Annotated in this window: 53 protein-coding genes and 2 pseudogenes (1 of these 55 cut by a window edge); 29 read left to right on the forward strand and 26 right to left on the reverse strand. The window is 63.0% G+C overall.

From position 1 onward, the window contains the following. Positions 1-1,413 (forward strand): annotated as a pseudogene (locus tag LU671_RS23875) (T6SS effector BTH_I2691 family protein); the annotation flags it as partial. A gap of 2 nt (positions 1,414-1,415) precedes the next feature. Beyond that, on the forward strand, positions 1,416-2,213 hold the full coding sequence (locus LU671_RS23880) for a DUF6708 domain-containing protein (protein WP_232857104.1): 798 nt from the start codon (positions 1,416-1,418) through the stop codon (positions 2,211-2,213). A 182-nt stretch (positions 2,214-2,395) separates the two neighbouring features. Here LU671_RS23880 and nfsB read toward each other — a convergent pair whose 3' ends face one another. After that, positions 2,396-3,049, reverse strand: coding sequence for an oxygen-insensitive NAD(P)H nitroreductase (nfsB, locus tag LU671_RS23885; RefSeq protein ID WP_110733882.1), 654 nt, complete (start codon positions 3,047-3,049; stop codon positions 2,396-2,398). A gap of 104 nt (positions 3,050-3,153) precedes the next feature. Here nfsB and LU671_RS23890 point away from each other — a divergent pair, with 104 nt between their 5' ends. The 4 genes from LU671_RS23890 to LU671_RS23905 all read left to right on the forward strand — a co-directional run bounded on the left by LU671_RS23890 (position 3,154) and on the right by LU671_RS23905 (position 6,267). Further along, positions 3,154-4,074 carry a LysR family transcriptional regulator gene (locus tag LU671_RS23890; protein ID WP_203647177.1) on the forward strand — a complete coding sequence of 307 codons (921 nt, stop codon included), beginning with the start codon at positions 3,154-3,156 and terminating at the stop codon, positions 4,072-4,074. Positions 4,075-4,108: 34 nt separating this feature from the next. After that, positions 4,109-4,723 carry a LysE family translocator gene (locus LU671_RS23895; protein WP_232857105.1) on the forward strand — a complete coding sequence of 205 codons (615 nt, stop codon included), beginning with the start codon at positions 4,109-4,111 and terminating at the stop codon, positions 4,721-4,723. Between the two features lie 79 nt (positions 4,724-4,802). After that, positions 4,803-5,633, forward strand: coding sequence for an AraC family transcriptional regulator (locus LU671_RS23900; protein ID WP_232857106.1), 831 nt, complete (start codon positions 4,803-4,805; stop codon positions 5,631-5,633). A 49-nt stretch (positions 5,634-5,682) separates the two neighbouring features. Then, entirely contained in the window at positions 5,683-6,267 is a 585-nt protein-coding gene (locus LU671_RS23905) for a LysE family translocator (protein ID WP_232857107.1), read from the forward strand. 18 nt (positions 6,268-6,285) lie between these two features. On the opposite strand, the gene LU671_RS23910 is transcribed toward LU671_RS23905, so the two are convergent. Next, positions 6,286-7,173 (reverse strand): EamA family transporter, encoded by an 888-nt coding sequence (locus LU671_RS23910; RefSeq protein ID WP_203647183.1) that lies wholly within the window; start codon positions 7,171-7,173, stop codon positions 6,286-6,288. 262 nt (positions 7,174-7,435) lie between these two features. Between LU671_RS23910 and LU671_RS23915 the strand changes: the two genes are divergently transcribed. Beyond that, positions 7,436-8,833 (forward strand): purine-cytosine permease family protein, encoded by a 1,398-nt coding sequence (locus LU671_RS23915; protein WP_232857109.1) that lies wholly within the window; start codon positions 7,436-7,438, stop codon positions 8,831-8,833. Positions 8,834-9,159: 326 nt separating this feature from the next. Next, the gene (locus tag LU671_RS23920; RefSeq protein ID WP_232857110.1) at positions 9,160-10,467 is read left to right on the forward strand and encodes a phosphate ABC transporter substrate-binding/OmpA family protein; all 1,308 of its coding nucleotides are present in this window, start codon (positions 9,160-9,162) and stop codon (positions 10,465-10,467) included. 5 nt (positions 10,468-10,472) lie between these two features. Here LU671_RS23920 and LU671_RS23925 read toward each other — a convergent pair whose 3' ends face one another. Both LU671_RS23925 and LU671_RS23930 read right to left on the reverse strand, forming a co-directional pair. Next, positions 10,473-11,807 carry an ATP-binding protein gene (locus LU671_RS23925; protein ID WP_203647189.1) on the reverse strand — a complete coding sequence of 445 codons (1,335 nt, stop codon included), beginning with the start codon at positions 11,805-11,807 and terminating at the stop codon, positions 10,473-10,475. Continuing rightward, positions 11,804-12,517, reverse strand: coding sequence for a response regulator (locus LU671_RS23930; protein WP_232857155.1), 714 nt, complete (start codon positions 12,515-12,517; stop codon positions 11,804-11,806). The genes LU671_RS23925 and LU671_RS23930 overlap by 4 nt, the downstream gene beginning before the upstream one ends. Before the next feature lie 154 nt (positions 12,518-12,671). Between LU671_RS23930 and LU671_RS23935 the strand changes: the two genes are divergently transcribed. Continuing rightward, a complete protein-coding gene (locus tag LU671_RS23935) occupies positions 12,672-13,010 on the forward strand; it encodes a hypothetical protein (RefSeq protein ID WP_232857111.1) in 339 nt (112 codons plus the stop codon). Next, the gene (locus LU671_RS23940) at positions 13,007-13,666 is read left to right on the forward strand and encodes a DUF3313 domain-containing protein (RefSeq protein ID WP_232857112.1); all 660 of its coding nucleotides are present in this window, start codon (positions 13,007-13,009) and stop codon (positions 13,664-13,666) included. The genes LU671_RS23935 and LU671_RS23940 overlap by 4 nt, the downstream gene beginning before the upstream one ends. Before the next feature lie 35 nt (positions 13,667-13,701). Here LU671_RS23940 and LU671_RS23945 read toward each other — a convergent pair whose 3' ends face one another. Then, positions 13,702-14,754, reverse strand: a complete 1,053-nt coding sequence (locus LU671_RS23945) for an NAD(P)-dependent alcohol dehydrogenase (protein WP_232857113.1) — start codon at positions 14,752-14,754, stop codon at positions 13,702-13,704. 178 nt (positions 14,755-14,932) lie between these two features. Between LU671_RS23945 and LU671_RS23950 the strand changes: the two genes are divergently transcribed. Further along, positions 14,933-15,838, forward strand: a complete 906-nt coding sequence (locus tag LU671_RS23950; protein ID WP_232857156.1) for an AraC family transcriptional regulator — start codon at positions 14,933-14,935, stop codon at positions 15,836-15,838. 168 nt (positions 15,839-16,006) lie between these two features. Here LU671_RS23950 and LU671_RS23955 read toward each other — a convergent pair whose 3' ends face one another. Next, a complete protein-coding gene (locus LU671_RS23955; RefSeq protein WP_232857114.1) occupies positions 16,007-16,603 on the reverse strand; it encodes a TetR/AcrR family transcriptional regulator in 597 nt (198 codons plus the stop codon). A gap of 93 nt (positions 16,604-16,696) precedes the next feature. On the opposite strand from LU671_RS23955, the gene LU671_RS23960 reads away from it, so the two are divergent. The 4 genes from LU671_RS23960 (at position 16,697) to LU671_RS23975 (ending at position 21,417) form a co-directional block, all read left to right on the forward strand. Further along, on the forward strand, positions 16,697-17,296 hold the full coding sequence (locus LU671_RS23960) for an NAD(P)H-dependent oxidoreductase (RefSeq protein ID WP_232857115.1): 600 nt from the start codon (positions 16,697-16,699) through the stop codon (positions 17,294-17,296). Between the two features lie 122 nt (positions 17,297-17,418). Continuing rightward, the gene (locus tag LU671_RS23965; RefSeq protein WP_232857116.1) at positions 17,419-17,925 is read left to right on the forward strand and encodes a sigma-70 family RNA polymerase sigma factor; all 507 of its coding nucleotides are present in this window, start codon (positions 17,419-17,421) and stop codon (positions 17,923-17,925) included. Next, positions 17,922-18,899: a FecR family protein gene (locus LU671_RS23970; protein WP_203647202.1), complete on the forward strand. Its 978-nt coding sequence runs from the start codon at positions 17,922-17,924 to the stop codon at positions 18,897-18,899. The genes LU671_RS23965 and LU671_RS23970 overlap by 4 nt, the downstream gene beginning before the upstream one ends. Positions 18,900-18,990: 91 nt before the next feature. Next, positions 18,991-21,417, forward strand: coding sequence for a TonB-dependent siderophore receptor (locus tag LU671_RS23975; RefSeq protein ID WP_232857118.1), 2,427 nt, complete (start codon positions 18,991-18,993; stop codon positions 21,415-21,417). A 7-nt stretch (positions 21,418-21,424) separates the two neighbouring features. Here LU671_RS23975 and thpR read toward each other — a convergent pair whose 3' ends face one another. Continuing rightward, positions 21,425-21,970, reverse strand: a complete 546-nt coding sequence (gene thpR, locus LU671_RS23980; protein ID WP_232857119.1) for an RNA 2',3'-cyclic phosphodiesterase — start codon at positions 21,968-21,970, stop codon at positions 21,425-21,427. Between the two features lie 215 nt (positions 21,971-22,185). Here thpR and lpxO point away from each other — a divergent pair, with 215 nt between their 5' ends. Next, on the forward strand, positions 22,186-23,085 hold the full coding sequence (gene lpxO / locus LU671_RS23985; RefSeq protein WP_028691801.1) for a lipid A hydroxylase LpxO: 900 nt from the start codon (positions 22,186-22,188) through the stop codon (positions 23,083-23,085). Between the two features lie 184 nt (positions 23,086-23,269). Here the strand turns inward: lpxO and LU671_RS23990 are convergent, their stop codons facing one another. Continuing rightward, entirely contained in the window at positions 23,270-23,566 is a 297-nt protein-coding gene (locus LU671_RS23990) for a DUF3077 domain-containing protein (RefSeq protein ID WP_203647204.1), read from the reverse strand. A gap of 418 nt (positions 23,567-23,984) precedes the next feature. Here LU671_RS23990 and LU671_RS23995 point away from each other — a divergent pair, with 418 nt between their 5' ends. From LU671_RS23995 to LU671_RS24030, 8 genes are all read left to right on the forward strand, one after another. Beyond that, complete coding sequence (locus LU671_RS23995; protein ID WP_232857120.1) at positions 23,985-24,890, forward strand: AraC family transcriptional regulator; 906 nt, start codon at positions 23,985-23,987, stop codon at positions 24,888-24,890. A 264-nt stretch (positions 24,891-25,154) separates the two neighbouring features. After that, complete coding sequence (locus LU671_RS24000) at positions 25,155-26,465, forward strand: ABC transporter substrate-binding protein (RefSeq protein WP_203647206.1); 1,311 nt, start codon at positions 25,155-25,157, stop codon at positions 26,463-26,465. A gap of 70 nt (positions 26,466-26,535) precedes the next feature. After that, complete coding sequence (locus tag LU671_RS24005) at positions 26,536-27,459, forward strand: carbohydrate ABC transporter permease (protein ID WP_203647207.1); 924 nt, start codon at positions 26,536-26,538, stop codon at positions 27,457-27,459. A 10-nt stretch (positions 27,460-27,469) separates the two neighbouring features. Further along, the gene (locus LU671_RS24010) at positions 27,470-28,303 is read left to right on the forward strand and encodes a carbohydrate ABC transporter permease (RefSeq protein WP_011533227.1); all 834 of its coding nucleotides are present in this window, start codon (positions 27,470-27,472) and stop codon (positions 28,301-28,303) included. Positions 28,304-28,483: 180 nt separating this feature from the next. After that, the gene (locus LU671_RS24015) at positions 28,484-29,596 is read left to right on the forward strand and encodes an ABC transporter ATP-binding protein (RefSeq protein WP_232857122.1); all 1,113 of its coding nucleotides are present in this window, start codon (positions 28,484-28,486) and stop codon (positions 29,594-29,596) included. A 365-nt stretch (positions 29,597-29,961) separates the two neighbouring features. Then, the gene (locus LU671_RS24020) at positions 29,962-31,437 is read left to right on the forward strand and encodes a mannitol dehydrogenase family protein (RefSeq protein ID WP_232857123.1); all 1,476 of its coding nucleotides are present in this window, start codon (positions 29,962-29,964) and stop codon (positions 31,435-31,437) included. A 16-nt stretch (positions 31,438-31,453) separates the two neighbouring features. Beyond that, positions 31,454-32,944: a xylulokinase gene (gene xylB / locus LU671_RS24025; protein ID WP_232857124.1), complete on the forward strand. Its 1,491-nt coding sequence runs from the start codon at positions 31,454-31,456 to the stop codon at positions 32,942-32,944. Between the two features lie 41 nt (positions 32,945-32,985). Then, complete coding sequence (locus tag LU671_RS24030) at positions 32,986-33,933, forward strand: carbohydrate kinase family protein (protein ID WP_232857125.1); 948 nt, start codon at positions 32,986-32,988, stop codon at positions 33,931-33,933. 64 nt (positions 33,934-33,997) lie between these two features. On the opposite strand, the gene LU671_RS24035 is transcribed toward LU671_RS24030, so the two are convergent. The 14 genes from LU671_RS24035 to LU671_RS24100 form a co-directional block, all read right to left on the reverse strand. Continuing rightward, the gene (locus LU671_RS24035) at positions 33,998-34,411 is read right to left on the reverse strand and encodes a hypothetical protein (protein ID WP_232857126.1); all 414 of its coding nucleotides are present in this window, start codon (positions 34,409-34,411) and stop codon (positions 33,998-34,000) included. Beyond that, positions 34,412-36,190: an FAD-dependent oxidoreductase gene (locus LU671_RS24040; RefSeq protein ID WP_232857127.1), complete on the reverse strand. Its 1,779-nt coding sequence runs from the start codon at positions 36,188-36,190 to the stop codon at positions 34,412-34,414. 41 nt (positions 36,191-36,231) lie between these two features. Further along, positions 36,232-37,023, reverse strand: a complete 792-nt coding sequence (locus tag LU671_RS24045) for an SDR family NAD(P)-dependent oxidoreductase (RefSeq protein ID WP_203647217.1) — start codon at positions 37,021-37,023, stop codon at positions 36,232-36,234. Beyond that, positions 37,020-38,789, reverse strand: coding sequence for an FAD-dependent oxidoreductase (locus tag LU671_RS24050; protein WP_203647219.1), 1,770 nt, complete (start codon positions 38,787-38,789; stop codon positions 37,020-37,022). Before LU671_RS24050 ends, LU671_RS24045 begins: the two co-directional genes overlap by 4 nt. A gap of 57 nt (positions 38,790-38,846) precedes the next feature. Further along, positions 38,847-40,265 (reverse strand): 3-deoxy-7-phosphoheptulonate synthase class II, encoded by a 1,419-nt coding sequence (locus LU671_RS24055; RefSeq protein ID WP_203647221.1) that lies wholly within the window; start codon positions 40,263-40,265, stop codon positions 38,847-38,849. 41 nt (positions 40,266-40,306) lie between these two features. Continuing rightward, positions 40,307-40,906: a chorismate--pyruvate lyase family protein gene (locus LU671_RS24060; protein WP_232857128.1), complete on the reverse strand. Its 600-nt coding sequence runs from the start codon at positions 40,904-40,906 to the stop codon at positions 40,307-40,309. 36 nt (positions 40,907-40,942) lie between these two features. Continuing rightward, entirely contained in the window at positions 40,943-42,262 is a 1,320-nt protein-coding gene (locus LU671_RS24065) for an FAD-dependent monooxygenase (RefSeq protein ID WP_332880093.1), read from the reverse strand. 284 nt (positions 42,263-42,546) lie between these two features. Next, entirely contained in the window at positions 42,547-43,470 is a 924-nt protein-coding gene (locus LU671_RS24070; protein ID WP_203647229.1) for a LysR substrate-binding domain-containing protein, read from the reverse strand. Between the two features lie 155 nt (positions 43,471-43,625). Continuing rightward, positions 43,626-44,570: an LLM class oxidoreductase gene (locus tag LU671_RS24075; protein WP_203652672.1), complete on the reverse strand. Its 945-nt coding sequence runs from the start codon at positions 44,568-44,570 to the stop codon at positions 43,626-43,628. Positions 44,571-44,617: 47 nt separating this feature from the next. Next, positions 44,618-45,856: an MFS transporter gene (locus LU671_RS24080; RefSeq protein ID WP_442964146.1), complete on the reverse strand. Its 1,239-nt coding sequence runs from the start codon at positions 45,854-45,856 to the stop codon at positions 44,618-44,620. A 456-nt stretch (positions 45,857-46,312) separates the two neighbouring features. After that, positions 46,313-46,819 carry a HipA domain-containing protein gene (locus LU671_RS24085; RefSeq protein WP_232857130.1) on the reverse strand — a complete coding sequence of 169 codons (507 nt, stop codon included), beginning with the start codon at positions 46,817-46,819 and terminating at the stop codon, positions 46,313-46,315. Continuing rightward, positions 46,746-47,108 carry a HipA N-terminal domain-containing protein gene (locus tag LU671_RS24090; protein WP_232857131.1) on the reverse strand — a complete coding sequence of 121 codons (363 nt, stop codon included), beginning with the start codon at positions 47,106-47,108 and terminating at the stop codon, positions 46,746-46,748. The genes LU671_RS24085 and LU671_RS24090 overlap by 74 nt, the downstream gene beginning before the upstream one ends. A 2-nt stretch (positions 47,109-47,110) precedes the next feature. Next, positions 47,111-47,371 carry a helix-turn-helix transcriptional regulator gene (locus LU671_RS24095; protein ID WP_232857133.1) on the reverse strand — a complete coding sequence of 87 codons (261 nt, stop codon included), beginning with the start codon at positions 47,369-47,371 and terminating at the stop codon, positions 47,111-47,113. A 121-nt stretch (positions 47,372-47,492) separates the two neighbouring features. Next, a complete protein-coding gene (locus LU671_RS24100; protein ID WP_232857135.1) occupies positions 47,493-47,714 on the reverse strand; it encodes a hypothetical protein in 222 nt (73 codons plus the stop codon). 281 nt (positions 47,715-47,995) lie between these two features. On the opposite strand from LU671_RS24100, the gene LU671_RS24105 reads away from it, so the two are divergent. Together LU671_RS24105 and LU671_RS24110 are read left to right on the forward strand one after the other, a co-directional pair. Continuing rightward, positions 47,996-48,559 (forward strand): hypothetical protein, encoded by a 564-nt coding sequence (locus LU671_RS24105; protein WP_232857136.1) that lies wholly within the window; start codon positions 47,996-47,998, stop codon positions 48,557-48,559. Next, a complete protein-coding gene (locus tag LU671_RS24110; RefSeq protein WP_232857137.1) occupies positions 48,556-48,945 on the forward strand; it encodes a hypothetical protein in 390 nt (129 codons plus the stop codon). The genes LU671_RS24105 and LU671_RS24110 overlap by 4 nt, the downstream gene beginning before the upstream one ends. Positions 48,946-49,101: 156 nt before the next feature. Here the strand turns inward: LU671_RS24110 and LU671_RS24115 are convergent, their stop codons facing one another. Beyond that, a complete protein-coding gene (locus LU671_RS24115; protein WP_232857138.1) occupies positions 49,102-49,407 on the reverse strand; it encodes a DUF3077 domain-containing protein in 306 nt (101 codons plus the stop codon). Between the two features lie 76 nt (positions 49,408-49,483). After that, positions 49,484-49,720, reverse strand: coding sequence for a hypothetical protein (locus LU671_RS24120; RefSeq protein ID WP_028688843.1), 237 nt, complete (start codon positions 49,718-49,720; stop codon positions 49,484-49,486). Positions 49,721-50,192: 472 nt separating this feature from the next. Here LU671_RS24120 and LU671_RS24125 point away from each other — a divergent pair, with 472 nt between their 5' ends. The 3 genes from LU671_RS24125 (at position 50,193) to LU671_RS24135 (ending at position 54,566) form a co-directional block, all read left to right on the forward strand. Then, the gene (locus LU671_RS24125; RefSeq protein WP_232857139.1) at positions 50,193-51,284 is read left to right on the forward strand and encodes an HNH endonuclease; all 1,092 of its coding nucleotides are present in this window, start codon (positions 50,193-50,195) and stop codon (positions 51,282-51,284) included. A gap of 339 nt (positions 51,285-51,623) precedes the next feature. Continuing rightward, positions 51,624-52,409 carry a class I SAM-dependent methyltransferase gene (locus LU671_RS24130; RefSeq protein ID WP_232857140.1) on the forward strand — a complete coding sequence of 262 codons (786 nt, stop codon included), beginning with the start codon at positions 51,624-51,626 and terminating at the stop codon, positions 52,407-52,409. A gap of 201 nt (positions 52,410-52,610) precedes the next feature. Continuing rightward, positions 52,611-54,566 carry an EndoU domain-containing protein gene (locus tag LU671_RS24135; RefSeq protein WP_232857141.1) on the forward strand — a complete coding sequence of 652 codons (1,956 nt, stop codon included), beginning with the start codon at positions 52,611-52,613 and terminating at the stop codon, positions 54,564-54,566. 237 nt (positions 54,567-54,803) lie between these two features. Here the strand turns inward: LU671_RS24135 and LU671_RS24140 are convergent. Next, positions 54,804-55,018: pseudogene (locus LU671_RS24140) on the reverse strand (hypothetical protein). Positions 55,019-55,264: 246 nt separating this feature from the next. Continuing rightward, positions 55,265-56,707, reverse strand: the 3' portion of a protein-coding gene (locus tag LU671_RS24145) for a DUF2326 domain-containing protein (protein ID WP_232857142.1). 183 nt of this gene lie beyond the right edge of the window; only the last 1,443 of its 1,626 coding nucleotides appear in the window; the start codon falls outside the window, past its right edge; it ends in the stop codon at positions 55,265-55,267.

Below are 56,707 nucleotides of genomic sequence, written 5' to 3' on the forward strand. Positions count from 1 at the left end.
CAACTGGACCAGGCCTTTCGCAAACCCGCCGCGCACAAGGTCAACGCCATGCTGCTCAGCGGCGCCATCACCGCGGCGGTGTCCGGCAAGCACGGCAAGGTCGTGGAACTGGTGCTCTGGACTATGGAGAGCGCCGAGGACCTGCAGGCCCGGTTGCAGCACCTGCAGGCCAGCGCGGGTACTGGCGAGGCCTTGCGCAGCGTGCGCATAGGGGCAGACAGCCTGCAATACCAGGCCGCCCACAGCCTGCGCCTGCTCAGCCTGAGCGCGGAGCAGACCCGCGCCCTGGCCCGTGAAGCCATGGGCAACCTGCGCAGTGGCTTGTCTGGCCTGGGGCCGGGCCGCGCGGACTTGATGTTGAGCCTGGGTGGGTTGTGGTTCCAGCAGGACAGCCTGCGCAGGAATCATGACGCGCTGAGCGCGATCCCGGGCAATGCGGAAGCCGAAGCGCTGGCAGCGGTGTGGTCGTCGTCCATCGGGGTTTTGGGGTTGAGTATTGAGGCGACAGGGAAAGCGATCGAGATATTGCGGCCTGCCCGGGTCGCCGTGACGGCGGGCTCGACATTGATGCAGGGGACGCAACTGGTGAAGTACGGTGGTGCCATTGCTGCTGTCGCTGGTATTGCAGAAGGAACAAATTATTTACTAGCGGCTCAACGAACAGGTGCACAAGGCGATCTAGCATCCAACCAAAAATATAATATTGCAGGCCTATCTGCGATTGGTTCAGCATTCGTAGGAGTAAGCACACTTTACTTTGGGACCGCATTCCTAGGCCCTGTAGGTATAGCACTATTACTTGCACTTTCGGCCTACACGCTTGCTACGATCGCAAAAAAAAACGAATCGTCTCCACTGGAAATCTGGGCTCGCCAGTCCAGATGGGGGCTACCAGCGTCACATCGTGAATGGCAGGTCGCAGAAGACAATGACAACGCTATAGGTGCTCTCAATGCTGCCCTAGTGGGCATCACTGCGCATGCCTCAATAGATATAACATTCAAAGAAACACACCCTCCGAAAACGATAGAGCCGTTCGTCACGCTGAGGGACAGCTTCTCGGTTCCACTCGAAACACGTCTGAACTACACAATCACCATTCCTAACTTTGCTCACGAACAGGCAAGATACGAATGGACACTGGTGGTTTATTCACCGGGTAGAAACACTGTGCCGACCGTGTACTCAGGAGACAGCGACAAGGAAAAAACCGAGTTATATGAGAACACTGGCAGCCCAGAGGATAGTTCTCGCCAAGGAAAGACTCTAAGAATAGAAGGGAGTACACCAACCGCAGATTTCAAAACTATCGACGCCTTTGAGTTAACAGTCAGCTATTGGCCCAACAAGGACGACACCACAAATTTCGCGAAATTGGTAAAAAAACAGGACAAACTGGACGTAAGGGGATAAAAATGAAAAGACCTATCCTGATTCCTCCGTGTCCAGGCTGGAAAGAGGACTTCAACCTCCCAAACGCCCCGACTAAAGTCGACCCTTCTCCCATACTGCTAAACTCAAACCATCAAGACGACATCTACGTAGAGATACCTCGCAACTCAGTCAACACTGGGGGACTATTAACCCTGTGCATTCCATTAAGCATTACAACAATCATTCTTGGCACAAGAATAATAGCAACCAGCATCCAGCACAATGACTACGAGTCACTATTAACCATATCAATACTAATATCCATTATAACTTGGCAGGTAGCAATATATTTTCGCCTAGTCCGCACCGCCCCGCGCGACGAGCCAATACGTTTCAACCGTTCCCGTCAAAAAATCTACGCTTACAACTTTACGTTCTGTTGGTGGAACCCCTTCATCCCATGGCCAATAAAAATCGTCAGCTACGACTGGAAGGATGTACGCGCCGAACGCTGGAGAAAGCAGGCTGTCACCCACCAAGGCTCGCACCTCGTGAAGACAGGGATCATGTTGTCCGTCGTCGAACCGGGCACCAACAAGGTCATCGACCGGTTCTCTTTGAGTAATACGTACGGGGAAGAGTCCATCTGGGCCTACATCTGCACTTACATGCAATATGGTCTCGATGCTGTTTCACCTGCCCCACACAATGAAGATCACAACCTTCTCCTCTGGTATCAGTTCGCCAAGCGTCTGGGAGCAGAGGTCAAGTGGCCAGAAGCGATAGACCGCGAATCGCGAACGGCTCCACAAACCGCTCCACTGGCTGAGTTGCCATGAAGCCTGTCGTCTTCGTCAATCATCGAGACTGGTGCCACGCCAGGGAGACACGAGGAGCCTTGGCGGCGTCATGATAGAAGGTGATCCGGGCTGGCTAGTCGAGTCGCATCGAAGAAGCCCGCTCACCGTCAGCATTACTGGCTGCAACGCTGCCCCAGTTAAGCGGGACTACCTACCATCAATCACAGAAAAGTAAACACCTCTGCCGCCGCCAACCGCGACTTGCTCAGCCCGGCATTGAAATCCTCCTCGCTGCGATAGCCCAGGCTCAGCAGCACCACGCTGGTGAAGCCCTGCTCGCGCAGGCCCAGTTCGGCGTCCAGGGCCTTGGCGTCGAAGCCTTCGATCGGCGTGGCGTCCAGGCCGTGGGCGGCGGCGCCCAGCAGTGCGGTGCCCAGGGCCAGGTAGACCTGCTTCTCCATCCAGTGCTGCAGGTCCTTGAAGTCATGGCGGTGCAGGTCGACGTAGCCGCGGCGGGTCTGGTCCTGGCCATCACGGGCCTGTTCGGTGCGGAAGCGCCCGTCGGCGGCCTCCTGCGCCAGCACCGCCTGCAGGTGGGCTTCGGTCATGTTGGTGCGGGCGGCGAACACGATCACATGGGAGGCGTCGCGCAGCTTCGGGCTGTTGTAGGCGAAACGCTCGTCGGTGGCCTTGGCCAGGCGCGCCTTGCCTTCGGCGCTGTCGGCCACGACGAAGTGCCAGGGCTGCGAGTTGACCGAGGACGGGCTGTGGCGCAGCTGCTCGAGCAAGGCATCGATGGTGGCCTGGGGAATCCTGCGGCTGGCGTCGTAGGCTTTGGTGGTGTAACGGCGTTTGGCGAGGGCAACGGTATCCATCTACGGTAATTCCTCAAAGGGATCGTGAATGAGCCGCATCTTATCTTCCCGGCGGCAAAGAAAAACCAGCACAATGCAGCAACACTTTCATCCCTGGAGTGAAAATGCTGCGCATCAACGATCTCGAACTGTTCGCCCGTGCCAGCGCCCTGGGCAGCTTTACCGCTGCGGCCCACGAGGCCGACCTGCTGCCCGGCCAGGTGGCGGCGGCGATCAAGCGCCTGGAACGCGAACTGGATGTGCGCCTGTTCGCCCGCACCACCCGCAGCCTGCGCCTGACCGCCGAGGGCGAGCTGTACCTGCCCACCGCCCAGCGCGTGCTCGATGCCCTGCGCCAGGGCCGCGAGGACCTGCACGGCAGCCACAGCTGCCTGCGCGGCGTGTTGCAGGTGGCGGCGCCGTCAGACATGGGGCGCAACCTGCTGCGGCCCTGGCTCAGCGCGTTTCGCCGCGAGCACCCGGGGCTCGGCCTGCGCTTCTTTCTCTCCGACCAGCTGGCCGACCTCTACCGCGACCCGGTGGATGTCGCCATCCGCTACGGCCAGAACGAGGACGCCAACTACATTGCCCTGCCCCTGGCACCGTGGAACCGTCGGGTGCTGGTGGCCTCGCCCGACTACCTGGCCCGCCATGGCCGGCCGGACAGCCCCGACGACCTGCAGCAGCACGACTGCCTGCTGTACCTGCAGCAGAGCCGGGTGTACGACAAATGGCGACTGGGCAACCGCACCGTGCAGGTGCGCGGGCCGCTGTTCAGCGACGACGCCGACGTGGTGCGGCGCTGGGCGCTGGAAGGCGAAGGCATCGTCTACAAGTCGTGGCTGGATGTCAGCGCCAATGTTGCCGCCGGCGAGCTGGAGGTCCTGCTGCCCGAACACCCCGGCGAGCTGACCCCGGTGACCCTGGTATGCCCGCACCGCAAGCAGCTCACCCCGGCGGTGGCCCAGCTGCACCTGTGGCTGCGCGAGCGCTTCGCCACGCTGCGCCCGGAGGGCATGTTGCAGCCGCTGTCGCCGGGCGTATAGTGCATCCACCCCCAACTGCAAGGAGCTGTCATTCATGCCGAGCCTGGAGTTTCTCGTTACCGCGCTGATCATCGTGCTGATTCCCGGCAGCGGGGTCATCCTCACCGTCTCCAGCTCCCTGGTGGCCGGGCGCCGCGCCTGCCTGTGGACCGCCACCGGCTGCACCCTGGGTATCGTCCCGCACCTGCTGGCCTCGGTGCTGGGCCTTTCGGCCTTGCTGCACACCAGCGCCCTGGCCTTCCAGGGCCTGAAGTTCGCCGGCGTCGCCTACCTGCTGTACCTGGCCTACGCCACCTGGCGTGACCGCGCGGCCTTCGCCGTGGACACCCAGGCCACCCCGGCCAGCGCCGGCCAACTGGTGCTCAAGGCCTGCCTGCTGAACATCCTCAACCCCAAGCTGACGCTGTTCTTCCTCGCCTTCCTGCCGCAGTTCATCAGCCCCCAGGCCGGTTCCGCGACCGTGCAGATGCTCGGCCTGAGCGCGGTGTTCATGGCCATGACCTTCGTCGTCTTCGTGATCTATGGCCTGCTCGCCCACCTGTTCCGCCGCGCCGTGATCGACTCGCCCCAGGTACAGGCCTGGCTGCGGCGCAGCTTCGCCGCCTCGTTCGCCGGGCTTGGCATCAACCTGGCGTTCGCCCAGCGCTGACAGGGCTGCACAATCGTTCTAAACGCCCGGGCCGTTTCTGCGTTAAGGTCGTCTACCGACACCCGCACGGCCCGCGCCCATGAGCAACTGGATCGACCTCAGACAGGACGCCGACACCGGCATCGAGTCGGTCCGCGCCCATTTCACCGGCCATGCCTACGACCCGCACTGGCACGACAGCTTCCTGGTCGGGGTGACCGAACAGGGCGTGCAGCAATTCAACTGCCGCCGCGCACGCCACAACAGCACCCCAGGCCAGGTGTTCGTGCTCGAGCCGGGCGACCTGCACGACGGCCATGCACCCACCGTTGAGGGTTTCACCTACTCAACCCTGTACCTGGATGCCAACTGGCTGGAAACCGAGCTGCGCGCCCTGTTCGAACACGCGCCCTCGGGCGCCTTGCCCAGCTTCGGCACCCTGCTGCACCAGGATCCGCGCCTGGCCGGGGCCACCGCCCGGGCCTTCGAGACGGTGCATTACAACGATCTGCGCATCGTCCGCCAGACCGCCCTGGACGACCTGCTGGCCTGCCTCACCGGCCACCTGCACTGGCGCAAGCGCCTGGACCCCGATCCACGCTTGCCGTTGTGCGCCCAGGTCGCCCGCGATTACCTGCACGCACACCTGGACCAGGACATCGGCCTGGTCGAGCTGGCGCAGGTGTGCGGCGTCGACCGCTTCCGCCTGACCCGGGCGTTCAAGGCGGCTTTCGGCCTGGCGCCGCATGCCTACCTGATCCAGCTGCGCCTGGCCCGTGCACGGCGGCGGCTGGCCCTGGGTGAAACGCCGGCCAGCGTCGCCACCTCCCTGGGCTTTGCCGACCAGAGCCACTTGGGCCGCTGGTTCCGCCGCGCCTACCGACTGACCCCGGCGGATTACCGCAAGCGCTGCTCAAACCTTCCAGACTGAACCGGCGCTCGCCGCGACCATGGCGCTTCGATCACTCGGAGCCTTGACCATGTCACACACGCTGTTGCCCTTCATCCTGTTCGCCCTGGCCGCCAGCATCAGCCCCGGGCCGACCAACCTGCTGATTCTCGCCCACGGAGCCAGGCGCGGCCTGCGCGCCAGCCTGGCGCCGATCGTGACGGCCTGCTGCGCGGCGGCGGCAGTGGTGCTGCTGGTGGGCCTGGGGCTGGGCGAGGTGCTGCTGCGCTACCCGCTGGCGCAGCAGGCCATGAGTTGGGTGGGCGCCCTGTGGCTCAGCTGGCTGGCCTGGAAGATGCTGCGCAGCGCCGGTGCGCCGCTGCAGGCGGGCAGCGATAGCGGCCTGGACCCGCTGAGCGCGGCGACCCTGCAGGTGGTCAACCCCAAGGTGTGGGTGACGGCGGTGGCAATGGTCGGCCTGTTCGCCGGCCCGGCACTGCCGATGTGGTGGTTGAGCCTGGTGTTCCTGCTGATCGCCCTGCCGAGCATGACCGCGTGGGCGCTGATGGGCATCGGCAGCGCCCGCTGGTTACGTTCGCCCCAGGCGCTGCGGGTGTTCAATCAGGGCCTCGCCGGCCTGCTGCTGGTGTCGGCGTGGTCGGCCTTGCTGGTGTGACGCGGCGGGCATCGGCCTTCAGCGCGCGGTAGCCGCGCGCAGACGCAGCCCCAGGCGCGGCCCGAACACATTGATCAGCAGCCCGAGCATCACCAGCAGCGCGCCCCAGCCCTGGGCCTCGCTCAGGCGCTCGCCCAGCAACACGGCCGAGGAGCTCAGGCCGACCACCGGCACCAGCAGCGAGAACGGCGCCACCTTGCCCGCCGGGTGGCGCGACAACAGGGTGCTCCACAGGCTGTAGCCGACCATGGTGGCGACGAAGGCCAGGTAGGCCAGGGCCAGCACCGAGCTCCAGCCGATGTTGGCCAGGGCATGGCCGATGCGCTCGGGCCCTTCCAGCCACCAGGACAGCGCCAGGAACGGCAGCGGCGGGATCAGCCCGCCCCAGATCACCAGGGCGACCAGATCGACCTTGCCGAAGCGCCGGGTGATGATGTTGCCCATGCCCCACATGGCGCCGCCGCACAGGGTCAGCAGCAGTGCGAGCAGCGGCACGTGGCCGCTGTCCTCGCTGCCGATCACCGCCAGGCCGCCGGCGGCCACCAGCAGGCCCAGCACGCTGGCCAGGCGCAGCCGCTCGCCAAGGAACAGCGCGGCAAAGCCCAGGGTGAAGAACGCCTGGGACTGCAGCACCAGCGAAGCCAGCCCCGGCGGCATGCCACTGGCCATGGCCTGGAACAGGAAGGCGAACTGGCCCAGGGAAATGGTCGCGCCGTAGGCGATCAACCAGCGCCATGGCAGGTTCGGGCGCTTGATCAGGAACACCGCCGGAAAGGCCACCAGCAGAAAGCGCAATGCCCCCAGCAGCATCGGCGGCAGGCCGTCGAGGCCGACCTTGATGACCACGAAATTGACGCCCCAGGCGATGATCACCACCAGGGCGATCAGCAGGTCCTTGAGTGGCATGGCACGCATTCCTTCTTCAGGCTTGTTATAGACATATTTGGTTACAGCATAAGGGCATCGTGCCGCCGCGGACCATTACAGTTGCGCACCAGCCTTGCGCAACAGTCGGCTGTGATGGCCTCGTAACAGCGACGAAAACCCCGCGTAAGCTTCACTTGACCAGACTTGTATATACATGCTCATATCGGGCTTCGGCCATCCGCCCTGCGTCCCGCCGATAGCCGCCGCCTTTCACAAAAACAACGAAGCGGAGCCCTCCCCGATGTCCAGCAAACCCGTGATCGAGCGCCGCTCGATCGACTACATCCCCGAGTCTGAACGCCATGGACGCGTCTACAGCCAATTCACCCTGTGGCTGGGAGCCAACCTGCAGATCACCGCGATCGTCACCGGCGCCCTGGCCGTGGTGCTGGGCGGCGATGTGTTCTGGTCGTTGATCGGCCTGCTGCTCGGACAACTGGTCGGCGGCGCGGTGATGGCCCTGCACGCAGCCCAGGGGCCACGCCTGGGTCTGCCGCAGATGATCTCCAGCCGGGTGCAGTTCGGCGTGTACGGCGCGGCCATCCCCATGGCCCTGGTGTGCCTGATGTACCTGGGCTTCACCGCCACCGGCACGGTGCTGTCCGGCCAGGCCATCGGCCAGTTGCTGAGCATCAGCGACAGCGCCGGCATTCTCATCTTCGCCGGAGTGATCGTGCTGGCGACCCTGGCCGGCTACCGGGTGATTCACTGGATCGGTCGGGTGGCCAGCGTGCTGGGGATCATCGCCTTCGTCTACCTGTTCAGCCGCATCCTGATGCTCGCCGACATCGGCCAGCTGCTCGACAACCGCCATTTCAGCTGGGCCAGCTTCCTGCTGGCAGTGTCGCTGGCGGCGTCCTGGCAGATCGCCTTCGGCCCGTACGTGGCCGACTACTCGCGCTACCTGCCCAGCCATACCTCGCCGCTCAAGACCTTCCTCGCCGCCGGCCTGGGCTCGGTGATCGGCGCCCAGGCCTCGATGATCCTCGGCGTGTTCGCCGCGGCCATCGCCGGCGGCCAGTTCTCCGGGCGCGAGGTGGCCTACATCGTCGGCCTGGGCGGCGCCGGCACCACGGCGGCGCTGCTGTACTTTTGCATCGCCTTCGGCAAGGTGACCATCTCCACCCTCAACAGCTACGGCAGCTTCATGTGCATCGCCACGATCATCAGTGGTTTCCGGGGTCACCTGCAGATCAGCCGAATCCAGCGCCTGGTGTTCGTGCTTGGCATCGTCGGCGCCGCGACCCTGGTCGCCCTGCTCGGCCAGCATTCGTTCCTCAGCGCGTTCAAGTCGTTCATCCTGTTCCTGCTGACCTTCTTCGTGCCGTGGAGCGCGGTGAACCTGGTGGACTACTACTTCATCACCAAGGAACGCTACGACATCCCGGCACTGGCCGACCCTGACGGCCGCTACGGGCGCTGGAACTGGCCGGGCATCGGCGTGTACACCTTCGGCGTGCTGGTGCAGATGCCGTTCATCGACACCAAGCTGTACACCGGGCCCATGGTCGCGCACCTGGGCGGCGTGGATGTGTCGTGGCTGATCGGCCTGGTGGTGCCGAGCGTGCTGTACTACTGCGTGGCCCGCCGCCGCGCGGCCGAGGCGCCGGCCGGGATCATCGTGCCGGAGGGGCGCTGAGCCGGGTTGCTCACACATATCCTGCATGAGATCGCCCAGCCCCTCGGGCTGGGCTGTCGCACATGAAATGGTGTCCCTGTGGGAGCAACTGTCTTGCTAATTTTTAGAATCTGGCGCGATCCCTGTGGGAGCGGGCTTGCCCGCGAACACGGGCGAAGCCCGTGCCATCCACCACGGTGTCGGCTTCGCGGGTAAACCCGCTCCCACAGGTTCTCTGCCCGCCGGCCCAGCCAGATAGGCTGGGCGATCTCTTACGGGACACTGTCATCTTTCGGTCAAGCAACTGTCGTAATCTGCGGCGCAACTCTGTGCCACGGGTCTTCGGCATGCCTCGCCTGCTTCTCCTTCTGCTGTGCCTGCTCCCGGGCCTGTCTTGCGCCGGGCCCGCGCAACTGCGTATCCAGGGCTCCAACACCATCGGCGCGGCCCTTGGCCCGGCCCTGGTGCAGGGGCTGCTGCAGGCTCAGGGCGCAAGCGCCATCGAGCACCGGCCCGGCGCCACGGCCAACGAGACCGAGGTCCACGCCCGCGATCCGGACGGCCAGCCCGTGCGCATCGACATTGCCGCCCACGGCACCAGCACCGGCTTTGCCGCGCTGGCCCGGGGCGAGGCCGACCTGGCCGCGGCCTCGCGGCCGATCAGCGACAGCGAGGCGCAACAGTTGCAGGCCCTGGGCAACCTGCGTGGCGCGGGCTCGGAACAGGTGATCGGCCTGGATGGCGTGGCGGTGATCGTCCACCCGGACAACCCGCTCACGCAACTGAGCACCGAGCAACTGGCCCAGGTGTTCTCCGGCCAGCTGCAGCGCTGGGAACAGCTGGGCGTGCCCGGCGGGGCGATCCACCTGTATGCCCGCGATGATCGCTCCGGCACCTTCGAAACCTTCAAGGCCCTGGTACTTGCCCCTCAGCAAGCGGCACTGACCACCCAGGCGCGGCGCTTCGAGTCCGCCGACGAACTGGCCGCCCAGGTCATGGCCGACCGCCAGGCCATCGGCTTCAGCGGCCTGGCCACGGTCCACCGGGCCAAGGCACTGGCCGTGGCCGAGGGCGATGCACCGGCGCTGCCACCCAGCCGTGCCCTGGTGGCCAGCGAGGACTACCCGCTGTCGCGTCGCCTGTTCTTCTACCTCCCCACCCACCCCACGCCGCTGGCCAAGGCACTCGCCGAGTTTGCCCAAAGTCCCGCCGGCCAGGCCATCGTCGCCGAGCAGGGCTTCGTTTCCCAGCAGATCAAGCCACAGCAGGTCGCGGCCCAGGGCGACATGCCGCCACGCTATCGGACATTGGCCGGCGAGGCCCAGCGCCTGAGCGTGAACTTCCGCTTCCAGGAAGGCAGCGCCGGCCTCGACAACAAGGCCCTGCGCGATGTGCAGCGGGTCGGCGACTACCTGCGCCAGGCCGGCAAGCTACAGGGCAAGGTGGTGCTGGTGGGCTTCGGCGATCCCAAGGAGACACCGGGCCGCGCCGCGCTGCTGTCGCGCCTGCGGGCCATGGCGGTGCGCCGCGAGCTGGCCCGCGTCGGGGTGCAGGTCAGGGACGTGGCGGGCATGGGCGACGAACTGCCGGTGGCCGGCAACGACCTGGAGCAGGGGCGCCTGCGCAACCGCCGGGTCGAGGTCTGGGTGTACTGACCCGCTCAGGACCCGTCAGGCAGTTCAACCCGCGCCACCAGCCCACCGCCAACGCGATTGCGCAAGGTCAGCTCGCCGCCCTGCTCGCGCACGCTGGCACGGGCGGCCGAGAGGCCGAGGCCGACGCCACCGGTGTCACGGTTGCGCGAGCCCTCCAATCGGTAGAATGGCTCGAACACCTGCTGCAGGGCCTCCTCGGGAATACCTGGCCCACTGTCGCGAACCTCGATGACGATCAGGTGAGCGGCGCGGCGCAGCGTTATCTGCGGATCGCGGGCATACTTCATGGCGTTTTCCACCAGGTTGACGACCACCCGCTTGGTCGCCAGCGGGCGGCCGTCATGCACCAGGTGCGCCGGGCCCTTGAAGGCGATGTCCAGATGCTGGTCGCGGTAGTCGTCGACCAGGGTCTGCAACAGCTCCGACAGATCATAGGCCGTGCGCTGCTCCAGTTGCGTGCCTTCGCGGAAGAACGCCAGGGCCTCGTTGATCATCGTCTGCATCTCGTCGACGTCGCGGATCAGCTTGCGCTGGTGGTCCAGGTCCTCCATGAACTCGCTGCGCAGGCGCATGCGCGTCAACGGCGCGCGCAGGTCGTGGGAGATGGCCGCGAGCATGTGGGTGCGCTCGCGGAGGAAGTGTTGGATCTGCGCCTGCATGGTGTTGAAGGCGATGATTGCCTGGCGGATTTCCTCGGGCCCCTCGATGGCGATGGGCGGCGCCTGCAGGTCGCCGCCGAAGCGCCGCGCCGCGCTGGCAAAGCGTTGCAGCGGCGCGGCCAGCTGGCGGGTGGCGAGCCAGGCCACCAGCAACGTCGCCACCAGCCCCAGACCGATGACCACCGCCAGGCGCGCCGTCGCGCTCATGCCCCAGCTGCGCTCCGGCGGCACGAACAGCAGCCAGCTGTCATCAGCCAGGGCAACCAGCGCCACGTAGTGCGCCTCGGCGCTGCCCATAGGCCAGTCATCCGGGTTGTACACTTCGATCGGCCGCGAGGGCCCCAGCAGCTGGGCCATCGCCGGCACCTGCCCGGAATTGAGCATGGTGCCCGGGCCAGGCAGGCCAAAGTCGTCACGCCGGGTACTCCAGGTCACCCGCAGCGTTGGCGTGCTCGCCGCCTCGGCCAGCTGCCCGCGCAGCGTCGCCGGCGCGGTCTCGATCACCCGGGTGGTCACGGCGATCTGCTCGAGCAGGCCGGTGCGTTCGATGGGCGGGCGTGCCCAGCTGCCGGCAACCTGGACGAACAGGGCATTGAACGCCAGCGAGGCGAGCAATGCGGTGAAAATGGTCAGGGCGATGCGCTTGCGCAGAGTGTCGCGACCCAGCAGGCGACGGATCACGAGCGGGTCACCGTGGCGCTGAACAGGTAGCCGCCATTGCGCACGGTGCGAATCAGGTCCGGGCGCTTGCTGTCGGGCTCGATCTTGCGCCGCAGACGGCTGACCTGCACGTCGATGCTGCGGTCGAAGGCGTCATGGCCGTGGCCACGGGTCAGGTCGATCAACTGCTCGCGGGTGAGGATGCGCTGCGGGTGCTCGAGAAACACCACCAGCAGGTCGAACTCGGCGCCGGACAGCGGCACCATCACCCGCTCGGGCGAGCGCAGCTCGCGGCAAGTGATGTCCAGCTGCCAACCGGCGAAACCGATCACCGGTCGCGCCGCCTCGCCCCGCGGTGGCTGTTCACCAACCCGGCGCTGCACGGCGCGCAGGCGGGCCAGCAGTTCACGTGGATCGAACGGCTTGGTCAGGTAATCGTCGGCGCCCAGTTCCAGGCCGATGATGCGGTCGCTCAGTTCGGCCATGGCGGTGAGCATGATGACCGGCACCCCAAGCTGCGCACGCAGCTTCTGGCACAGGCCCAGGCCACTTTCGCCGGGCAGCATCAGGTCGAGGATGATCGCATCCGGGCGCTGCCGGGCGATGGCTGCCCACATCGCCTGCCCCTCGGCGGCCAGGTCCACCTCGTAGCCGTGCTGGACGAAGAACTGCTTCAGCAAGGCGAGGATTTCGACGTCGTCATCGACGATCAACAGTCTGCTCACGGTGATACCGATCCGGGAAAAAAGGCGTATCTAAAACCATTGCGCCACGCGGGTCATTTATTTCAATCGCGCAACATTTCGTCATGCACGACACAAAGCGGACATCACCCGGCAACGATGACCCTTCACCCTGCCAGCCTTCCATTACCGAGGGCTCCCCATGAAGATAGTCGACAGCCGCAACAGCACCGATGGGCATGAGGGTTCCGCGTCCCTGATCCTCAGCCAGCGCAACACCCAGCGCGGACAATCGGGTTCCCTGATCGTGCAGCAGGAGAGCCTGGAGCTGGCAAACGAACAGGGCTACGTCACCCTGCGTCGGTATTTCGAACACTACGACCCGACCTTTGGCGAATGGGTCGAGTACAGCCACACCGTTCCCGTCCGTGACCTCGTGCACTGGCTGATGGCACGCGGACAGTTGCGCATCCAGACATCGCAGGACGTGCCCCACCTGCAAGCGGCCCATCCGACCCGGCGCGAGGTTCGCCACCCATGAGTCGGCGTCACCTTCTGGCACTGGTGCTGACGTCCACCCTGGGCCTGTCCGCGTGCGGCAGCAACAAGCCGGCACCGACCGGTTATCTCAAGGATTACGGATTACTCACCCCGCACCAGGCACCCTCAGGCGGGACCGTGCTCAGCTGGGCCGACCCGAAATGGCCAAAGGGCCGTTACATCGAGGTCTACCTGGCACCCAGCCGGTTCTACCCGGCGCCCGAGCCGAGCACGCGCATCCCCCAGGCCACCCTCGCCAGCATCACCCACTACTACGATGCGGTACTGCGCAACGAACTGGGCAAGGTGATGACGGTGGTCGACCGGCCCGGCCCCAACACCCTGGTGGTCAGGCCGGCCATCACCCGCATCAGCGCCGACACCCAGGGCCTGCGCTTCTACGAGTGGCTGCCGATCACCCTGGTCGCGGCCGGGGTGAGCAGCGCCGCGGGCATGCGCGACCGGGACAGCGCGATTGCCAGCGAGCTGTCGTTCGAGGCGGGCGCAAGCGGCAAGGTGGTCGGCGAGGCGATGCTCACCGGTACCGGCGTGCCGCTGGACAACGACCGCCAGGTGATGACCGCCGACAACGTCAAGGCCGTGCTCGACGGCTGGGCCGTGGACCTGCGCCAGGGCTATGCGGCGCCGCTCAGGTAGCGTGACGCTTCACAGGACAAGCCCAGCTCGCCTGGTCAGGCCTTGAGCGAGGCCATGTCGATGACAAAGCGGTACTTCACGTCGCCGGCGATCATCCGCTCGTAGGCCTGGTTGATGTTGCGGATGTCGAGCCTTTCGATATCGCAGCTGATCCCGTGCTCGGCGCAGAAGTCGAGCACCTCCTGGGTTTCGGCGATACCGCCGATCAAGGAACCTGCCAGCACCCGGCGCTGCATCACCAGGTTGGCCGCATGTACCGGTGGATCAACCGGTTCGATCAGCCCGACCAGGATGTGCACGCCGCCAAACTTCAGGGTTTGCAGGTAGGGGTTGAGGTCGTGCTGCACCGGGATGGTGTCGAGCAGGAAATCGAAGCGACCCGCCGCACTGCGCATCTGTTCGGCATCGGTGGAGACGATCACATGGTCGGCGCCTTGGCGACGGGCTTCCTCGGCCTTGGCCGCGGAGCGGGTGAACAGGGTCACTTCCGCCCCCAGGGCCTTGGCCAGCTTGATGCCCATATGGCCCAGGCCACCCATGCCCAGCACGCCCACCTTGTGCCCGGGGCCCACGCCGTGGTGCTTGAGGGGCGAATAGGTGGTGATGCCGGCGCACAGGATCGGCGCCGCGCTGGCCAGGTCCATGCCCTCGGGAATGCGCAGGACGAAATGCTCGCTGACCACGATGCTGCTGGAGTAGCCGCCCATCGTGTTGCTGCCGTCGACCCGGTCGGGGGTGGCGTAGGTCATGGTCGGGCCTTCCAGGCAGTACTGTTCGACGTCCTGGCGACAGGCCTCGCACTGGCGGCAGGAATCAACCATGCAGCCGACGCCGACCAGATCACCGACCTGGTAACGGCTGACCTGCGCGCCCACCGCGCTGACCCGGCCGACGATCTCATGGCCCGGCATCAGCGGGTAGACGGCGATGCCCCATTCATTGCGGGCCTGGTGGATATCGGAATGGCACACGCCACAGTAGAGGATCTCGATGACCACATCGTCGGGCCGCGGGCTGCGGCGCTGGAAGGTCATGGGGGCCAGGGGGCTGGTGGGCGATTGGGCGGCGTAACCGATGGCGGTGTACATGGGGCACCTCGTGCAAGTGAAACGATTCAGGCGACGCATTCTGCGCGCCGGGACCAGCCTCGCCCACCGCCGATTCTCCAGTATGCATGCCTGATTCTCCGGACCTTGCCACCAACCTCTGGCATGACCCCGCGAATCTGCGAAGATGCCAGTGTCCGATTCTCTGCCCGGGTTCACCATGCACCTGACTCACCATGTGGATGCCAATGCCACGCTCTGCTCTCTGATCCGTACTCTCGCCACAGGCCCGGGGTTCGTGCCCACCCTCCTGCCCCAGGTCCAGGTCCTTACCTGGGACCACTACGTGGCCAGCACCCCGCAGATCTACGAACCCAGCCTGATCATCCTCGCCCAGGGCAGCAAACTGGCGCGCCTGGGCCCGCGCACTTTGGAGTACGGTGCCGGGCATTACCTGGTGCAGGCGCTGTCGGTGCCGTTCATGTGCGAGACCTTCGCCACGCCCCAGGCGCCGCTGCTGGGCGTGGCGGTGGACATCGACCGCGCCCTGCTCGGCGAGCTGGTGCAAAGCATGGACCTGGCGCCGGATGCCGCGGTGCAGGCACAGACGCCACAGTCGATGACTTCGGCGGTGCTGGACACGGCCATGCGCGACAGCGTCGAACGCCTGCTGCAGTGCCTGCAGGACCCGCTGGACGCCAAGGTGCTGGGGCCGGCGCGGGTGCGCGAGGTGCTCTACACCGCCCTGCGCGGGCCACAGGCCGGCGTGCTGCGGGCGCTGGTCGAGCAACAGGGGCATTTCGCCCGGATCGGCGCGGCCCTGGCCTACCTGCGCGAGCACTACGCCGAACCGCTGGGGGTGGAAGAGCTGGCCAGCCGGGCGAACATGAGCGTGTCGACCTTCCACGAACACTTCAAGCGCTGCACCGACCTGGCGCCGATGCAGTACCTCAAGCGCCTGCGCCTGCTCAAGGCGCAGCAGATGCTGATCGGCGAAGGGCTGGGCGTGGCCCAGGTGGCGCATCGGGTCGGCTATCAGAGCACTTCGCAGTTCAGCCGCGAGTACAAGCGCCAGTTCGCCCGCAGTCCGGGGGAAGAGCAGCCGTACCAGAGCCTGCCGGCCTGACTGGAGTCCGACTTGGAATTGCAGGGGCTGCTTTGCAGCCCTTTCCGGCCGGTCCGACGCCTCGGCAAGGCCGCTCCTACAGGCAACCGCGCGCCCTGTAGGAGCGGCCTTGTGCCGCGAAAGGGTCGCAAAGCGACCCCAGCAATCTTGAATTGGAGCTCCCCAAAATTACTGGCGCAAAACCATCGCCACAATGGTCGCCTGCAGCTCGCGCTTGGCCACTTCTGCCGTCAGCTCCCCGGCCGCCGCCGCCAGGGACAGCGCATCCGCCGCCCCCACCAGCACCCACAACCCGGCCACGCCGATATCGCCACCCGGCGCGAACGGCAGCAGCGCTTCACGGCATTTATCCATGAACGGCCCGTCATAACCACGCTTGAGCGCCTCCAGCTCCGGCGAGCCGGCCAGCGCGGCGCTGACCCCGGGGATCTCCCTACCCTGAGTCGCCACACAGTCCACATAGGCCTCGGCAATCACCCAGGCCCGCTCCGGCAGGCTCGCCGGGCAGCCGGCCAGGGCCTTGTCGAGCATGGCCGTCTGGCGAGCGTCGTATTCCTGGTACAGCGCCAGCAACAAGCCGTTGCGGGTCTCGAAATGGTCGTACACCACCGGCTTGGTCACCCCGGCCTGCTCGGCCAGGCGCCCCAGGCTCAGGGCATCGGTGCCCTCCTCACGAACCAGCCGCCAGGCCACATCCAGCAACTGACGGCGGCGCTCCTCGCGGGACAGGCGTTTGCGCGGCGCGGTCTTTTCCTCGCTTGACATCGCTTACCTACCAAAAGTAACTTACTAAGCGTAACTTACCTTGAGTATATAACGCTCCCGGTGTCCCTGCATCCTGATTCTGGAGATTCCACCATGCATGCCCTGATCGTCATCGGTCACCACGACCCCGACTCCCTCACCCACGCCCTCGCCCAGCAGGTCGCCGAGGGCCTGCGCGCCGCCGGCCATACCAGCGAGTTCGCCGACCTGGCCAGCGAAGGCTTCGACCCACGCTTCAGCCTGGCCGACCACGCCGTGCATCGACGCCTGGGCCAGCCACCGGCCGATGTACTGGCCGAACAGGCGCGCATCGAGCGGGCCGACACCGTGGTCATGGTCTACCCCATCTACTGGTGGTCGCTGCCGGCCCTGCTCAAGGGCTGGGTCGAGCGGGTGTTCAGCAACGGCTGGGCCTTCGACCAGGCCGCCGACGGCAGCACCACCAAGCTGCTGCACGGGATGACCGCGCACCTGGTCGGCGTGGCCGGCGCCGACGCCGGCACCTTCGAGCGCCATGGCTATGGCGAGGCCATGCGCGTGCAGATCGAGCACGGTATCTTCGACTACTGCGGTGCCCGGGTCATCAGTTCGACCCTGTTCACCGACAGTGAAGGCGCAGCCCCCGCCAGCCTCCTGCCACAAGCCCGTCAACTGGGGCTGACCCTGTTCGCGGGCCAGGAAGCTGCGGCCTGATGCGCCAGCGCGCGCCGCTGCGCAGGCAGCGGCGCGAATTGTTGTGACATGCCCCATTGCGAGACGATGAACCTCCCGGCTACCATTGAGAACGATTCACACTCACAACTGGATAGCCACCGTTGGACAGCACCTCGACCCGCAAGCTGGGCTTCTTCTTCAGCGACCACCATCGCTGGCTGCTCCAACACATCCACAAACGCCTGCGCAACCGTGCCGACGCCGAGGACACCGCCGCCGAGGCGTTCTGCCAGATGCTCGGCGCGCAGGTCGATCCGGACAGCATCCAGCAACCTCGCGCCTACCTGTCGACCATCGCCCGGCGGCTGATCTTCGACCGCCACCGTCGCCGTCAACTGGAACTGGCCTACCTCGAGCGCCTGGCGCTATTGCCTGAACAAGTCGCCCCATCGGCCGAAGAGCAATTGCTGCTGATCGAAGCGCTGGTGACCATCGACCAGGTGCTGGAAGGCCTGCCCGCCATGGTCAAGGCCGCTTTCCTCTACAGCCAGCTCGACGGCATGAGCTATGTCGAGATCGCCGCCCGCCTGCAGATCTGCGAACGCACCGTCAGCCGCTACATGAAGCAGGCCCTGCGCCAATGCTACCTGTGCGAAGTACAACCATGAGCGCCCGCAGCCTGGACCCGATCGGCGAGCAGGCCATCGACTGGATGGTGGCGCTCAATGCCCGCGCGCCGGACGATGCGCTGTTGCGCCAACTGGAGCAGTGGCTGCGCCAGGACCCGGCGCACCGGCAGGCCTGGGACCGGCTGCAACAGCGCCTGGGCAGGCCTTGCGCAGCCCTGCGCGCCCTCGAGCAACGGGCCCCCGGACAGGCCGCCGAGGCGCGCCGGGTGCTGCTGCAACCGAGCCATTCACGTCGCGAAGTGCTGGGCGCCCTGGCCAGCCTCGGCCTGCTCGGCGGGGCGCTCTGGGGCGGCTGGCGCAGCGACGCCACCCAGGGCTGGCTGGCCGACCTGCACACCGCCAGCGGCGAGCGGCGCAGCTTCACCCTGGCCGACGGCAGCCGGCTGAGCCTCAACAGCGCCAGCGCCGTGGACCTGCGTTTCGATGCCCGCCAACGCCTGGTGCTGCTGCGCCACGGCGAACTGGTCATCCAGGTCGCCGCCGACGCCGCACGACCGTTGCGCGTGCGTACCGCGCAGGGCCAGGTGCAGGCCCTCGGCACCCGCTTCCTGGTCCGCCAGGAAGACACCGCCACCCGCGTGGTGGTACTCGAACACAGCGTGCGCCTGAGCCTGCCCGACGGGCGCTGGCAAGACCTGCAACAAGGCCAGGCGGCGCTGCTGCGCAGCAACGGCATCGAGCGGCTGGGCAGCGAGCAACAACAGCGCGCGGCCTGGGTGGAGGGCCGCCTGGAAGTGCTCGACGAACCGCTGCATGTGGTGGTCGACGCCCTGCGCCCCTACCAGCGCGGCTACATGCGCCTGGCCCCGGCGGTGCGCGACTTGCGGGTACAGGGCGTGTTCCCGCTCGAGCAGCCGCAACAAGCCCTCTCGGCACTGGCCGAAACCCTGCCGGTCAGCATCGAGCACTTCGGCCCCTGGCTGACCTTGATCGGCCCAAAAGCGGCTACGTGAAACTTTTTTTGAAAATCATTCGCAAAGGTGTCCGGTTTTCATTTCTCGGCCCACCTATCTCCTGACAACTCACAACATCCGGGAGATTTCCGTGCGCAACCCCTGGCCCATTGCCGCCGTCCTGACCAGCTTCAGCCTGTTCGCCCAGGCACAGACCCTGTCGTTCGACCTGCCCGCCGCGAGCCTGGCAACCACCCTCAACCGCATCGCCAGCCAGAGCGGCACCATCATCGCCCTGGAACCTGGGCTGGTACGCGGCAAGCAGGCCCCCGCGGTGGTCGGCCAGATGAGCGCCGAGCAAGCCATGCAGGCAGCGCTGGCCGGCAGTGGCCTGCAATTGCGCATCACCGGCAGCGGCCACTTCAGCGTGGCCCCCGCCAGCCAGGGCGGTGAGGCGCTGGAGCTGGGCAGCACCAGCATCACCGACAACTACCTGGACGCCACCAGCGAAGGCAGCGGCTCCTACGCGGCGCGGGCGGTGACCCTGGGCAAGGGCGTGCACACCCTCAAGGAGATCCCCCAGTCGGTGACGGTGATCACCCGCAAGCAGCTGTACGACCAGGGCATCACCGACCTGCAGGATGCGCTCAACCACACCACCGGCCTGGTCGGCGCCCAGGGCATCGGCCCTGGCGTGGTGGTGACCTCGCGAGGCTTCCAGATCGACGACTGGCAGTACGACGGCGTGCCGATCCCGCGCAACAACTACTCGCTGGGCAACTGGGCGACCCAGGACCTGGTGTTCTTCGACCGGGTTGAAATCCTGCGCGGCGCCTCCGGCCTGCTGCAAGGCACCGGCAGCCCGGGCGGGGCGATCAACCTGGTGCGCAAGCGTGGCCAGGCCGCACCGACCGTCACCGTCACCGGCAAGGCCGGTTCCTGGGACCACTATGGCCTGCAACTGGATGCCGGCGGCCCGCTGACCGCCGATGGCCGGGTACGCGGGCGGATGGTCGCCGACGAGGACCAGAGCGACAGCTTCATCGACTATGCCTGGAGCAAGTCGCACTCCCTGTACGGCGCGCTGGATATCGACCTGAACGACGACACCACCGTCGGCGCCGGCATCAGCTACAACCGCCAGCAGTCGCGGCCAATGCTGCGCGGTCTCCCCCGCTACGCCAACGGCAAGGCGATCGACCTGCCCCGCTCGACCTACACCGGCGCGCGCTGGAGCCGCGCGCAAACCGACGTCACCACCTACTACCTCGACCTCGAACACCGCTTCGACGATGACTGGACGTTCAAGGCCGCCGCCGTGCGCATGGACGAGACCAACACCTCCACCCACCAGCGCGTGCAGAGCACCCGCCAAGGCCTGGCGCCCGACGGCACCGGTATCACCTACGCCGACTGGATCACCGACTTTCACAACACCAAGCTGGGCCTGGACATGAACCTGGTCGGGCACTTCGACACCGGTGCCGTGGCCCACGAGGTGACCCTCGGCGGCAACTACTCCAAGCTGACCTCGGACGATGCCTACTGGCGGAACTTCGCCGCCGATGCCGATGACAGCATCTTCGACATCGATCACAACCGTCCGGAACCTAGCCGCGACGGCCTGCTCGCCTCCAGCAATGCGCGCGCCAACCGCGCCAGCTACGATATCCGCCAGAAGGGCCTGTATGGCGCCTGGCGCGTCAAGCCGGTCGAGGACCTGACGCTGATACTCGGCAGCCGGGTCAGCTGGTTCGACTACAGCTGGGATTCGATCGACTTCAACAGCCCGACCGACCCCGGCAACCGCTACCCCACCAGCCGCATGACCGAGACCGGACAAGTCACACCCTATGCCGGATTCGTCTACGACCTGACCCGCGAATGGGCCTGGTACGCAAGCTATACCGATGTCTTCGTTCCGCAGACCGAACGCGCCGTGGGCAACGCCGCGCTCAAACCGGTACTGGGCAGCAACTATGAAACCGGCCTGAAAGGCGAACTGCTCGATGGCCGCGTCAACGCCTCGCTGGCGGTGTTCCGCTACGACCAGAAAAACCGTGCCGTCACCGATGTCGCCTCGGGCTTCGCCTGCGACGACTGGTACTGCTCCAAGGCGGCGGGCAAGGTACGCAGCCAGGGGATTGAAGCCGAGATCAGCGGCGAAGTGCTCAGCGGCCTGCAACTGTTCGCCGGCTACACCTACAACACCACCAAGTTCCTCGACGATCCGGAAGAGGAAGGCCGCGTATTCAGCCAATGGACCCCCAAGCACATGCTGCGCGCCTGGGCCGACTACACCTTGCCCGTGGACGGCCAGCGCTGGAGCACCGGGCTGGGCTTCACCAGCCAGAGCCACACCCTGGGTTACGAGCGCACCTATGAGGTGCCCGGCTACACCGTGTGGAATGCCCGCCTGGCCTACCAGCTGACACCGGAGGTGAGTCTGGCGGTCAACGCCTACAACCTGTTCGACAAGAAGTACTGGGTGGCAGGCTTCAACCAGCTCAACGGCAGCAACAACTACGGCGAGCCGCGCAACCTGATGTTCTCGGTCAAGTACACGCCTGAGTTCTGATCGCCGCTCAGGCGCTCAACGGCCATTGCGCCAAGGGCCAGTAACGGCCCTTGCGCGACTCGTAGAGCGTGAAGTGCCGGGCGGCAAGGAAGAATTCCGGCGCCGTGCCGGCCTCTGGCGGCTGGCCGCGAAAGTCCCTGGCCAGGGTCAGGTGCGGGCGATACTCACGGCTTGCCGCCTCCACGCCCAGGGGCAACAGCGCCTGCTGCAGGCCGTACACCAGTTGCAGCAGCGCCGCAGGCGCCTGCTGCGCCTCCAGCACCAGCGCAGCGGCCCGCGGCCAGACCTGCAGACGGTCGAGCAGCAAGCGTGGCGGTGCGACCGGCCGCCTGAGCTGATCGACCGCCGCGCAGATCGCCGGCACCTGCTCGGCGTCCACGTCACCGAGGAACAACAAGGTGACGTGGAAATTCTCCGCCGGCACCGGTTTGCCGCTGCGCAGGTTCAGCCCTCGACGCCACTGCGCCAGGGCACGGCATTGTTGGTCGCTGACCGGCAAGGCGAAGAACAGCCGTTTGAACGGCGCGCCGCTGGGGCGCGGATCCTGGACCATGTGAATCTCCCTGACAGCGGTTCAAGCCATCGAGTGTAGTGCTTTACCCAGTCGTAACGGCGACGCAAGCTGTTGAATCGTTTGCGCAACCTGTCAGCCATTGCACCTAAGTCGGCCAGACAAGACGTAACAATAAGTACAAACCCGCGCCACGATTGTTTATGCTGGCGGGCTTACGCCATGGCGCATGGCCATTTTTCGACAAGTAAACGTCCATGAAAATTGCACTCGTACTGATCTTCGTCCTCTCGATCGCCTATGTTCACCTGCGCGGTCGGGTTCGTCACAAGCTGACCCGCCAGCTGGGCGATCACTCCAGCTTCCTGGCCCCGGTCAACGCCTTCCTGTACCTGTTCTCCAAGCATCCGGCCAAGCCGTACCTGCCGGTCAGCGCCTTCCCCGAGCTGCAGGTGCTGCAGGACCACTGGCAGGAGATCCGCAAGGAAGGCCAGCAGCTGTTGCAGGCCGGCGAGATCAAGAAGTCCGACAACTACGACGACGTCGGTTTCAACTCGTTCTTCAAGACCGGCTGGAAGCGCTTCTACCTGAAATGGTACGGCGAGAGCCACCCGTCGGCGATGACCCTGTGCCCGCGCACCACCGAACTGCTCGCCGGCATCGGCACGGTCAAGGCGGCGATGTTCGCCACCCTGCCGCCAGGCGCCAAGCTGGTGCGCCACCGTGACCCGTACGCCGGCTCCTACCGCTACCACCTGGGCCTGGACACGCCCAACGACGATGGCTGCTACATCGACGTGGACGGTGAAAAGTACTCCTGGCGTGACGGCGAGGGCGTGGTGTTCGACGAGACCTACATCCACTACGCCGCCAACACCACCGAGCACAACCGCATCATCCTGTTCTGCGACGTTGAGCGCCCGCTCAAGTACCGCTGGGCCGCGGCGTTCAACCGCTGGTTCAGCCGCAACGTCATGGCCGCCGCCGCCGCGCCCAACGATGCCAGCGACAAGACCGGCGGCATCAACCGCCTGTTCACGCGCATCTACAAGATCCGCGAGCGCGGCAAGGCGATGAAGAAGCGCAACCGCACCCGCTACTACCTGGAGAAGTGGGCGGTGGTCGCGGCGCTGGTGCTGGTGTTCATCTACATCTGACGCCGGAGCAAACCCGCTCCCGCAACGTGCGAGCGGGTTTGCCGTGCCCCGGATACTCTGGCCCCATGAGCAACTGAATATGGCTTGCTGTGCTGCCATCCTCGGCCATGCTGCCTGACGAAATCAGCGACAAAAAAGCCGCTCTCGATTGCTCGAAAGCGGCCCTTGCCTTGGTGCCGACAGTTCAGCTGTCGCCTTGCTCTCGCTTCACCGGCAACTGCCCATCGATCATCGCCTTGGCCATGCCGCTGAGGTAGTACGTCGCCCGCATCAGCGTCTGTGCGTCTTTCGGCTGGCTCAACGCCTGGTAGGTCAGCCCGGTGATGCAGCCCAGGATGATCGTTGTTTCCTGCAGCACGTCCTCGGTCGGCAACCCCGGGATCGCCTGTACCCAGTCACGCACCGAGTAGCGCTTGGTGCGGCCTGCCAGGCTGACGATCTTCAGATCTGCGGTGCCCTTTGCGTGTTCGTCCTTGTCCATGACCTTGCCCCCTGGAAAAAGAAAGAGCCCGTCGCGGTTCATCCCTCGGAGCCGCCAGACCAAACCGCGCGATCCCTGCGCGGTAAGCTGCCCAGTGGCCCGGTCAACCCCGGTGGGTGAAGCGCGACGAGCAGGCCGAGACTAAAGCGAGCGCCAATCCACTACAACGGGCTACCGAGGGGAAAAGGTGCCTTTAGGAAAAGGACTACACAATCAACGGAAGAAATGCTGTAGGACCTGCAATATTCTCTGCAGATGTTGTCGGCTAAGGCCCATCGCGGGGCAAGTCGCATAGACGCATCACCTCTCCCACAAGGGCCACGTTGGCCGGCATCGCGTGGAACCCGCTTCAAGCATCTGCCCTGCTCCAGCACTTCAGGCTACGATGACACCTCGCCCTCCAGGCCCAGCCACCGCCATGCCCAGACCGAGCAAAGTCACCGATCCGTCCTACGAGCTGATGGACGACCACGAAGGCGCCTCGCTGATCTACCGCCAGCACGGCTTCCCCAGCCCGCTGGTGCGCTGGCACTTTCACAAGGAATACGAACTGCACCTGATCGTCGCCAGCGCCGGCAAGGTGTTCATCGGCGACTACATCGGCAACTTCGCCCCCGACACGCTGTTTCTCACCGGCCCCAACCTGCCGCACAACTGGATCAGCCAGGTCGGCCCCGACGAAGTGGTGGGCAAGCGCGACATGCTGGTCAACTTCACCGACGAGGTGCTCGAGGACGGCGGCCAGGTGTTCTCCGAGCTCACCCAGCTTGCCCCGCTGCTGGCCCGGGCGCGCTATGGCATCGAGTTCCGCGACCCGGCGCTGATCCAGGAGAGTCGCCAGCTGCTGCAACGCATCGCCGACAGCCGCGGCATGACCCGCCTGGGATACTTTTTTATCCTCATGGAGCAGTTGGCCGCCTGTGACGACTACCAGCTGCTGTCCACCGTCACCTCCTCGCAGCTGGCCGACGAGCACAATGTCGAGCGCATCAACCGGGCGGTGGACTACATCTTCCAGCACTACGCCCAGGACCTGAGCCAGAACGCGGTGGCCGAGCACCTGGGGATGACGCCGACGTACTTCTCGCGGTTCTTCAAGCAGGCCGCCGGGCGCGGCTTTGTCGAGTTCGTCAACCGGCTGCGGGTGAGCAAGTCGTGCGAGCTGCTGGCCAAGGGCGAGCTGCCGGTGACCGAGGTGTGCTTCGAGTCGGGGTTCAGCAACCTGTCGAACTTCAACCGGCGGTTTTTGCAGCTCAAGGGCATGACACCCTCCGATTACCGCAGCCTGGTGACCCAGCGGCTGACCGAGCAGAACCGGGGCTGAACGCCGTGCGCAACCTCCTGTAGGAGCGGCCTTGTGCCGCGAAAGGGGCGCGTAGCGGCCCCGGCGATTGATGCGTCAAGGCTGAAATCCTGGGGCCGCTGCGCGGCCCTTTCGCGGCACAAGGCCGCTCCTACAGGGGGCGCGCGCACAGCAAAAAAGTATCAGTCCTGGTGCAGGCCAGGCTTTGTCGGCATCGCCGTACGCGGGTGTAATCGGCAGCGAGCGACACAAAAACAATAACGTCATCCCCGAGGGAGTTCACCGATGAACGACTCGATCAAGGCCTGCCTGGCCGCCGCCTGCCTCAGCCTGCCGCTGCACGTCCAGGCCGCCGAGACCCTGACCATCGCCACGGTCAACAACAACGACATGATCCGCATGCAGCGCCTGGCCAAGGTGTTCGAGCAGCAGCACCCGGACATCCAGCTCAAGTGGGTGGTGCTCGAAGAGAACGTGCTGCGTCAGCGCCTGACCACCGATATCGCCACCCAGGGCGGCCAGTTCGACGTGCTGACCATCGGCATGTACGAAGCCGCGCTGTGGGGCGTCAAGGGCTGGCTGGCACCAATGACCGACCTGCCCGCCGACTACAACCTCGAGGATGTATTCCCCTCGGTGCGCAACGGCCTGTCGGCCAACGGCACGCTGTACGCCCTGCCCTTCTACGCCGAAGCCTCGATCACCTACTACCGCAAGGACCTGTTCGAAAAAGCCGGGCTGAGCATGCCCGAGCAACCCACCTGGACCCAGCTCGGCGAGTTCGCCGCCAAGCTCAACCACCCCGACCAGGGCCAGTACGGCATCTGCCTGCGCGGCAAGGCCGGTTGGGGCGAAAACATGGCACTGATCGGCACCGTGGCCAACGCCTTCGGCGCGCGCTGGTTCAATGAGCAATGGCAGCCCGAGTTCAGCGGCAGCGAGTGGAAGAACGCGCTGAATTTCTATGTGAACACCCTCAAGCAATACGGCCCGCCCGGCGCCTCCAGCAACGGCTTCAACGAAAACCTCGCGCTGTTCAACAGCGGCAAGTGCGCGATGTGGGTCGATGCCAGCGTCGCCGGCTCGTTCGTCACCGACAAGACCCAGAGCAAGGTCGCCGACCAGGTCGGCTTCACCTTCGCGCCCAAGGAAGTCACCGACAAGGGCGCCACCTGGCTGTATTCCTGGGCGCTGGCGATCCCCACCAGCTCCAAGGCCAAGGACGCCGCCAGGACCTTCGCCACCTGGGCCACCTCCGAGGCCTACGGCAAGCTGGTGGCCGAGCAGGAAGGCGTGGCCAACGTGCCACCGGGCACCCGCGCCTCGACCTACAGCGACGCGTACCTGGCCGCCGCGCCGTTCGCCAAGGTCACGCTGGAATCGCTCAAGCGCGTCGACCCCAACCACCCCACCCTCAAGCCCGTGCCTTACGTGGGCATCCAGCTGGTGACCATCCCCGAGTTCCAGGCCATCGGCACCCAGGTCGGCAAGCTGTTCGCCGCCGCGCTCACCGGGCAGATGAAAGTGGACCAGGTGCTGGCCTCGGCCCAGCAGTCCACCGAACGCGAGATGAAACGCGCCGGTTACCCCAAGTAGCTCGCACCGCCGTAGACCGCGCCAGCCTGCGGCGCGGTGACCGCCCCTTTCCGAAGCACACGGAGTCGCCATGAATACCTCGGCCCTCGACACCCCGAGCCTCGCCACCGCGCGCCCCGGCAAACGCCGCGTCGGCCCCGGCTGGTTCCTGGTCAGCCCTTCGGTGGCGCTGCTGCTGTTGTGGATGATCGTGCCCCTGGGCATGACCCTGTATTTCTCGCTGATCCGCTACAACCTGCTGTACCCGGGCGAAAACCAGTTCGTGGGCCTTGAGAACTTCGCCTTCTTCGTCACCGACGCCGGCTTCATGCCCGGCGCCCTCAACACCCTGACCCTGGTCGGCAGCGTGCTGGCGATCAGCGTGGTGCTCGGCGTGCTGATCGCCGCGCTGCTGGAGGCCGGCGAGTTCTGGGGCCGCGGCGTGGTGCGGGTGCTGCTGATCTCGCCGTTCTTCATCATGCCCACGGTCAGCGCGCTGCTGTGGAAGAACCTGATCTTCCACCCGGTGTCGGGCATCCTCGCCGCCGTGTGGCGCCTGTTCGGCGCGCAACCGGTGGACTGGCTGGCGCACTACCCGCTGCTGTCGATCATCCTGATCGTGTCGTGGCAGTGGCTGCCGTTCGCCATCCTGATTCTGATGACCGCCATGCAGTCGCTGGACCAGGAACAGAAGGAAGCTGCGCGCCTGGATGGCGCAGGCCCCTTGGCGATCTTCTGGCACCTGACCCTGCCGCACCTGGCGCGGCCGATCGCCGTGGTGGTGATGATCGAGACCATCTTCCTGCTGTCGGTGTTCGCCGAGATCTTCACCACCACCAGCGGCGGCCCCGGATACGCGTCCACCAACCTCGCCTACCTGATCTACAACCAGGCGCTGCTGCAGTTCGACGTCGGCATGGCCTCGGCCGGTGGCCTGATCGCCGTGCTGATCGCCAATATCGCCGCCATCGTGCTAGTTCGCATGATCGGCAAGAACCTCACCGCGCGCAGCTGAGGAGCCCGCCATGCTGACACTCAAGCAAACCCGCACCCTGAAGAACGCGCTGCTCGGCCTGCTGTGCTGGGCCATCGCCCTGGTGATCTTCTTCCCGATCTTCTGGATGTTGCTGACCAGCTTCAAGACCGAGCTGGACGCCTTCGCCACGCCGCCGCAGTTCATCTTTGCGCCGACGCTGGAGAACTACCTGCACATCAACGAGCGCAGCGACTACTTCGCCTACGCCTGGAACTCGGTGCTGATTTCGTTCTCCGCCACCTTGCTATGCATGCTGATCGCGGTGCCTGCGGCCTACTCGATGGCCTTCTTCGAGACCCGCCACACCAAGCGCACGCTGCTGTGGATGCTGTCGACCAAGATGCTGCCGCCGGTGGGCGTGTTGATGCCGATCTATCTGCTGGCCAAGCAGTTCGGCCTGCTGGATTCGCGCCTGGCGCTGATCATCGTCTACACCCTGATCAACCTGCCGATCGTGGTGTGGATGGTGTACACCTACTTCAAGGACATCCCCGTGGACATCCTCGAGGCCGCGCGGCTGGATGGCGCCGGCACCTGGCAGGAGATCGTCCGCGTGCTGCTGCCGATTGCCCGCGGCGGGCTGGCTTCGACCTTGCTGCTGTCGCTGATTTTGTGCTGGAACGAGGCGTTCTGGTCGCTGAACCTGACCTCGTCCGCCGCCGCGCCGTTGACGGCGCTGGTGGCTTCCTATTCGAGCCCTGAAGGGCTGTTCTGGGCCAAGCTCTCGGCCGTCTCGACCCTGGCCTGCGCGCCGATCCTGATCTTTGGCTGGATCAGCCAGAAGCAGTTGGTGCGCGGGCTTTCGTTTGGGGCTGTCAAATGATCCCGCTATCTGGGGCTGCTTTGCAGCCCTTTCGCGGCACAAGGCCGCTCCTACAACAGGGGCGCGCGATCTCCTGTAGGAGCGGCCTTGCGCCGCGAAAGGACCGCGAAGCGGTCCCAGCATCAGCAGCCTTCATACATGCCCAAAGGCCTTACCCCACTCCCCTGAAGGACACCCCCCATGGCTGACCTGAAAATCCGCAACCTGCACAAAGGCTTCGATGGCCACGCCATCATCAAGGGCATTGACCTGGACGTGCGCGACCGCGAGTTCGTGGTGTTCGTCGGCCCGTCCGGCTGCGGCAAGTCCACCCTGCTGCGCCTGATCGCCGGTCTCGAGGAGGTCAGCAGCGGCAGCATCACCCTCGACGGCGCCGACATCACCGACACCGCCCCGGCCAAGCGCGACCTGGCCATGGTGTTCCAGACCTACGCCCTGTATCCGCACATGACCGTGCGCAAGAACCTGTCCTTCGCCCTGGACCTGGCCGGCGTCGGCAAGCAGGAAGTCAGCGCCAAGGTCGACAACGCCGCGCGCATCCTCGAACTGCAACCGCTGCTCGAACGCAAGCCCCGCCAGCTTTCCGGCGGCCAGCGCCAGCGGGTGGCGATCGGCCGGGCGATCGTGCGCAACCCGAAGATCTTCCTGTTCGACGAGCCACTGTCCAACCTCGACGCCGCCCTGCGCGTGCAGATGCGCCTGGAACTGGCGCGGCTGCATCAGGAGCTGGCCGCGACCATGATCTACGTGACCCATGACCAGGTCGAGGCGATGACCCTGGCCGACAAGGTGGTGGTGCTCAACGGCGGGCGCATCGAGCAGGTCGGCTCGCCGCTGGAGCTGTACCACCATCCGGCCAATCTGTTTGTCGCGGGGTTTCTGGGGACACCGAAGATGGGCTTTTTGCGTGGGCACCTGAGTCGCAACCAGGGTAATCAGTGCGAGGTGGCGCTGGAGTGCGGCGCTCGCATCGCCTTGCCGCTGTGCGCGGGGGAGTTGCATACCGGCAGCCAGGTGACGCTGGGGATTCGCCCCGAGCATCTGAACATTGATCGCGCCGGGCAAGGTACCCAGGGCTCGTTGCAGGTGACTGCCGATGTCAGCGAACGACTGGGCAGCGACAGTTATTGCCATGTGCGCGCGGCCTCCGGGGAGATGCTTACCGTGCGGGTGCGCGGGGACTTTGCGCCGGGGTTTGGTGAGGGGTTGGAACTGAGCTTCGATCCGGGCCATTGCCATCTGTTTGATAGCAATGGGCAGGCGATCGACAAGCGATTGCGGCAGGTGGCCTGAGGTGTTCGCCGAGAGGGTTGTGGCGCCTATGAGATCGAGCGCCGCCCGCGCGGCGCATCGCGGCACAAGGCCGCTCCTACATCTGTTTCGGGCCAGTGAGTCCTGTAAGGGTACCTCTGCCCGCCTTGGCGCATGCCTTGAGACAGGTGGAGCGGCAGTGGTGCCCACGCTGAAAGCGCGTCGAGCCAACAAGGCGGACCAGGCAATGGCGCAGGATTGACTGGCCCGAAACAGATGTAGGAGCGGCCTTGTGCCGCGATGCGCCGCGCGGGCGGCGCTCGATCTCAAGAACGCCACAAGGCTCCCGCCAGGCACATCGCCGCCATCACGCGATCCACACATGACCTCCAAAGGGATGCTCCAGGATGAAATTGAACCACCCCAACCTCACCCAATTGCCCCCCTCCGTCGCCCGCCCCAGCTACGACCCAACCCAACTACGCCAGGGCATCGCCCACATCGGCGTCGGCGGCTTCCACCGCGCCCACCAGGCCGCCTACACCGACGCCCTGATGAACTGCGGCGAAGGCCTCGACTGGGCCATCTGCGGCGTCGGCTTGCGCGGCGAAGACCGCGCCATGCGCGACGCCCTGGCCGGCCAGGACCACCTCTACACCCTGTTCGAACTCGGCGACCAGCCCGACACCAAGGTACGCGCAATCGCCGCCATCAACGGCATGCTGCTGGCCGAGGACGGCGCCGAACCGCTGCTCGCCAAACTGGCCGAACCCGGCATCCGCATCGTCTCGCTGACCATCACCGAAGGCGGCTACTGCATCGACGACAGCACCGGCGAGTTCCGCGCCGACCTGCCGCAGATCCAGCATGACCTGGCCAACCCACAAACCCCGCAAAGCGTCTTCGGCTACCTCTGCGAAGCCCTGCGCCGCCGCCGCGAAGCCGGCACCGGCCCGTTCACCGTGATGTCCTGTGACAACCTCCCGCACAACGGCGACGTCGCCCGCAAGGCCCTGCTGGCCTTCGCCCAGCGGCTCGATCCCGACCTGGCCCAGTGGATAGCCGCCCACGTCAGCTTCCCCAACGCCATGGTCGACCGTATCACCCCGATGACCAGCCCCGCCCACCGCCAGCAACTGCGTGAGCGCCACGGCGTCGACGATGCCTGGCCGGTGGTGTGCGAGCCGTTTTTGCAATGGGTGGTGGAAGACAACTTCGTCGCCGGCCGCCCGGCCTGGGAAAAGGTCGGCGTGCAGTTCACCCGCGACGTCACGCCCTATGAAGAAATGAAAATCAAGCTGCTCAACGGCAGCCACCTGGCCCTCACCTACCTGGGCTTCCTGCAGGGTTACCGCTTCGTCCACGAAACCCTCGCCGACCCGCTGCTGCGCCGCTACATGCACGCCTTCATGGACCAGGACGTAACCCCGCAACTGGCCCCGGTGCCCGGCATTGATCTTGAGCGCTACAAGCAAAGCCTCGGCGAACGCTTCGCCAACCGCGCCATCGCCGACCAGCTGGAGCGCGTGTGCTCCGACGGCTCGTCGAAGTTCCCCAAGTTCATCGTGCCCACCGCCAACCGCCTGATCGCCGACGGCAAGCCGCTGGAGCGCGTGGCCCTGGTGGTGGCCGCCTGGGCCCTGTACCTGCGCGGCGAAGACGAGCACGGCACCCGCTACAGCATCCCCGACCCCCGCGCCGCCGACTGCCAGGCCCGGGTGGTGCAGCGCGACGGCCTGGCCGCCCGGGTACTGGGCGACGAGGCGATCTTCGGTAGCGCCATCCCTGCGTCCAAGGCTTTTGTCAGCGCCTTCGAGCGTCTGTACGACAGCTTGCGCGAAATCGGCGTGAATGAAACCCTGCGCCAGGTCCTCGGCGACTGACACGGAGTGTTTCGAAATGGACGGATTGTTCCTCGGAATCGACTGCGGCACCCAGGGCACCAAGGCCCTGGTGCTGGACGCCGGCAGCGGCCAGGTGCTCGGCCTGGGCAGCGCCGCCCATGCGCCGCCCCAAGGCCGCGATGGCAGGCGCGAGCAGGCCCCCGCCGACTGGCTGGAGGCCCTGCGTGCGGCGGTGTCCGCTGCCTTGCGAGAAGCCCGTGTGGATGGCCAGGCGATCCGCGCACTGGCGGTGTCCGGCCAGCAGCACGGCCTGGTGATGCTCGACGCCCAGGGCCAGGTGCTGCGCCCGGCCAAGCTCTGGTGCGACACCGAGAGCGCGCCCGAGAACCAGACACTGCTCGATGCCCTCGGCGGCGCCCAAGGCTCGCTCGAACGCCTCGGGTTGGTGATCGCGCCGGGCTATACCCTGTCCAAATTACTGTGGACCAAGCGCCAACACCCCGAGCTGTTCGCCCGCCTCGCCCATGTCCTGCTGCCCCACGACTACCTGAATTACTGGCTGACCGGTCGTGCCTGCACGGAGCCCGGCGACGCCTCCGGCACCGGCTACTACGATGTGCGCCGACGGACCTGGGCGCCCGATGTCCTTCAGCACATCGAGCCGGGCGAGCGTCTTTTGGCGGCGCTGCCTGAGTTGGTCGAATCCGGCGATTGCATCGGCACCCTGCGCGAACAGATCGCCACTGCACTCGGCCTGAGCCCACAGACCTGGGTGGCCACGGGCGGCGGCGACAACATGCTCGGCGCCATCGGCACCGGCAATATCGCCCCCGGCATGATCACCCTGAGCCTCGGCACCTCCGGCACCCTGGCCGCCTACGCCGACCAGCCCCACGTCAGCGCCCAGGGCGAAGTCGCGACCTTCTGCGCCTCCAGCGGCGGCTGGCTGCCGTTGATCTGCACCATGAACCTCACCAGCGCCTGCGCCCTGGTGCGCGACCTGCTGGAGCTCGACCTCGACCGTTTCACCGCCCTCGCCACCCAAGCCCCGATCGGCGCCGACGGCCTGCTGATGCTGCCCTTCTTCAACGGCGAGCGCGTGCCCGCCTTGCCCGAAGCAACGGCCAGCCTGCACGGCATGACCAGCGCCAACCTGACCCGCGCCAACCTCTGCCGCGCCGTGCTCGAAGGCACCTGCTTCAGCCTGCGTTACGGCCTCGACCTGCTACGTACCAGCGGCCTGCAAGACAGCGAAATCCGCCTGGTCGGCGGCGCGGCGAAAAGCCCGCTGTGGCGCCAGACACTGGCCGACCTGCTCGGCCTGCCGGTGGTATGCCCCCAACAGACCGAAGCCGCCGCCCTGGGCGCCGCGATCCAGGCCGCCTGGAGCCTCGGTCGCCAACTGGGCCAGGGCGACAGCCTCGAAACCCTGTGCAAACGCTGCGTCGCCCTCGACGAAAGCACCCGAACCCTGCCCCGCCCGGCGCAACAGGCCGAGTACGAGGCCGCCTATCAACGCTATCGGGAGCAACTGCCTGCACGCTGAGTGCGGGTATCCTTCCCTAATCTTTCGTTCTGGAGAACTGCATGTACCTGGTGTGTGGCGAGGCCCTGTTCGATGTCTTCAGCGTGGAAAACAGCAGCCGCAGCAGCGAGCTGGGGTTTACCGCGATTGCCGGCGGATCGCCGTTCAACGTGGCCGTCGGCCTGCGCCGGTTGGGCGTGGCGTCGGCGTTGTTTGGCGGGTTGTCCAGCGACTACCTCGGTGCCCGGCTACGCCGGGTGCTGGACGAGGAACGGGTGGACTGCCGCTACGTGGTGACCAGCGATGCGCCGACCACCCTGGCCATGGTCGGGCTGGATGCCAATGGCTCGGCGCAGTATCAGTTTCGCGGTGAAGGCTGTGCGGACCGGCAGGTGACCCTGGCGCATCTGCCGGAGCTGGATGAGCGTGTGCGGGGGTTGCATGTGGGCTCCTACACCCTGGTGGTGAAGCCCGTGGCCGATACCCTGATGACGCTGGTAGAGCGCGAGCGGGACCGGCGGCTGATCAGCCTGGATCCGAATGTGCGGCTTGATCCGCAGCCGGATGTAGCGCTGTGGCGGCGGCAGGTGGAGGCTTTTGCCGGCCATGCGCATGTGATCAAGGCCAGTGAGGAAGACATCGCCTTGCTCTATCCGGGGCGGGAGACTCGTGATGTGGCGCGAGGCTGGCTTAACGAACGCTGCCGGTTGGTTTTTGTCACTCACGGTGCTGACGGTGCCAGTGTGCATTGCGCACAGGGTTCATGGCAGCGCCCGGCGGATACCTCATTGCCGGTACACGACACCGTTGGCGCCGGTGACACCTTCCAAGCCGCCGTGCTCGCCCACCTGGCTCGCCTCGGTGCAGACAGCCCGGCCGGTGTGGCGAAGCTCCCCCATGACACCATTGATGCAATCCTCGCCTACGCGATCCATGCCGCCGCGATCACCTGCTCACGGGCAGGCCCGGATCTGCCTTTCGAACGCGAACTGCCGCCCATGCGCTCATGATGCCAGCAGCCTGGGCTGGCCCCGCGATGAGGCACGCCCAGGCTGTCCATGAGCGCCAGCGCTCTCAGTTGTTCGGTGCGCCACTGGCGATCCAGGCCTGCACGGCCTGGATCAGCTGGGTGTCGGCTTGCGCCTGGCCGAAAGGCATCGCCACACCCTTGCCCCCCACCGACAACTGGTCGCCTGTGAGTTTGTGCAGCAGATAGCTGGCCTGCGGATCGCCGGGCACGACACGCTTGAGCGTGCTTTGTACCGAAGCGATGCCCACCAGCTGCCGATAGGCGCTACCGCGCTGCAACACCAGATCTTCCGGGGCCGAACCCTGCAGATGGCAAGACACGCAATAGGTGTCGAGCATGGGCTGGATAGTCTTCCTGAAACTCGGCACCTCGTCGGCCAGCACCGGCGAGGCAGACGTCACCAGTGCACACAGCCATGCCACGCGCCAACGCCGCGCGCAAACGCCGATGCCGTCCATTCATGCCTCCCTGATCGGTTCGCGGGCCGCGTGGTCGCCGGCCAGGCGACCGAACGTCATGGCCGTGCCAAGGGTCGCCCCCGCCGCCCAGTAGGTATCGTGGGCGGGGCTGGCGATGCAGTTGCCGGCACCATACAGGCCAGGGATGGGCTGGTCATCGTAGCCGAGCACACGGCCATGGCTGTCGATCACCGGACCGCCATTGGTATCCAGCGTCACCGGGCACATGATGATCGCGTAGTACGGCCCCTTGCCCGCCAGCGGAAACATGGTGAAGTTTTCCTTTTCGTTGGCCGGGTGGCGCGGGTCCTTGCGCGGGGGGCTGGGGTAGAAATACATGTAGTCGCGGTCGTAGGCGAACTTGCCGCGCTGGTGGTCCTCGTCGCTGCCGCTCTCGGCGAAGCGGTTGAAACGCGCCAAGGTCTCCTTCATCTGCGTGGCGAAGCCCGGGTCCAGGCGCAAGCCACCAGTGTGACTGGCCAGCGAGGCCAGGCGTTCATCGAGGGCCTTGGCCAGCTCGGCGAAAGTCTCGCCGCGCAGCACATAACGCTCGGTGGTACCCGGCGCCGGAATGGGGGGATGACCGGCAAACAGGTCGGCCGTGCGCTGGTCGTAGACCATGAACATCAGCAGGTTGGGATAACTGGCGGTGCTTGGGTCCCAGGTGAAATGAACCTTCGAGCGGTCATGGTAGTTGCGCTTCTCGTTGACCACGCGACGCCCGTAGCGGTTGACCAGGATCATGCTGTCGCCTGGCGGTACCCAGATTTCCCGAGGTACGCTGGGGAAGGCGATGGCTTCCTCGAGCAGGGTCTGGGCACGCCAGGCGCCACCCATGTTGCCCAGCTGTGCACCGATGGCACCGCCGATGCGGATGAAATCGCCCGTGCAGGTGGGGATGCCGCAGCCACCGAACACCGGGTTGACCTGATACTGGGCGCGCAACTGGCGGTTGGCGGTATAGCCGCCCGTACCGAAGACGACCCCTCGGCGCGCACGCAGCAGCACCTGGCGTGGCTCGTCGTTGTCGTCCAGGGTGGACACCTGCAGGCCAATGACTTCGCCACGGGCGTTGGTCAGCAGGCGTTCGGCGCTGCTGGCCAGGCGCACCGGGATTGCGCGGCTGTCGAGCGCGCCACGCAGTTGGCGCATGAGCTCCGCTCCCAGGCCGAGACTGTTGTCCGGCTGCTTCGGCCCCAGCGCCCGGCCGCGCAGGCCAACCGAGCCGGCGATGACGTCACCGTAGTCGGGCTGGTCAGGCACATCGTCCGGGAAGATCGAGTAACGCATCGACTGCAGCGCATTCATCTGCGCGAGCTTGTCGATGGTCGGCGACGCTTCGCGATAGAAGGTGCGCATCAGCTCATACGTGGCTTGCGGGATGCCCAGGGTGGGATGATCCGGGTTGAACAGCTGGGGGTAGCTGTAGCGGGCCATGTAGGCCAGGCAGGCGGCCTCGCTGTCCGCAAGTCCCTTGGCCTTCATGTGGAAGTTGTCGGGAATCCAGTAGGCGCCGCCCGACTTGGCCGAGGTGCCACCGAAGAACGGAGCTTTCTCCAGCACCACGACCTTGGCACCGGCCTCATGGGCAAACAGTGCGGCGCTGACACCGGCGGCACCACTGCCGACGACGATGACATCGAACTCCTCGTGCCACTGCGGGGATTGTGGCGTGGCCGCCCGGGCGCTGGCGGCCATGCCCAGGGAGGAGACGGCGGCACCGGCGGCGCTGGCCTTGAGCAGCGAGCGCCGGGAAATACGCGAAGCATTCTTGGACATGCGGGTTGTTCCTTGATTCGAGAGCTGCGACGGGAGCGCGATCAGAAGCAGGCGCGTACCACACCACCGTCCACGCGCAGGGCGGATCCATTGATCGAGGCGGCCTGCTCGCTGCAGACGAAGGCCACCGCCGAGCCGATCTCGGCCGGCTCCTGGAAGCGCTGGATCAGCGAGCTGGGGCGCAGGGTGCGGAAGTATTCCTCGGTGAAGGCTTCCAGGTTGCCGCCGCCCAGGCCCTGGACGAAATCGCGCACACCGTCGGTCAGGGTCGGTCCGGGCAGCACGGAGTTGACCGTGACACCGGTGGCGGCGCAGGTCTCGGCCAGGCCGCGGGCAATGGCCAGCTGGGCGGTCTTGGTCATGCCATAGTGGATCATTTCCCTGGGAATCTGGATGGCGCTTTCACTGCTGATGAACACGATCCGCCCCCAGTTGCGCTGCTTCATGCCGGCCAGGTACTGACGCGACAGACGCACTCCGCTTAGCACGTTGATGTCGAAGATCTCCTGCCATTGCTCGTCGCTGATCTCGTCGAACTCGGCGGCTCCGTACACCCCCAGGTTGTTGACCACGATGTCGACCTGAGGATGCGCCTGGTGCAGGCGCTGCACCGCATCGGCACGACTGAGGTCCGCAACGAACGGGATCAGTTCGGCCTGGTGCTCGCCGACGCGTTGGCGAAGGCCGGCAATGGCGGTATGCACGGCATCGGCGTCACGGCCATTGATGATCACGTTGACGCCTTCGGCATACAGTGCCTCGGCAATGGCCAGGCCGATGCCTTTGCTCGATCCGGAGACGACGGCCAGGCGGGGTTGACTGAACAGTTTCATGCAAGCTCCTTGTGCAGGTGTTCGTGAGTGCTGTGGGTGCGCGCCGTGGGCAGGAGTTGCTCGAGCACCTGCGCCAGTACCTGGCGCGGCGTCCCTTCGGCCTTGGCAGCCCAGGCGACATGGCCGTCCGGGCGGACCAGGGCCAGGTCGGTGTCGGTGAAGCCCACGCGGTTACGCAGGTCGAAGTAGATATCGTCGAAGCCGTCGGCTGCGCTCAGGCGCAGCCCGTGCAGGGGTATGCCGCGCGCTCGGGCCAGCTCGCCCGCCGCCTCGACCCAGGCACCTGCCTGACTGCCGGCAATCAGGGTGAAGCGGCCCTTGCCCAGCAGGGCCAGGGTCGACACGCGCTCGCCCCGACGCGTCACCCAGGCATGGGGGAAGCGTGCGCCGGCGACCACCTGCGAATGGTAGGCGCCCGCCAGCTCGTCGAGCGGTTCGGGCGGCGCGTCGGCCGCTTCGAGGATGGCGGCGGAGCGATAACGCAGATTGCTTTCGACGCCGAGACAGTTGAACTCGTAGTTCTTCTGCCAGATGGCCTGGGCCAGCCGCTCACGGACCTGAGCACCGCCGACGTCGTCAGCGAATACCGCCTGCAGGTCCAACTGCCCCTGCTGGCCGTCCGGCTCGAGCACCGCCAGCAGCTCACGGGTCTGACCGATGCTGCGGATCGCCCGGGTGACGATCTGGCGGCCGATCGGCGCACGCTCATCACTGTAGCTGTGAAGCAGGCGTGGAGCGGCGATGCCCTTGAGCACGTAAGCAAGCTTCCAGGCCAGGTTGTAGGCGTCCTGGATCGAGGTGTTCGAGCCCAGGCCGTTGTTCGGTGGATGCCGGTGCACCGAGTCGCCGGCACAGAACACCCGCCCGCTGGCGTACTCGGTGGCATAGGCGCGGTTGACGGTCCAGGTGGAAATCGAGCTGATGTCCGGCTCGACATCGTCGGTCCCCAGGACCTTGCGAATGATGTCCGCCGCTTCGGCATTGCCCAGGCGCGGGGCCGGCTGGTTGATGTCGTAGCTCCAGACGCACAGCCATTCATTCCACGGGCGCACCATGCGCAGCAGGCCGACCCCCAGCCCGCCGATACGGGCTTCCGGGTTGAGCATCCAGAAAAGGGCGCTGGGGCGGTGGGCGACGTAGCGGCTGAGGTCGGCCTTGAACAGGATGTTGATGCTGCCGGCCAGGCCCATCTCGCCGGACATCGGTAGCCCGATGGCTTCGGCCACACGACTGCGGCCGCCATCGGCACCGATCAGGTACTTGGCGCGAATGGCGAACTGCTCGCCGGTCAGGTGGTCGAGCACCTGGGCCGTGACGCCCTCCTCGTCCTGCTCGAGCGAGAGGAACTCGCTGCTGAAACGGATTTTCGCCCCGGCCTTGACCGCGTTGGCCACCAGCACCGGCTCCAGGAAATTCTGCGGGATATCGCAGATTTCGTGGGGGCTGGTGAGGCGGTATTCCGACAGACGCTCGGGGGCCGCGCCCCAGGAGCGGATGCGTCCGATCTCGCGTCCGGTCAGCGACTCGCAGAGGATGCTGTCACCAATCAGGTGATTGGGCACGGCATCGCGCAGTGCTTCCTCGACCACTCCGGCGTCGTCGAGGATCTCCATGGTGCGCTGGTTCATGATGTGCGCGCGTGGGGTGTCGGCCAGCCAGGGGTATTTGGTCACCACCAAGGTCTGGATACCGTGGCGGGCGAGAAACAGCGCGGCCGAGGCGCCGGCCGGGCCGCTGCCGATGACGAGGACTTCGGTTTCAATCATGGTCTCTTCCTTGAACATGTGGGCACTGCCCGCACGCGACAGGCTTCAGGGGCGTGGTCAAGCGAACTTCTGTGCCAGGCGCAGGGCCAGTTCCAGCGATTGCTCACGATTCAGGCGTGGATCCACGCTGCTGCGGTAGTTGCGCGGTAGGTCGGCTTCGGTGAGGTTGCCCGCGCCGCCCAGGCATTCGGTGACGGCTTCGCCGGACATCTCCAGATGCACGCCACCCAGGTGACTGCCGTGGGCGGCATGCAACTCGGCGGCCTGTTCCAGCTCGGCGAGAATGTGCTCGAAGTAGCGGGTCTTGTAGCCGTTGCCGAGACTGCAGGTATTGCCGTGCATCGGGTCACACACCCACAACACGCGACGTCCCTCGCGACGCACCGCGTCGATCAGCGCAGGCAAGGCGTTGCCAATGGTTTGTGCGCCCATGCGGGTGATCAGGGTGAGACGGCCAGGTTCGTCGTCCGGATTGAGGCGTTCGATCAGGCGTAGCAACTGGTCGCTGCCGGTTGCCGGCCCAACCTTGACCGCGATCGGGTTTTCGATGCCGCGCAGGTATTCGACATGGGCCCCCTCGAGGTCGGCGGTACGCACACCGATCCACGGGAAGTGGGTCGACAGGTTGAACCAGCCATGATGGGACGGCACGTAGTGCGTCAGTGCCTGTTCATAGGGCAGCAGCAGGGCTTCATGGGAGATATGCAGGTGCGCCGATGGCTCGCTGCCGCCACCCTCCTGGCGCAAGGCCTCGAGCAGTTGCAAGGCTTCGCGCAGGGAGCCCAGCAAGCGTTCCTGGGCATCGGCCCGGGGGCTCTGGCGCAGCCAGTCGAAGGCCCAGCGCGACGGCTGGTACAGGTCGGCAAAGCCTTTGCGCATCAGCGCGCGGGCCAGGTTCAGGGTCAGTGCCGAGCGGGCATGAGCCTGCAGCATGCGCTGCGGATCGGGTTCGCGCGCACTGGCTTCGAAACGGTGCCCGTTGACGATATCGCCGCGGTACACCGGCAGTTCGACGCCATCGATGCATTCGCTGTCGGCCGAGCGTGGCTTGGCATATTGGCCTGCCAGACGCCCGACACGGATGATCGGGCGACGCAGGCCATGGGTCAGCAGCAGCCCCATTTGCTCCATATGTTCCAGGCGCGTGTGTATCGCCGCGCCGGTGCAGTCCTCGAAGCGTTCGGCACAATCGCCGCCTTGCAGCAGGAACAGCTTGCCTTCCTGGGCTCGCGCCAGCGCCTGCTTGAGCTGGACCACTTCCTCGGCCATGACCAGCGCCGGCTGCCGGGCGAGCTCCTCCAGGGCCTGCTCCATGGCCTGGCGGTCGGCATAGCGGGGTTGCTGCAGGGCGACCCGTTGTTGCCACGACGCCGGTGACCAGTCGGGATCACGGCGTGGTTCAGCGATATCGGCAGTGAACGGCACCGTTGCGCTGCGCGAAGGAGGAACAGCGTCTTGCAGATTCAGAGAAACCATGGGGATCCTGCTCTCACGTTGGGTGGACGAAGGCACTGCACTCACAGATGTTGCGTCAGCGCTCCGGCAGGCCGGGCAAGGGGCCGTGCAGCGGGAGACGGGGCACGGCCCTCGTGGTGCCAGAAGCCTGACAGGAAGCACTCGGCAATCAGCAGCGGCGCGCCGTGACGGTGGAACAGCGAGCGTCGCGCCAGCCAAGGACCGCTGTCGTCAAGGCAGCGCGACAGCCTGCCCAAGGGCTCGTCCAGGGCCAGCACGCCCCATTCGAACGGCCCTCGGACGATGTCCGGGTCCTGATACAGCATCATGCCCAGAGGCTGGGAGCCGTAACCGTCAAGCACCGCCCAACCCTGGTCGAGGGCACCGAGCGGAGCGATGCTGCGCGCCAGCACACAGGGGCGTTGATCAAGGCGCATCAGCACCGTGCGCACCCACAGCGGGGTGCCGGCGGCGATGCCCAACGCCTGGGCATCGGCGACGCAGGCCTGGGTCGGGTACTGATCGATCAGCTCGAGGCGATATTGGCCCAGCGCCTTGAGGTGCAGGGTCAGCGAGCCGGGCAGGAACAGCCAGTGGCATTGTTCGGTGGAAAGCCAGGGCAAGGGCGCACGCTGCCACTGGGTGCACGAGTCGGTGTTCATCACTTGAATCCCTTCAAGAGGCGCGCAAGGCGGTGGTCAGGCGCAGGTAGTCCGTGGAGTGTTCGTCTGGGTCACGCTGGCATAGTCCGGCAAGGCCAGGCGGCGGGCTTCGGCAAAACTCATCAAGGCGTCGAAGTCGGCGAACGGCAGGCCATCGGCACGCCGGTCGGCCTCGTGGATCAGCGCGTCGGGCAGCTCTTGGCGGTCGCCGAGCACGATGGCCGAGGTCAGCGGTTTGCGCTGGGCCTCGTACTGCTGCAGGGCCTGCTCCAGTGAATCGCCGCTGGCCAGTGCCTCTGCCAAGCAGTGGGCATCGAGAATGGCCTGGCCGGCACCGTTGGAGCCCACCGGCACCATGGGGTGCGCGGCGTCGCCGATCAGGGTGATGCGCCCCACCGTCCAGCGTGGCAGCGGATCGCGGTCGGCCATCGGTGTCTGGATGATCGGCTGGTTGCTGCGCATGAGCAATTGCGGGATGTCCAGCCAGTCGAAACTGCGCGAAGCGAAGAAACGCGCCAGGTCCTCGAGGCGGTCGGGGGCGAACTCCGGGTCGTGCTCGAACAGCGCACGGTCCAGTTCGGCGACCCAGTTGATCAGTTGCTCGCCACGTTCGTTGACCTGGTCGCGAATGGGGTAGATCACCAGCTTGCCATGTGCTGGCACACCGATGCGCACCATGCTGGCACCGCTCAGGAACGGCGGCGCCACCGTCACCCCGCGCCACATGTGCACGGCCCGGTCGACCGGGGCCAGGTGCTCGCCGAACAGGCTGCGACAGACCTGCGAACGCACGCCGTCCGCACCGATCAGCGCACTGCAGTGCACCTGGACCAGGGGGGCCTGCGGCCCTTGGGAAAAGGTTGCGATCACACCCTGGTCATCCTGGACGACATCGCGCAGCGTGTGCCCGGTCAGCAGGAAGTCGGCGCCCAGGCGTTGGCGGGCGGCGTCCAGCAGGGTCTGCTGAAGCACCCCGCGGTGAATGGACAGCTGCGGCACCGAGTGACCGTTGCGCAGCCCCAGCGGCAGGCTGTGCAGGCGTTGGCCATATCGGTTGAAGAACACCATCTCCTGGGTGGTGACGGCATTTTCCTGCAACTTTTCCAACAAGCCAAGTTCGGCAAACACTTTCATCGCATAGGGCTGAAGGTTCAAACCTACGCCCAGCGGCTCAATGGTTTTTGCCGACTCGTAAACTTTTACCCGGAAGCCTTTTTTATGCAGTGAGAGTGCGAGCGTAAGCCCTGCTATCCCCGCGCCGACAATAATCATTTGATTCATGACGTGCTCTACGCGCTGTATGGAGTTTAAGTATTGAATTGTTCTATTTGTTCCCAGGAATCCTAGCATGTGCATTTTTTTATAATCAAGGCGTTGATTTCAGTTGTTTATTCCAGTGATTTTTGAATATTTTTCCACAATTTAGGCGTTTCCAGGCCGGCCGTTGCGGAAACGACAAAACTGTTTCAATTTTCAGGCAACAATTGGAAATACAACCAAATGAGAACGCAATGAGCAGCACACACACTCAATTGCAGGCGCGGGAAAAGTGACTGAAGAGTCAGCGATAACAGGCGGGCACAAAAAAGCCAGCGGCCTAACTTAAAGTTCTGGGCGCCGGCAGTAATGAAATAATTGAATTAATTATGATCGAGGAACAAGGGCGTCAAATGCCGGGAAAGAAAGCGCAGCATGATGTCGACCTTGGGCAGCAGTTGCCGACTGCGTGGCCAGATGAGGTGTACCGGCAGCCCGGGTGTCGAGAGGTGCGGCATGATTTCCACCAGATCACCGCGCTGCAGTTCGTCGCGGATCATCCAGGTCGCCAGCTGCGAAATGCCATAGCCGCCCTTCACCGCCTGCACCTGGGCCTCGCCGCTGCCGACGATGATCCTGCCATTCATGGTGCGCCGTTCGATCTGGCCATCGGGGCCACTGAACATCCAGGGGCTGACACTGCCATCGGCGCGGCCATACATCACGCAGTCGAACTGGTCGAGTTCATGTCCGTGCTGGATGTTCAGATGCTGGCGCAGGTACTGCGGCGCCCCGCAGAAGATCAGGCGCTCCTGGCCGATCTGCTGGTGCGCCAGCAAGTTCGACAGCTGGTCGACACTGCCAATGCGCACCGCCAGGTCGATCCCCTCCTCTATCACATCGACGAAGCGGTCGGTGAACGAGGCATGCAGGCGCAAGCGTGGATTGTGCTCGGTGAAGTTCAGCAGCAACGGCAGCACATGTTGCTTGCCGAAGGTCACCGGCACATCGATGCGCAGGCGTCCGGCCGGTTCCTGGCGCTCTGCGGCCAGGACCGTCTCGGCCTCCTCCAGCTCGGCCAGGATACGTGCGCAGGTGCGATAGAAGGCCTCGCCCGTGTCGGTCAGGGAAAGGCTGCGGGTCGTGCGCTCGAACAGTCGGGTGCCCAGCCGGCCTTCAAGGCGGGCAACCCCCTTGCTCACAGCCGAGGTCGAAAGGTTGAGTTGCGCGGCGGCGGCGGTGAAGCTGCCGGCGTCCGCAGTGGTGACGAAAACTTCGATGCCTTTGAGGTGCTCGGTAAGCCTCATTGAAAATCCTTTTACTGCCGCGCCCGCGATGGGCGCACACGCTTCATGCGTAGATTGCGAGGGGCTCGCCATCCGCCCTGCGAGGGCGGACAGCGTAGTGACGGCGGTCAGGGTAGCAGCAAGCGCAACAGGTCGAAACCGAACTGCCCTCCTCGTCAGGCGAACTGGGGCAGCACATGCTCGGCGAGTTCATCCAGAACCGCCTGTACAGGGCGTCGACTGATGCGCAGGTTCAGGGCGATGTGCGAAACGCCCTGCTCGCGCTGGCGCAGCCAGAGATCGAGCAGGGCCTGCCGTCCGCCACGCAGCCCCCGCCCCGCTCGCAAGGGTGCACCCGGGTCCTGCTCCAGATCGAAGAACGCGCCGTAGCCATACGGCTTGAACTGCCCCGGCTCCTGGCAGGCGCGCCATTGCTCGAGGACCCAGGGCAAGGCCTGGGCATCGCTCTGGTGCCAGATCCAGCCATCGGTGTGCTGGGCCAGCCAGGAAAGCTCCTGACCGCAGCGACCCACGGCCAACGTTGGCAACCTGCCAGTGACCGGTTTGGGGACCAGGTCCAGGGTGCCGTCCAGCGTGCCGTGGAAGTGCGAGTAATGCACCGGGTAGTCCTGGCTCACCACGCTCTGCAGCATCTGGTAGGCATCCCGGTAGCGCTCGGCACGCTGCTGGTAGTCCACGCCGAACGCCGGGTACTCGCTGGGTCGGTCGCCTGTGGACAAGCCCAGCAGGAAACGCCCTTGCAGCAGCTGGTCGACACTGCAGGCCTGCTTGGCGACCAGCAGCGGGTTGCGCAAGGCCAGGATGATCCCGGCAGTGCCAATGGCGATGCGCTGGGTATGCGCCGCCAGCCAGCCGGCATAGACCATCGGATCATGGACCTGGGCGACGTCCCCGAAATCCGGGTCGTGAAACGGCACGTCGCGCAACCAGATGGCGGAAAAGCCCAGGGCCTCGGCATGCTGAACCAGCTGCAGGTGCTGGCGCAGCGGCGGAACGGCACTGTCGGGATAGGCCTCCAGCGGCGCGATCAGGCCGAAGGTCAGTTGCCCCGGGCGGAACACCCGGGCATACGCAGGGTGAGCGGCCAACGCAGCGTCCATTCCAGGGTACGCCGGCGTGCCGTGGGCCGGCAGGGTGTGCGGCGCGGTCATCGGCGCAGCGTCCCGGCGCGCTCGAGGCCCGCATCGGTGGTGCGGCGCTCCTTGAACTGCACCAGCAGCAGGCAGATCACCGCGGCGGCCAGGGCAATCGTGGCGGCGATATAGCCGAGACTGGCCAGGCCGGTCTGCTCGATGCTGTAGCCCCCGATGATGGCACCCAGGCCGATGCCGGCGTTGGCGGCAGAGACGTTCAGGGTGCCGGCCAGGGCCTGGGCGTGGCTGGCGGCTTTCATCACGCGTACCTGGCACACCGGATACAGCGCGGTGTAGGCGATGCCCCAGACGGTCAGCGCCACCGCCAGGCCGACATACGAACCGGCCAGGGGAATGCTCATTGACATGCCTGCGGCCAGGATCAACACGAACACCGCCGTGGCGCCCAGCGGGTTGCGGTCGACGAAGTGGCCGCCCAGCCAGTTGCCGACCAGGCCGATGGCACCAAAGCCCATCAGCCACCAGCCCACTGCCACCGGCGCGATACCGGCCAGGCGTTCGAGCATGTCAGCCAGGTAGGTGTAGGCGGTGAACATGGCGGTAAACACCACCACCGAGAGCACGATGTTGCCGATGAAGCGGCCATCGCGCAGGATGCGCATCTGCTGGCCGATGCTGCTGCGCTCCGGACGGGCCAGGGTCGGCATGTACAGCGCCAGCAACAGCAGCATCAGCAGCGACAGCGCGGACAGCCCCCAGAACGCGCCACGCCAGCCGATCAGGTTGGCGAACACCGTGCCCAGCGGGATACCGAACAGCGTGGCCGCAGCGATGCCCAGGTAGACCTGGGCGACGGCGCGACCGGCCCGATCGGGGCCAACCAGTTGGCTGGCCGTTTCACTGGCCGTGCCCCAGAACACCGGCAACAGCAGTGCCGGGATGAACCGGGCAATGCACAGCACCCAGATGTTCGGTGCCACGGCCGCCAGGGCGTTGGAGGCGGCGAAAATCAGCATGATCACCATGAACAGCCGCTTGCGCTCGAAATGGGCCAGGGCGGCAGTCAGGGGCGGGCCGAACAGCATCACGGTAAAGGCGAACAGCGTCACCAACTGGCCGGCGGCGGAAATGGAAATGTCCAGGTCCCGAGCGAGTGCCGGCAGCAGCCCGATGATCAGAAATTCGGTGGTGACGATCACGAAGGCGGCGATGGCCAGCAGCGTGATAGAGAAGGCGCTGTGTCGCGACCCCGAAGCGGACGTGGGAGACGTAGTGGCGTGTGTCATGGCAATGCGATCCAGGCAAGGTAGATCGCGCTAGTCTAGGAAAGCAAAAAATTCCTATCTCGGGTAATTATTCCGCTGATTGTTTCCCCAATTTCCACAATCTCCCTTGCCCTTGTGCAAACCTGAGCCACGCAGCACTTGCTGACCGATCACCCCAGCCAAAGCCGAACAGGGCGGCCATCCTGAGGCGGTATCAGACGCTGTTCGCTTGGCGCCGGCGTTGTCGGCGGCACAGGCGACGACTCAGTTCCGCATCAGATATCTCGATGGGCCACTGGAGCCCACTTGCTGCAAAACGGTACAGGTAGTCTCCCGCACTTGAATGATGTTCGCTGGGTTGTCCAGCAACTATCGCGGTGCCCGGCTGCGCCGGGTGCTGGAATAGGAGCAGGTGGATTGCACTAGGGGGAGCATGATCTTTCGCAATGCGCCTGAAGCCTCACCCGGCAACCCCGAGCGGCATCACCTTTTGCCCAGCAATTCAGAACGGCCAATCACCTCACCGCTGCGTTCGGGCCTGCCCGGCCCAGAAAAGCCAGCGCCCGCAATAGCGGCATCCAAACCTCGAAAATGTGGAGCCGCTTTCGGGCTGCGCAAGGCTTCCATGCCGACGTTCCAGGCATGCACCATGTTCTTGGCAACCTCACGCCACGCAGGTTCGTTTTTCGACGCTTCGATGACTTCCTTTGCAACCTCCACGGCAGACTCGCAAAGCTGCTCGATCATCGCCGCGTACTGCCGTGGCGAGATGCTCAGAACACCTTTGAAAAATGACTCCAGTGAGCGCCCAGGTGTCCAGGTCTGCCTTCCACCAACGGAGAGTCCAGGCGGATTGTTGGCGAAGCGAAGGTAGGCTTGCGTGGTAACCAGATCAAAGACTGGCGTGAATGCCACATCAGTCAGCGAGGTGTAAAGCAGCGCAATATTCTTCGAGTGGCAGTCCGCATTGGGCACCACATAGTTGGTCAATAGCTGCCAGCCACGTACCCCCCACCAAGCCCAGCATCGACAGATCGGTACCATCGAGCAGCGGGCCGAACGCTTCGCGGATGACGTTCAGCAAATACCCTTCAGGAAGGTTCTGCCGGAAGAAAGGAAACAAATCACGGGGCCAGCGCCAAGGCGCTTCACGAACAGGCAGGGCCAAGCTGACAAAGTCCTCCCGGGCTGTTCCGGGAAGATAGTGCAGTACATATTCGTCACGGTCCCGATAAAGCTTGGCCACGTGCCTTGAACGGACATGGACGTCAAGGATCATGGTCAAGCAACCCCAGACCGTTGGTCCTTGAGGATGTCCTCGACCGTACGTGCGTGACCAGCCTTCACCAGCTTCAAGTCATAGCCTGCGGCTTCCAGGAGCCGGACAAGCGCCAAGACACTCATATCCCCCTTGGCCAGGGTCTCCATCCTCGCCACTGTGGAACGGGAAACACCCGCGCGGCTGGCCAACGCATCTTGGCTTAGCTTTGCTTCACGCCGGACGGTTTTAAGCATTTCAGCGACATCATAGAGAGAGGACATTTGTAGCTCCGGGCATCAAAAAGAAGCGTTTCTCCGAATGATGTAGCCCTTGAGCCACATAGCGACAACCTCTCATCCAGATAGCTTTGTGTCACATAGGCCACAAAATTTGTAGAGATCCTCACTTTAGTAGCTCAGGGGCCACAATATTAGAGAGACGCTCAAGATTAGCTTGCGCCCGGGCCCGAAGATGAGCCGTCCGATTCAGCAACGATGCCGGGATGGGCTGGATACGTTCCGGGTGCTCGGTAATGTCAGCGTGCACAAGCTCGAGAAAGGCTTTTTTAGCCTCCTGCGCTTCGTGCTCGGCTAGAAGAGCCACTTTCACCCTTGATTTGGACATGGTTTGCTCCTTAATCCAGCCCCTGCGACAACTGCCACCTGTGCGGTCTGACCAAGGGAATGTACAGCAGAATGAGTTGAGGGAAATGAGGCACAAGCCCACCGCTACATGTTTCAGAACGGGACTACATACCCATTGCCGATCGATCGGCACAGGCGCTTGCTCTAAACCGCACCTGAACGCCGCAGGCCTTTAGCCATTAGCACAACCGCCCTAATCGACCCTACTCACCCAGCGCTCGTATAGTCCCTTCTTGATTACAAAAACCAGGAAAGGACACCATGGGTCACAAACTTCCCCCCCTCTGCCAATGGCTGGCCATCCTGGCCCTCACCTGCAGCACCCCAGCCCTGGCCGCACCCGCCTCGGGCGACTACTGGATCATCTACGGCAAAGGCGAACGCCTGCACAACGAGGTCTACGTCGCCGATGCCGCCGGCATCGTGCAAAAGCCCGGTGGCGTGCAATCGGCCCAGGTCATGCAGCTGTTCGAAGACCCGGCCTTCCCGACCCTCGCCGCCTATGAAGTGCAGGTCAAATGCAAACAGCGCCAGATCCGCCTGGACAGCGCTCGGGCGATACGTCGCTTTGACGGTGCCGTGCGCGATGTGAAAACCAACGCCAAAGACTGGGTCGCACCAAAGGACTACTGGCTGCAGCGCACCTTCGCCTTCGTCTGCGCCCCCGACAACCGCGCGCGCAACCAGATGCTGTCGATCGGCAAGATGCCGGCGGCGAAGATGGTCGCCACCATCCAGGCCATGTTCATCCAGTTGATCGGCGTGCAGGCCAACAGCCAGGCGGTGCAGGAGCTGGACGACATGCTGGCGAACACCCCACGATGAACACGCGCCCTCTGCTGGTCCTTGGCCTGTTATTGCCTGCGCTGGCCGGCTGCATCCCGACCCTGCCGGAGCTGATGGCGGGCAACCAATGGCAAGGGCGCGACGCCAAGCAGGCCATCGACTTCTTCGGCCCGCCCATGCGCATGGAGCCGTTGCCCGGCGGCGCAGGGGTGCAGTTGGGCTGGTACCGCGATACCACCTACGTGCAAAAGGAGGTGGTCGGCAGCACCGCCGAGATGCAAGGCAACGTGATGGTCCATACCAACTACTGGGACGACGTGGCCCATCCTGGCGGCTGCACGATCCTGATGTCGGTGAACAAGGCGCGGCAGATCAACGACTTCTCCACCAAGGGCCGCTGTAACGGCGTGAACCTGGCGCCATAGCGGCTAGACGAAACGCGGGAGCAGGCCTGTGGGATCGGGCTTGTGGGCGCGGACTTGTAAGAGCGGACTTGTATAAGTGGACTCGTGGGAGCGGGCTTGCCCCGCGATAGCGCCCGCCCAGACAACCAAGCCCCCAGCCAGATACCCTCCCCCTACTCAGCCCCCCCGCCCAACCATCAACCCATGATTCACATCCTGGGCCAACGCCTTGGCCATGCCACTGAGGTAATGCACCGCCGTCAGCAGCGTTGGCAGATGATCAGTCTCCACCATCGCCAGATCACTGATCTTGTGCACCGCACACATCAGCACAGTCGCCTGCTCCACCGCATGGTCCAGCGGATGCCCCGCCACCACGCGGAACAGCGAGTCTTGAACACCCACCTCCGCACCTTCGCCGAAATACCCGACGCCGGTGGTGGCGAGTTTCTTGATGCGCGGGATCTGCAATTCCTTATCCATACCATTCCTCCTGCGGCCCCGCGAACGGCACGGGGCCTGATCGGTGAACATCCAGTGCGAGCCCAGGCTCGCCAGGTCAGTGCCGGGATTGCACGCGACTCAGCGCCACCTCCACCAAGGTGCGGGCGCTGTCGATTTCGTGCATGGCGGCGAGGGTCAGGACCTGGCCTGGCGGTTTGGCGTGCAGCAGGACGGTCTGCTGGCTGACGGTCAGGGCGCAGACGAGGTATTCGGAGATCTGGACCAGGAGGTCTTCGAGGGTGTGGGTGGTGTATTTGTCGTGCAGGGGTGGATCGGGGACTATTTTCAGCATGGTAGCGCTCCTATTTTCAAATGGAGCTACCGTTCTCTGCTGTCAAACAGAAAGGTGGCAGCTGTACGCGGGTTGACAGACCGGGAAAATAGGAAACCGGCGCACCGAAGTGCCCCACGTACAGCCACCATAGACGGCCATGCACGCGCGTTACTATCTTCCCGGTCTGTCAAAACCGGTCGCTGAATTGGCAGCGACTTGGCGAGACTAGATGGGTGATGCAGCGGCTGCAACGGGCTGTAAGGGGGTAGAAGTATGTTTCGGAAACGGACTACAGAGAAGAGGGAAAATCCGATTCCGTAGACTCTGGGCACGCCTGCTGCCACAACGAATATGAACCTGAAACGCATACGAACTCTCGCGCGGACGCCACGATCGCAGTGGCGCTTTGCCAGTTTTTCTTGAACCGTTTGATCACTTTGGCGACGATGGGGAAATTTCCTACAGACATCGGCGACAAAGGGCAGCGCACGTGGCGATCAAAGCTGTATCGAAGGAACGTATTGACGAGGCTTTGCTGGAATTTGACCGCGATTTTAGAGGAAAACGAGAGTGGCTTGGTTGGGAGACAAACCTGGCCCACCGCTACGCGATTGCTGTAGGGGGTACATCGTACCCAGCAAAGAAAATAGTCTCCTTAGCTACCGGCATCGCAGTTAGCCAGTTCCCGGGCGGACACCTCACAAACCGCTATTTAGAAAAGCGTGGATTTACCATTATCGAGCTACAGAGCACTGGACTAGAACCAGTCCTGCAGTTCGAGCCTGGGACCATTTACGATCGCGTGAGTGAAATCAACGGACCATTCGGGGGTAGCCGGCAGAGCGGCATAGCGGCATCCGCTACCCACCCGGCGATTTTCTTGTTTACTGGCGATAGTGGCGAGCAATACGGCTATGCCGACCGCTGGGACAACGGTGCGTTTCTCTACACCGGTGAAGGACAGCGTGGGCCTATGACATTGAACCGTGGCAACAGAGCTGTCGCTGAGCATGCTGAGACAGGTCGTGCGCTTCATCTGTTCAAGTCGTTCGGCAAAGGAAAAGGTAATCGCTACATAGGTGAGTTCTGCTGCGCCGATGTCTTTGAACGAACCCAGCCGGATGTTGATGGCGAGGATCGTACTGCTCTTGTATTCAGATTGGTGCCTGTGGGCAGTCCAGAGCTGAGTGTCGAAACTGAGCCGGAGACAGAGGTTGAACTCGCAGATTCGTTATCTGCGGCTCGAATAGCTGCTCTGGCTGCCTGTAAGCCGGTAACGAATGCAATGGACCAATCAGCGCAGCGTAAAATTTACCAACGCAGTCGAAAGGTCGCTCACTACGTTCTCATGCGTGCCAAAGGCTTCTGTGAAAGCTGTGACAAGCCAGCTCCCTTTTTTAAGAAAGATGGAACCCCATACCTGGAACCGCATCATGTAAATCGGCTCTCCGACGGAGGCCTAGACCACCCTCGATACGTAGGGGCTGTCTGCCCGTCCTGCCATCGCGAGATTCACTCAGGCATAAATGGCGTGTCGCTCAACGATCAGTTGAAGCAGCGACTTATAGCAATCGAAGGCTGAGTTTAATCTGTCAAACTGAAATGCCCCTAGATTCGGAGACACCCTCAAATGGTAGCTTCGGGTCGAAAGCAGCCACTCGTGAACGGCTGCTTCCGACCCATAGCGGCCATTCGCGGAAAGCAGCTACCGGCCATCAGTAGCCACTCGATTTATCTCTATGAGCGTAGAGCTGGTTAAGCGTGACAATTTTATTCTCGCTCATTCGGAGTTCGGGGTGAAATTGCTCATCATCCGCTCATAGTCAGAGTCGGATTTTGATCTGGCCAAAAAGGTGGTGCCATGCCATTATTTTGGTGTGATGTGGATTCGATAAACTTTTAGACTTTAAACAGGGATGGTATGAGTAAATTATTTAGTGCCCTCGGCACTCCGATGACACAGGCCCAGTACGCTCAGGAGTGGAAAGTCGATGCTGAGCATATTTCGAATGATGGCCATCATTTTTGGATGGCAGAGCAGCTTGGGCCGCAGAATTTGGTAGTCGAAATTGGGTGCGGCGCTGGTGCAAGCACCTTGGCTTTGGCCAAGAAAAGTAGAGTTATATGTATTGAATCAAATCCGACCCTCGTAGAACTTTGCAAAGACAACCTTCTAGCGAATAATGTAAGCGTTCAAGTTGTATCAACCCCTGAGCTAACGGAAGCAACTAGCCAGGTAGTAATTGTTCACTGTGATATTTTTGACCTCTCAATTGAGCAGTATTTAAAAGCTATGAAACCAACGGCTATCGCTTGCTGGTTAATTGGCGCAGCTCCAGAAACCATTGCAAAAAATATAGATAAAGAGCTTGAAGACTTCACGGGCGCCGAAATGGCATTTTACCGAAAAAAGGTGCACAGCAGAGCCTATAAGCTTGGCGCAAATATTCTTGAGCCCAAGGGTGTGATCCATATCGTAGACCGTATTGGCATTCGATCTTGGAATGAGAAAGACTTTGTAAGAATGGCCGTCGTAGAAATGCACAGCGAATTGGCAGGTGCTGGCTATTTAGTCGATAAAAATAATTCGTACCTGCGACGAACACCAAGGGGTGTGAGTCAGTCGTCTATTTCAATGGTGAGCGCAGATAGATTTAATGATGCCATTGAGGCGCTTTCATCCATGAAGTCTGTTCGTAGAGAATAGACGAACTTGATAAAATATGATGCAGCGGCAGTGCCACTGCCCTGCATCTTAGCATTTTAATCATATTTTCAGCGCGACGCGCATGAAATGAGCCTTATACGCCGTTTAGACAAATCGATCGATCGCTTGAGGTCTGAGGCAGAAGCCCGTCAGCGGTCATTATCGGCCAAATGCAGACTAAAGTGATTTTAAGGAAGCATTATGGATAATCCAATACTACTTGGCAAAGGTGGTGCTTATACCCTTCATTCGAGAGCATTCCGCCACATTATGGAAGGGGACTACAAACAAAAAGTTGACCGTCCATTAGCTGGCGGAAATCCTATTTTGAGCAGTGCCATTGCGGGCGGGTTACACACTTACTCTGCACTAATGGGTTTCCTGCGACACCATCCAAAAATTTCATCTCTAGATGCTTATGACCCTGAGATTAATGAAGACTGGTTTTACATTAGAGAGCTTCAAAACAAAGTACTGACCGTCAAGCTACCCAAAGAGCTTTTCGTAAGCAAGGCGGCAGACTTAACATTAATGCCTGAAAATTACTACAAATCCGGTTATCTGTGGAAAACTCTATTCCCAAAAGACTTCTCGGAAGAAGATATACTTAGTGCCATTGATCAGGCGCTTCGAAATGTAGAAACTCATGACTTCAATGCTCCTTCTGATCCCGATCAAGATTATCATATCATTGGTTATGCAAACGTCGAACATCCTATGACGGCTATGAGAATTCAAATCCAGTTACGGGGTAATGAAATACGATCAGCATTCCCCTCTTGGACACAGCCTTGGACTGGCAATAATGGGAAAGCATTCTCTCATGCTGACACTATTTCTTTTGTAATGGCGGAGTCAGTCGAACTAAGTAGTCGTGATCACTATAAGCTTAGCAAGATTTTCATGGGCAGTCGACCTACCTATGAAACGCTAAAGAGATTGACACCTGAGTTTACAGTTACAAGAACCATACCTAAAAAGGGCCAGCCCCATAATGAATGGCGTGAGTCGAGACTCAAAACGCTAAAAACCGTATCTCAGTCGCTGATCAAACCTGAGATCAGCAAAATCCAAAACTATCTATGCGATCACGTTATAACCAAGGAGTCGTCATTCCAGCAACAAGCCCTATATGCTTCCAAAATACCATATTCAGGCACCCCCCTCGATTTCAATGCCTGCCAGATTTCCCAGAACGTATATGAATGCTTCTACGTTCTATTGCATTATGACCTCTACCGAGGGACGGATTACTTCTTAAAGTGCATGCATCGCTTCCTCAAAGCTTCGATAATTCATACTGGCGGAATTCATCTATTCGAGCTCAAGCGTTTGCATAAACTTTTTATGGAAGGCGTGTCTCTCCATCACGACAAAAGCTCTGTTGCATTATTCATAGAGTTGCTAGCAAGCTCACCTTCTAGAGCAGCCTCCTACCAGGAATTCAATGTTAATACGTACGTCAAGGGACATGACGAGCGTAGTATGATGCTAATTGGATTGAGCGGCGTCACCCTGCCGATAACCAGCTCAATACTAATTGACTTTGTTTCGCTCAACCTTGGCGAGAACTACCTGTTTTCGTTCAGAGAAGAAGATCGCATTGAGATATCTAAAAGAATCATATTCAGTCAGACGCCTGCGAATTATATAGATGATGCTCTTGGCTATTTCACTGGAGCCGATTTCGACTTTTTCTCCTATCATCTCACGTCGCTTTTGTCGCTAGATAATAAAAACCCTGTGCCAGACAAAGCATTGGAGCGAATTGTTAGAGATTATCACAGAATGCTTGTGATTTACAGGCAGCGATTGGTCATGGATAACCCGACAGCATATTCATCTAATCCTTATGATCTTGAGTTCATGTCCCCTGAGTTTTGCGACCTCGTTATTACCCAGCACAAAAGAAAGTTTGTAATTAGCAATCATAAAGGCTTTCTTGATGAGATAATCAAGAATACTACCTCGGCAAAAATCTCCAAAATCTGCAACTACCTTCTCAGTGGTATAAGCAAAGAAGGAGTTCCAATGCCGCAATACATTCCCGATCACATCGAAAGCTGGATGAAAAATGATGCCTTCGTTAGAAAAGACAATTTTGATTTATCTATATTTGAAAGACCGCAAGCTGAGCCCATCGGAGGCATAACCTGAAACACTCTCGCTAATATCTTTGATCCAGTGGAAATGACAATTACTAGAGCAGCAGCCCGGAGGAATTTCTGGGTTTGACTGCTATTAGTACAGCGACCTGGGATCCTTCTGAGTCGCCCTGACTTCTTAAACGCAACGGGCAGGCGATCTTTGGCCATTTTTCTTGGTCGTCACCGACCGCTTCGGGTCGAAAGCAGACATTCGCAGAGCGCACACCATCTTCCGCGCAACTGCCAATCAGTGAGTGGTTCCGCCCCGCGACCAAAGCCTCTCATTTGAGAGTCAGTTACAACTTGGAACAGAGACTCAGCTATCAAGCGTAATCTTTCCACCTCTATGGCAGGCGCGCCAGTATCCTAAGCTTCGTGCTACCGGCGCGTTGCCTCAATTTCCTCAATTGCCTCGGTGTAGGCAAGATGATCGGCCGGCAAAATCTTAGACTGTTTGGGCATCAGTGCCTCGATGTCAGTGAATCGATTCAGACAGACTGCCGGCTTCCAGCAACTGGAAATTCACTACCGCGTAATAAAGTGAGTCGGCCAACACTCAAGGCTCGCCTCCCAAGGATTTGTGTTCTCCGGTTCGGGCAGCCCATGCGTTAAAGCGTTTCTCAAGCTCTTCACCGTGGGCAACCCAAAAGTCTGCATTCACCAATTGAGCTTCAGAGATTTTGCTCGGAGCCGTACACATTTGCGCTTTCAAATAGGTTGTGGCTTATTCTCAGGGCGACGCCAGTCTTTCGTATATAGAAGTTTGTCAGCATTCAAATGGATCACAGCGCAAGATTCTACAAGCGTCTGGGCTGATTCAGACTCTACAATTTCTCCATCAAGTGCGATGAAGCTTTGTTGCTTCAAAGCCCTATAGACATATAAAATGTTTTCGATCGCACGATTCTCCACGTTCTTGAACAATATGGAGTCATGTATCAAGAACGGAATACTCGTATACCTCAGCAGTGATGTGTCGAGCAGGATCAAGTTTGAGTACGCTTTGCCTGTACCGGTGTCTTTTGGGATCTCATAGCTGTATTTGTCGGGTTTGAGTGCGAGCACAGGGGAAGCGCGCTGTTCGCCATAGATGTAATTGACCAGTTTCTGAATGTCTATGTTTAGATTGCGTTCAATGCTTTCTAAAATTTCGACCTTTAACTCTTTTAGCCTATCTCTTATGTCCTTGATTTCTTTCGCGAGCGCAGTGAATTTCTCGTAAAGCTCATTTTCCTTGGTCAGTTTTGAAAGCGCGAGCGAAATATCGATGACCGAATCGACTATGTATGTAGGATTGCCAGAGTTCTTCAGCGCTTTTGCGATAGCTGCATTGCAGATAGCAATCTCCGCGTCTATGGCACCGATCTGTTCTAGCAGCTCCAGTTCCTTTTCCTTGATCTCCTTGCGCAGAATGCGAGTGAGCCCGTTATGGAAGGACTCAATGGTGTCCAGCTTTTCTAGATTAAGCGAAGGAATAATTTCAGCCAGTGGCTGAAAGCTACGCTTGGAAATTCGTTTATTATCTTCAAGATTGGCTCTTACTCGTTCGAGCTCGCTAGAGAGTGACATCTTGATCTCAAGAAGTTGGTTCTTCTCGGTTTTACTTTCAAGGACCGCTTCGTCGATCAGTTCGTTGATCGACATTGCCAAGCTAGATATCTCGCTGCGAATGGTGTCCAGGCGGTGCTCATGTGTCGTGATGTCTTCTTGATTCTTGGTATATTTAGACTTTGTAATTTTCGGAATAATGCTCTGTTTAGCAGCAGCATTCAACGACTTCTGTTCGTTCGAAAGCTTGTTCTGTCGAATAGAAAGATCTGCTAGAGGGCCGAAGCGGTTGAATACTTTGATCAGCCACTCGATGCATTGAGATCCGCTTTCTGCACTGAAGTTATGCAGGGGCCTACGTACGTCCAGGTTATCTCTACCCCATACACGCGTCATGAGAGAGACAACTGATCTGAAGGATAGTTCTTCAATCTCTGGTGTGTACTGGCGCTGCAAGAATTCCAGGTACTCCGAGGTGCTCCATTCCTTTATTTCACCGTTTTCACCATGAAGGTGGATCTGCGTCGGGGTACCTGTATTCCGCTCGAAAACGTACTCTTTGTCTAGGGTAAGTTTGAAAACGTAACTGTGATGACCTAGCGT

Source organism: Pseudomonas sp. NMI760_13 (assembly GCF_021283245.1).
GTDB lineage: Bacteria > Pseudomonadota > Gammaproteobacteria > Pseudomonadales > Pseudomonadaceae > Aquipseudomonas > Aquipseudomonas peradeniyensis.

Bases quoted from the DNA above. Each gene is read 5' to 3' on its own strand.
- LU671_RS24135 (WP_232857141.1), top strand. From the start codon at position 52,611: ATGGATAATCCAATACTACTTGGCAAAGGTGGTGCTTATACCCTTCAT.
- LU671_RS23900 (WP_232857106.1), top strand. From the start codon at position 4,803: ATGAGCAACTGGATCGACCTCAGACAGGACGCCGACACCGGCATCGAG.
- LU671_RS23880 (WP_232857104.1), top strand. From the start codon at position 1,416: ATGAAAAGACCTATCCTGATTCCTCCGTGTCCAGGCTGGAAAGAGGAC.
- LU671_RS24030 (WP_232857125.1), top strand. From the start codon at position 32,986: ATGTACCTGGTGTGTGGCGAGGCCCTGTTCGATGTCTTCAGCGTGGAA.
- LU671_RS24060 (WP_232857128.1), bottom strand. From the start codon at position 40,906: ATGAACACCGACTCGTGCACCCAGTGGCAGCGTGCGCCCTTGCCCTGG.
- LU671_RS24050 (WP_203647219.1), bottom strand. From the start codon at position 38,789: ATGATTGAAACCGAAGTCCTCGTCATCGGCAGCGGCCCGGCCGGCGCC.
- LU671_RS24000 (WP_203647206.1), top strand. From the start codon at position 25,155: ATGAACGACTCGATCAAGGCCTGCCTGGCCGCCGCCTGCCTCAGCCTG.
- LU671_RS23915 (WP_232857109.1), top strand. From the start codon at position 7,436: ATGTCCAGCAAACCCGTGATCGAGCGCCGCTCGATCGACTACATCCCC.
- LU671_RS24055 (WP_203647221.1), bottom strand. From the start codon at position 40,265: ATGGTTTCTCTGAATCTGCAAGACGCTGTTCCTCCTTCGCGCAGCGCA.
- LU671_RS23960 (WP_232857115.1), top strand. From the start codon at position 16,697: ATGCATGCCCTGATCGTCATCGGTCACCACGACCCCGACTCCCTCACC.
- LU671_RS24065 (WP_332880093.1), bottom strand. From the start codon at position 42,262: ATGCACATGCTAGGATTCCTGGGAACAAATAGAACAATTCAATACTTA.
- LU671_RS23920 (WP_232857110.1), top strand. From the start codon at position 9,160: ATGCCTCGCCTGCTTCTCCTTCTGCTGTGCCTGCTCCCGGGCCTGTCT.
- nfsB (WP_110733882.1), bottom strand. From the start codon at position 3,049: ATGGATACCGTTGCCCTCGCCAAACGCCGTTACACCACCAAAGCCTAC.
- thpR (WP_232857119.1), bottom strand. From the start codon at position 21,970: ATGGTCCAGGATCCGCGCCCCAGCGGCGCGCCGTTCAAACGGCTGTTC.
- LU671_RS24095 (WP_232857133.1), bottom strand. From the start codon at position 47,371: ATGTCCTCTCTCTATGATGTCGCTGAAATGCTTAAAACCGTCCGGCGT.
- LU671_RS24100 (WP_232857135.1), bottom strand. From the start codon at position 47,714: ATGTCCAAATCAAGGGTGAAAGTGGCTCTTCTAGCCGAGCACGAAGCG.
- LU671_RS24120 (WP_028688843.1), bottom strand. From the start codon at position 49,720: ATGCTGAAAATAGTCCCCGATCCACCCCTGCACGACAAATACACCACC.
- LU671_RS23950 (WP_232857156.1), top strand. From the start codon at position 14,933: ATGCACCTGACTCACCATGTGGATGCCAATGCCACGCTCTGCTCTCTG.
- LU671_RS23895 (WP_232857105.1), top strand. From the start codon at position 4,109: ATGCCGAGCCTGGAGTTTCTCGTTACCGCGCTGATCATCGTGCTGATT.
- LU671_RS24005 (WP_203647207.1), top strand. From the start codon at position 26,536: ATGAATACCTCGGCCCTCGACACCCCGAGCCTCGCCACCGCGCGCCCC.
- LU671_RS23970 (WP_203647202.1), top strand. From the start codon at position 17,922: ATGAGCGCCCGCAGCCTGGACCCGATCGGCGAGCAGGCCATCGACTGG.
- LU671_RS23990 (WP_203647204.1), bottom strand. From the start codon at position 23,566: ATGGACAAGGACGAACACGCAAAGGGCACCGCAGATCTGAAGATCGTC.
- LU671_RS24035 (WP_232857126.1), bottom strand. From the start codon at position 34,411: ATGGACGGCATCGGCGTTTGCGCGCGGCGTTGGCGCGTGGCATGGCTG.
- LU671_RS24070 (WP_203647229.1), bottom strand. From the start codon at position 43,470: ATGAGGCTTACCGAGCACCTCAAAGGCATCGAAGTTTTCGTCACCACT.
- lpxO (WP_028691801.1), top strand. From the start codon at position 22,186: ATGAAAATTGCACTCGTACTGATCTTCGTCCTCTCGATCGCCTATGTT.
- LU671_RS23955 (WP_232857114.1), bottom strand. From the start codon at position 16,603: ATGTCAAGCGAGGAAAAGACCGCGCCGCGCAAACGCCTGTCCCGCGAG.
- LU671_RS24045 (WP_203647217.1), bottom strand. From the start codon at position 37,023: ATGAAACTGTTCAGTCAACCCCGCCTGGCCGTCGTCTCCGGATCGAGC.
- LU671_RS24020 (WP_232857123.1), top strand. From the start codon at position 29,962: ATGAAATTGAACCACCCCAACCTCACCCAATTGCCCCCCTCCGTCGCC.
- LU671_RS23890 (WP_203647177.1), top strand. From the start codon at position 3,154: ATGCTGCGCATCAACGATCTCGAACTGTTCGCCCGTGCCAGCGCCCTG.
- LU671_RS23910 (WP_203647183.1), bottom strand. From the start codon at position 7,173: ATGCCACTCAAGGACCTGCTGATCGCCCTGGTGGTGATCATCGCCTGG.
- LU671_RS24090 (WP_232857131.1), bottom strand. From the start codon at position 47,108: ATGATCCTTGACGTCCATGTCCGTTCAAGGCACGTGGCCAAGCTTTAT.
- LU671_RS23940 (WP_232857112.1), top strand. From the start codon at position 13,007: ATGAGTCGGCGTCACCTTCTGGCACTGGTGCTGACGTCCACCCTGGGC.
- LU671_RS24075 (WP_203652672.1), bottom strand. From the start codon at position 44,570: ATGGACGCTGCGTTGGCCGCTCACCCTGCGTATGCCCGGGTGTTCCGC.
- LU671_RS24110 (WP_232857137.1), top strand. From the start codon at position 48,556: ATGAACACGCGCCCTCTGCTGGTCCTTGGCCTGTTATTGCCTGCGCTG.
- LU671_RS24105 (WP_232857136.1), top strand. From the start codon at position 47,996: ATGGGTCACAAACTTCCCCCCCTCTGCCAATGGCTGGCCATCCTGGCC.
- xylB (WP_232857124.1), top strand. From the start codon at position 31,454: ATGGACGGATTGTTCCTCGGAATCGACTGCGGCACCCAGGGCACCAAG.
- LU671_RS23935 (WP_232857111.1), top strand. From the start codon at position 12,672: ATGAAGATAGTCGACAGCCGCAACAGCACCGATGGGCATGAGGGTTCC.
- LU671_RS24115 (WP_232857138.1), bottom strand. From the start codon at position 49,407: ATGGATAAGGAATTGCAGATCCCGCGCATCAAGAAACTCGCCACCACC.
- LU671_RS24130 (WP_232857140.1), top strand. From the start codon at position 51,624: ATGAGTAAATTATTTAGTGCCCTCGGCACTCCGATGACACAGGCCCAG.
- LU671_RS23995 (WP_232857120.1), top strand. From the start codon at position 23,985: ATGCCCAGACCGAGCAAAGTCACCGATCCGTCCTACGAGCTGATGGAC.
- LU671_RS24010 (WP_011533227.1), top strand. From the start codon at position 27,470: ATGCTGACACTCAAGCAAACCCGCACCCTGAAGAACGCGCTGCTCGGC.
- LU671_RS23945 (WP_232857113.1), bottom strand. From the start codon at position 14,754: ATGTACACCGCCATCGGTTACGCCGCCCAATCGCCCACCAGCCCCCTG.
- LU671_RS23905 (WP_232857107.1), top strand. From the start codon at position 5,683: ATGTCACACACGCTGTTGCCCTTCATCCTGTTCGCCCTGGCCGCCAGC.
- LU671_RS24015 (WP_232857122.1), top strand. From the start codon at position 28,484: ATGGCTGACCTGAAAATCCGCAACCTGCACAAAGGCTTCGATGGCCAC.
- LU671_RS24040 (WP_232857127.1), bottom strand. From the start codon at position 36,190: ATGTCCAAGAATGCTTCGCGTATTTCCCGGCGCTCGCTGCTCAAGGCC.